Below are 57146 nucleotides of genomic sequence, written 5' to 3'. Positions count from 1 at the left end.
TCGCGGCCCTGGTGACCCGGATGGGGCACCAGCTGCTGCGCGCGCTGGCCCCCCTGCTCTACCTCGTGTCGGTCGGGGGGCTGCTGCTCGTCCTCACCCCGGTGGGGTCGACGGTGAACGGGTCGCACTCGTGGATCCTGCTGCCGGGCGGGTTCTCCGTGCAGCCGTCGGAGTTCGCCAAGGCGGCGCTCTGCCTGGGCCTGGCCATCATCCTCGGCGAGCGCCTCGACCGCGGCGCCGAGCCGACCGTCCGCGACCTGCTCGTGGCGGTGGCCGTGGCCGCCGTCCCCGTGGGGCTCGTGCTGCTCCAACCCGACCTCGGCTCGGCCCTCGTCCTCGCGGCGCTGGCCCTGGGTGTGGTCGCCGTCGCCGGCACCCCGAAGCGGTGGCTGGCCCTGGCGGTCGGTCTGGTCGCGGCGGCGGTCGTGGTGGCGCTCACGACCCCCGTGCTCAGTGCCTACCAGCGCGACCGCCTGACCGCCTTCGTCGACCCCCAGGCCGACCCCCAGGGGATCGGGTACCAGACCCGTCAGGTGCGGATCGCGATCGGTTCGGGCGGCTGGCAGGGGCAGGGGCTGTTCGAGGGTCACCAGACCCAGGGTGGGTTCATCCCGTTCCAGCAGACCGACTTCGTGTTCTCCGTCGCGGGGGAGGAGCTCGGCTTCGTGGGGGCGGCCGGGCTGCTCGTGCTGCTCGGGTTCGTCGTCCTGCGCGCGGTCCTCGTGGCGACCCGTGCCCAGGACGCCTTCGGCCGGCTGATGGCGATCGGCGTGGCGACCTGGCTGCTCTTCCAGGTGTTCGAGAACGTCGGCATGAACCTCGGCCTCACCCCGGTCACCGGGTTGCCCCTGCCGTTCCTCTCGTATGGCGGTTCGTCCATGTTCGCCTGCTGGTTGGCGATCGGGCTGGTCAACAACGTGCACCTGTCCAGCCGCCCCCGGTGACCACTGGCCCGCAGTGGCCATTCGGGCACAATCGCGCCTGATCGGCCCCACTCGGTGAAGTGGCGTGGCACTATCCACGGCAACCCACCCCGCCGAGCCGAGGAAGGTCATGCCGACCAACACGCAGCACCGCACCACCGCCCTGGACGAGCACGTGAACACCGCCGTCATCGAGGGTCGCGCCCAGAGCGTCGCCCACCTGTTCCGTGACCGCGTCGCGAAGAGCCCGGATGCGGAGGCGTTCCGCTTCGCCGAGGGAGGGCGGACGCAGACGTGGAAGTCGGTGACCTGGACCGAGGTCCGCGAGCGTGCCTACCGCCTGGCCGCCGGGCTCATCGCCCTCGGTGTCAGCCCCGAGGACCGGGTCGCGATCGCCTCCTCCACCCGCTACGAGTGGGCCCTGACCGACCTCGCGGTCATGTGCGCCGGCGGTGCCACCACGACGATCTACCCCACGACGATCGCGCCCGACGTCTCGTACATCGCGGCGAACTCCGGCAGCCTGGTCGTCTTCGCCGAGGACGACGAGCAGGTGGCCAAGCTGCGCGACCGGCGGGTCGACATGCCGGACGTCGCCCGGGTGGTGACGTTCACCGGCACCCCGGACGGTGACTGGGTGATCGGTCTCGACGAGCTGGAGGAGATGGGTGTCGGGCTGCTCGCCACGAACCCCTCCGTCGTCGACGACCGCATCGACGCGCTGCACCCGGACCAGCTGGCCACGATCATCTACACCTCGGGTACCACCGGTCGCCCCAAGGGCGTGCGCCTCACCCACGACGCCTGGGTCTACGAGGCCGCCGCCGTGGACGCCATCGGCATCCTGCGCAGCGACGACCTGCAGTACCTCTGGCTGCCGCTGGCCCACGTCTTCGGCAAGGTCCTGCTGACGCTGCCGCTGCAGGTCGGCTTCCCGACCGCGATCGACGGTCGGGTCGACAAGATCGTCGACAACCTCGCCGTGGTGCAGCCGACGTTCATGGGTGCCGCCCCCCGGATCTTCGAGAAGGCCTACGGCCGGATCACGACGATGATGGCCAGGGAGGGTGGGCTCAAGGAGAAGCTGTTCGTCTGGTCGGTGAGCGTGGGGCGCGACGTCGCCGCCATGCGGGCCCGTGGGGAGAAGCCGACCGGCATGCTCGCGAGCAAGCTGGCGCTGGCCGACAAGCTGGTGCTGCACAAGGTGCGCAGCCGGTTCGGTGGGCGCATCCGGTTCTTCATCTCGGGGTCCGCGGCCCTCAACCACGACATCGCGAACTGGTTCGACTCGATCGGGCTGACCATCCTCGAGGGGTACGGGCTCACCGAGACGAGTGCCGCCTCCTTCGTGAACCGCCCGTCCTCCAACGAGATCGGCACCGTGGGCTGGGCCCTGCCCGGTACGGAGGCGAGGATCGCCGAGGACGGCGAGGTCCTGCTGCGCGGCCCCGGCGTCATGCAGGGCTACCACAACAAGCCCGACGAGACGGCGGAGACCAAGGACGCCGACGGCTGGCTGCACACCGGTGACATCGGGGAGCTCGACGACCGCGGCTACCTCAAGATCACCGACCGCAAGAAGGACTTCTTCAAGACCTCGAGCGGCAAGTACGTCGCGCCGTCGATGATCGAGTCGACCTTCAAGGGCATCTGCCCCTACGTCAGCCAGTTCATGGTCTACGGCGCCGACCACAACTTCGTCACCGCACTGGTCACGCTGGACCCCGAGGCCATCCAGGACTGGGCCGCCAACCACGGCGTCTCCGGGTCGTACCGGCAGATCGTGACGTCGAAGGAGGCGCACAACATGGTGCAGGTCTACGTCGACACCCTCAACGTGAACCTCAACCGCTGGGAGCAGATCAAGAAGTTCACGATCCTCGACCACGACCTGACGATCGAGGACGGCGACCTCACGCCCAGCCTGAAGCTGCGCCGCAAGGCGGTCAGCGAGAAGTACCAGACGGTGCTCGACGCGCACTACACCGGTTGAGCCCGCCCGTCCCTGCGAGGTAGGCCCCTCTGCCGACGCCCCGTCCACCCCTGGGTGGACGGGGCGTCGCGCGTGCACGGGCTGACCGGCGTGGCCCGACGCACGCCGCCCGGCGGTGGCGCTCTCAGCTGCTGGTGGGGGCGCGGTCCTCGACGAGCGGCACGAAGCGGTACCAGCCGTGCTCCTCGACGACCAGGTCCGCGCCGGTGGCGCGCACACGGAGCATGCGGCCACGCACGGGGACGACGAGGACGCCTTCAGGGGCGAGCTGGGCGACGAGCTCGTGGGGCAGCCGGCTGGCCTGCGCCGACACGAGGATCCGGTTGTAGGGGCCCTCTGAGGGGCGTCCCAGGACACCGGGCGCGGCGGGCTCCACGCGCGCCCACGGCACGCCCGCGTCGGCCAGGTGTGCCGCACCCACGGTCACGAGGGCAGGCACCCGCTCCACGCCCACGACCGAGCCGGTCGGGCCGGTCAGGCGCGCCAGGAGGGCCGTGGTCCACCCCGAGCCGGAACCCACGTCGAGGACGGTGTCGCCCTCGTGGACGTCGAGGAGCTCGAGCACCTGGCGGACCGTGGTCGGCTGGCTGTTGGTCTGACCGTGACCGATGGGCAGCGGTGTGTCCTGCCCGGCACGGGCCACCTGGTCACGGGGCAGGAACCGGACCCGCGGCATCGCCTCCAGCGCAGCCGCGACGCGCTCGTGCGCGCTCGCCACCCCTCCAGTATGCGACGAGGTGGCTCGGTGCGGGTCGGCTCAGGTCACCGTCGGGCGGCGTGGTGGCTGGTCGGGCTCGGCCCGTCCGGCCCGGGGCCGATCGTGTGGGTCGCGAGCGCGACCACGAAGAGCAGGGCAAAGGCTGCCACCAGCCGGACCGTCGAGGCGCGCATGGGCGACAGGTTAGGTTCCGGCGCTGAGAAGACCCTGAGACCGGTGCGACGCCGGACGCGTCCCCGGAACCCACCTCCTCAGCCGGTCGCGCCCTCGGCCAACGCGGCAAACGTCCGCAGCTGCTTGCGCATCATGACCAGGTCGCCCCAGTCGAGGGCAACCCCACTGACCCGCCGAAGGGCCGAGTGCCGCGGTGCGCAGTGCATGACGCCCACGATGCGGCTGCCTCCGCCGGGAGCCGGCCACACGGCATACGTGGCCCGCACGTCTCCGAACGCGGCCGTGGCGCGCCCCGTGCGCATCGTCATCGTGAGGCTCTGACCGGGGACGAAGGACTCGAGCGTGAACACCGTCGCCACGACCTGCCCGGGGCGCAGCTCGGTGAGCGCCGGGTCGAGGGTGCGCGGGCTCCGGCGACCGAGGTTGTCGACCCAGTCGTAGGAGTAGGGCGCGACCCGCATCATGCACAGCCAGGGCCAGACGGCCTCCGGGGGCGCCGAGGAGGACACCCCGCGCATCAGCCGCACCCAGCCCGGCCCGGTGCCCTCGTCGCACGGCAGCGGGGTGGCCCACTCCTGCTCCGTCACACCCCAGGCGCGGGGGAGGCCGGGGAGGGGACCGGGGGTCGGGGGCGGTGCCATGCCCCCGAGTCTCGCCGTTTTCGGTGGTGGCGGCCTGCGCGGTTACCCTTGTCACACCATGACCGACACCCCAGGCACCTCAGTCTTCGCCCGCCTCGAGCCGCTGCTCGAGCAGGTCAGCAAGCCCATCCAGTACGTCGGGGGCGAGCTGAACTCCACCGTCAAGGACTGGGACTGCGGCGGCTTCGGGCCCGGCGGTGAAGCCCTGACCACGCGCTGGGCCCTCATGTACCCCGACGCGTACGAGGTCGGGGTGCCCAACCAGGGCGTCATGATCCTGTACGAGGTGCTCAACGAGCGGACGGACGCCCTCGCCGAGCGCACGTATGCCGTGTGGCCGGACTTCGAGGCCCTCATGCGTGAGCAGGGCGTGCCCCAGTTCACCGTGGACGCCCACCGCAGCATCCGCGACTTCGACGTGCTGGGCATGTCGTTCTCGACCGAGCTCGGCTACACCAACATGCTCACGGCACTCGACCTCGCGGGCATCCCCCTGCACGCGGTCGACCGCACCGACGAGGACCCGCTGGTCATCGCCGGCGGCCATGCCGCGTTCAACCCCGAGCCGATCGCCGACTTCGTCGACGCCGCCATCGTCGGTGACGGCGAGGAGGCGGTGCTCGCGGTCACCGACCTGATCGGCGCCTGGAAGGCGCAGGGTATGCCGGGTGGTCGCCGGGAGCTGCTGCTGCGCCTGGCCCGGACCGGCGGTGTGTACGTCCCGTCGCTGTACGACGTGTCCTACCTGCCCGACGGCCGCATCCAGCGCGTCGCCCCGTCGGCCGACGCGACCGGTGTCCCGTGGCGGGTGTCGAAGCACACCGTCATGGACCTCGACGCGTGGCCCTACCCGAAGCAGCCGCTCGTGCCGCTCGCGGAGTCGGTCCACGAGCGCATGTCCGTCGAGATCTTCCGGGGGTGCACCCGCGGTTGCCGCTTCTGCCAGGCCGGCATGATCACGCGTCCGGTGCGGGAGCGAAGCATCACCGGCATCGGCGAGATGGTGGAGCGCGGGCTGGCGGCGACGGGGTTCGAGGAGGTCGGCCTGCTGTCGTTGAGCTCGGCGGACCACTCCGAGATCGCGGACATCACCAAGGGCCTGGCCGACCGCTACGACGGCACCCAGACGGGCCTGTCGCTGCCCTCGACCCGGGTCGACGCGTTCAACATCGACCTCGCGAACGAGCTGACCCGCAACGGTCGCCGCTCCGGCCTCACCTTCGCCCCCGAGGGCGGCAGCGAGCGGATCCGCAAGGTGATCAACAAGATGGTGTCCGAAGAGGACCTCATCAGCACCGTCGCCGCCGCGTACGGCGCGGGGTGGCGACAGGTGAAGCTCTACTTCATGTGCGGCCTCCCGACCGAGACCGACGAGGACGTGCTCCAGATCGCGGAGCTCGCCAAGAAGGTCATCGAGACCGGTCGCCAGGTCAGCGGTCGTCGCGACATCCGCTGCACCGTCTCGATCGGTGGGTTCGTGCCCAAGCCGCACACGCCGTTCCAGTGGTGCGGTCAGCTCGGCGCCGAGGAGACCGACGCCCGACTGGCCAAGCTGCGCGAGGCGATCCGGTCCGACCGCCGCTACGGCTCGTCGATCGGATTCCGTTACCACGACGGCAAGCCCGGCATCGTCGAAGGACTGCTGTCCCGGGGTGACCGGCGCGTCGGCAAGGTCATCGAGCAGGTGTGGCGCGACGGTGGCCGGTTCGACGGGTGGAGCGAGCACTTCTCCTACGAGCGCTGGATGACCGCCGCGGAGAGCGCCCTCGCGGACCTGCCCGTCGACGTCGCCTGGTACACCACCCGCGACCGCGGCGAGTCCGAGGTGCTGCCCTGGGACCACATCGACTCGGGGCTCGACAAGGAGTGGCTCTGGGCCGACTGGCAGGACGCCCTCGACGAGACCGAGGTGGACGACTGCCGCTGGACCCCGTGCTTCGACTGCGGTGTCTGCCCCCAGATGGGCACCGACATCGAGGTCGGGCCGACCGGCAAGACCCTGCTGCCGCTCACCGTCCTGGGTTCGGGACGTCAGGCCATGTTGGAGTCGCACACGCACTGAGTCGCTGCGACGGCACGCCTCCCCGGACACATGGGGAGGCGTGCCGTTGCGTCAGCTCAGCTGCCCAGCCGCTCAGCCGCTCGGCCACTGACGGCAGGTCGGCGTCGCGGGTGCCGCGGGCAGGTACTGGAGCCACTCCTTGGTGCCGAGGTTGCGTCCGGCGGCGGCGCAGGCAGCATCCGAGAGACTGCCGGCCCGCAGCGGGACGGTGACGCTGGACAGCCGCCCGTCGACCCGGTCCAGCAGGACGAGGTCGCCGTTCCTGTAGGCGACGGCGTCGTGGCACCCGAGGGTGGCGTCCACGGTCGACAGGTCACCCGTGGCGTAGAGGCGGCCACCTGCCGCGATGAAAGCCCCGCCTGGGTCAGCGATCGGCACGGCTCCTTCGCCACAGCCTTTGGCAAGGACCTCTCCGGTTACCGCCCAGGAGGAGGTGGACCATGTCACCAGCCGTCGTGGAGTGCGCATCACCAGTTTCGTGCCATCGGGAGTGAAGGTCAGTTGTGGCGCGAATGCCGCCGCTATCTCGTCAGAGCCCAGACGGGCGGTAAACAAGGTTGCTCCCGTCGTGACATCCCGAACGACGACCTCCGCCAAGATGCCGACGGTCGCGGGCGTGGTGACGGTCCTGATGTACGCGATGTTCGCACCACCGTCACGTACGGCGAGCCATGACCGGCTGTCCGGAGATGTGGCCGGCCCGATCTCCGCGTCTGGCGTCTGCACGACCTGAGTGGAGGCGAGGGAGGGGCCTGAGCGGACGGTGGTGACGCCATTGGCGAGACTCGCGAGGGACGTACCGCCGGAGGAGACCACCGTCATGGGTGCGAGTTCGAGGTCCCAGGTCTGTCCGGTTCGAGGATCAATCAAGGCACTAAATGCAGTGTCATTCTGGGCGACTCCGTTGAGCCGCCCGACGAGCAAGGCGGGGTCGTGTCCAGGCACTGACACCTGTCCGACGAGCTTTGCCGTACCTTGCACCGCGGCGCGCACGCTCGCGCCGGTCGTGAGGTCGGTCACCGTGGTGTGATCGCCAGTTGTCGACACCATCCACCAAGAATCCGCGGTGACGCCGAAGTCTTCTGACGCGGCAACCGCAGGTATCGCCGCAGAAGGTCGCTTTGTCCCGGGGTCGACCTTCATCACTCGGCCCCCAGTTGTCATGGCGTACCAGGTGCTTCCGCTGCCGGCTGCTGTCACGGTTGCCACCATCGCCGGTGCCGCGACCTCGGGTTCGGCGCCACCACTCAGCCCTGTCAGTGGCACTCGAGTACCGCTGCAGAGGAGGTCATGTGGGGACACCCGCACCACACACGGCCCATGCAGATCGAGGCGCGGCTCGACATACGGGCGGATGGCACCGTGAAAGGGCAGGTGCACGAGGGTGGCACTGTCCGCGAGAACGGCCCACGTCTCAGGTGCTTCAACGATGATGTCGCTGACCCTGGTCCCGTCAAGCGGCCAAGAGCGAATGTTGTTCGGTGTCGTGAGCGGGACAACGACGAGAGTCTCAGGTAGACCCAAATCAGTGCACACCGCCACGAGGTTGAACCGTGCTGCGTCAAAACTCACAGTGCCGCCGCCGGAGCAGACTGAGCCCGACGATGACCAGCTCAGACGTCCTTCCTGGTCGAACAGGGCCACGCTGCCGTCCACCAGGAGCGCCCCGATCAGGCCGGTCGGCTCGTCGCGATCTGCGGCTTGCACGGGACTGGGGAGGCCGTCCTTGGTCAGCAGCACCACCCCCGTGGGAAGTCCGTCCGTCACAGAAAGCCGCAGCACGAGATAACCCGACCCGGTGACTGCGAGCACCTCGCTGCTGTCGTGCGAGAACCGAGGGGCGATGGTGGGGCTGGCGCCAACGAGCGGCGTCGTCTTGGCACCGCGGCTGTCCCCCACCATCCATGTCAAGGTGTTCGTGTCGCCAACCCCATAGAGGAAGTGATGCCCGTCGGGAGCGAAGGGACTGGCATCGCCGGCTTGTTCGTAGGCGCCGGTGTAGCCCAGCGACGTGCGGAGCCGTCCCGCCCATGTTGCCAGCACCGTTGCGCGGTTCAGGTCGACCGCCACGATGGTGGGGTGTGAGTCTGCGGACTCGGTGTCAGTCTGGACAAGTGCGGTCCGACGGTCTGGGGAAAGTTGGACGTCTACCGGCGCGAAGCCAAGGGACCGGGTGGGGACATCCAGCAATGCCGACCCGGTTCCGCTGTCCCACACACGGACCACTGTGAGGTCCGCCGTGACGCCAATCAACCGCGTGCCCGTTGAGTCGAATCCATGCAAGGCGACTTGCCGGGCGAACGCAGGGATGGGCGGTGGGCCCTGGCCTGGCGGCGGTGGGGGTGGGGGTAGCGGCGCGTCGAAGGGCGAAGCGGACGTCAGAGAGAAGCTGGCGCGCGGGGCCGGGGCGGCGCCTGTCGACGTACTCAGGGCGACGGGGGCATTGCTGGGACTCCTCAGATCCCACACCAGCGCCTGCTCCGGGGCCGCGCCCCCGGTAGCGACGTGGTTGGCTCCGGCGACGAGGTCACCGCCACTGTCCGGGCCAGGGAGGTATGTCACCATGCGAAGCCGAGACTGCTCGAGTGCGAGGCTGGCGCGGGCGGCCAGTTGCTGAGCGGGGGTAGTCATTGCCTGTGCCTTGAGGATCATGGCGACGTCGTGTTGTCCTCGCGCCTCGCGCGCGAGTCCGCCTGCGAGCAGGCTTCCGCTGCTGATTTCTGCGTTGGCCGCCTCGATCGCCGACTTCGCCTGCAAGATCTCGGCTTGTCGCTCCTCCAGCGAAGTCTTTTGCGCGATGAGCAGTTGCGCCTGTATCGCCAGCTTGTCGGCGGCAGCCTGCGCCTTCTGCTGCGCCTTGCGCGCCTCGTCCGCCCTCTGCACGGCGACAGCGGCGAACGCAGCCGCGTTGCTGCGCTGCCGGTTCGCCTCTGTTGCCGCAGCGTCCGCCCGTGTCGCTGCCTCCTCGGCCAGGACAGTCTGCCGCTCTGCCTCGGCGCGACGCGCCACCGCCTCGGCCGCACTCTGGGCCGCCTGACCACGCTGGTCGTCCGCGATGCCGCGCTGGCGCTGCGCCTCAGCTGCGGCTGCGTCTGCTTCGCCTTTGCGCTGCAGGGCCAGTCGCGCAGAGGCCTCGGCCTCCGACTTGCGTTGCAGGGCAAGCTTGGCCGAGGCCTCCGCCTCCGCCTGGCGGGTCAGTGCGAGGTCTGCGGCATCGAGGGCGCGCTGCTGTGCCTGCTCTGCGGTGAGTCGCGCGGAGACGGCCAGGGTTTCGTTGCGTTGCGCCGAACCGGACTGGACGTACGCCACGACGGCCGCGGTGCTCGCGAGGAGGAGCAGGGCGACGAGGGAGGCGACGGCGGCGCCGGCGAGGCGACGGGTCCGTCGGTACTGTCGCACGTCCTCGCCCGTGAGGTCGTCCTTGGTGACGCCGTGCACGGGGGCCGCGACCTCGGCGACCTGCTCGCGGAACCGGGGGTGGCGCAGGTCGAGCAGTGCCGCGGGTTCCGCTGCGGCCCAACGCATGTCGACGTGGCGTGGCTCCTCGGTGAAGGCGTGGAGCAGGGACGGGGGTACCGAGTCGGAGCTCTCGTCGAAGGTGTTGCGCACCGGGTCCCAGGCCCAGGTGCCGCCGGTGACGACGGCGAGGATGCGGTTCGCGTCGTGGTCCCGGAGCCACTGCTCGACCTCGCGGTCGACCCAGACGGATCGGGCCGCCTCGGGCGAGGCGAGGAGGACGAGCCACTGCGACTCGGCCATGGCTGCCGAGATCGAGGTCCACAGGCCGGGGTTGGCCGACAGTCCGGTCTCGTCGCGGAACACGCGCAGTGCAGACCTGCGGTGCCACGGTCGCGCGAGGGACTGCAGACCCCGTTGGAGCTGCGCGGCCAGCTCTGCATCCGCGGAGTGGGCGTAGGAGATGAAGACGTCGTACGGACCCATCACGGGTCACCTCCGCAGGGACGGAGCGGACCAAGGGGTCCGCGACCTGAGCCGCATGCTAGACCCGTCCGATCAGGCTTTCCTCTGGTTCCCGGATACTGCTCTGCCCGCCGTCGGGAGCGAGACAATCACCGGGTGACGATCGAGTCCCTGATGGCTGACGGGAACTACCTCGCGGCCTACGACGAGGCGCGATTGCTTCTGAACAAAGGGGATTCGGCACTCCGGACCCGATACCTCGCTGTTCTCGCCCTGGCGCGCTCGGGTGCGCTCACTCAGGCCCGGTCGGCTGCGGAAGACCTCCTGGACGTCGACGTCCTCACCGTCCCCGACCGCGGCCTCGGGCTCGACATCGACGCCCTCCGGGCCCGCCTGGCGAAGGATCTCGCCTTCGAGGCGACGGGTGCCGACCGTCCGCAGCTGCTCGCCGATGCAGCCCGTGCCTACGAAGCGGTGCACCGACGGTGGGACGACGCGTACCCAGCCGCCAACGCGGCCACCTTGTGGACCTTGGCCGGTGAGCGGCCGCGTGCCGCCGAGCTCGCCCGCTCCGCCCTGCCCTCCGTCGGCGAGCCCTGGGAGGACTACTGGGCCGCCGTGACGTGCGCCGAGCTGGCCCTCGTCATCGGCGACCTCGGCCTCGCCCACCGCGCCGTCGTCGCTGCTGCGGTCATGGGCCCGCACGACTATGCCTCCCGCGCCGCCACGCGCCGCCAGCTGGCGCGGCTCTGCGCGCACCTCGGGCTGGAGGCGGACGTCCTCGCCCCCTTGCGCAACCCTGCCGTCGCCCACGCCACGGGGCACCTGCCCGTCGCAGGTGATGGCCGGGGGAGGTTCCCGAGGGCCGCAGAAGGCGCCGCCACGGCGGAGGTCGCGCGCGTCCTCGAGCGCGAGGGGGTGAGGGTGGCCTTCGGCTCGCTGGCAGCCGGCGCCGACATCCTCGTCGCCGAGCAGCTGGCGGCTCGTGGGGGCGCCTACAACGTCGTCCTGCCCTTCCCGGAGGAGGCCTTCGTCCGCGCCTCCGTCGCACCGTTCGGCCAGGACTGGGTCGAACGGTTCCGTGCCTGCCTCGCCGCGGCGAGGAGCGTGACCGTCGTCAACGACGCCCTGCACGGGGAGGAGGACGTGCTCTTCCGGTTCGGCTCGCGGGTCGCGATGGGTATGGCGCGGTTGCGCGCCCAGGCGATGGAGGCGCCGGCCGTCCAGGTCGCCGTGTGGGACGGCGTCGCCGGGGAGACGGGGGTGGCGGCCGACGTCGCCGACTGGGAGGCCGTCCAGGGCCGGAGCGTCGTCGTCGACAGCGGCGGCACCGGTGAGGCGGTCGGACGCGAGCCTCCGTCCGGCCGACGTGAGGTCCGCGCCATGCTGTTCTGCGACGTGGCAGGGTTCAGCGGCCTGCCCGACGAGGTCATCCCGCTGTTCATGGACGTGGTGATGGGCGGCCTGGGGAAGGTGCTCGAGGGGTTCGGCGACGTCGTGCTCGCCCGTCAGACATGGGGCGACGCGGTCCACGTCGTCATGCGTGACACGGCCTCGGCCGCCCGCTGCGCTCTGCGGTGGCAGGAGAGCGTGGCCGAGACCACCGCAGGTTCCCCCCTGCTCGCGTCGGTGAGCGGCCTGCGCATCAGCGGGCACGTCGGGCCCGTGCACCCGGGCCGCGACCGCATCCGCGACGAGGACGCCTTCTTCGGGGCCGCCGTCGTCCGGGCCGCGCGCATCGAGCCCCGGACCCCCGTCGGCCAGACCTACGTCACCGAACAGTTCGCGGCCCTGCTCGCGCTCGAGGCGCCTGAGCTGCGGTGCGACTACGTCGGGATCGCCCCGACGGCCAAGGACTACGGCGCGCTGCACCTCTACCACCTGCGGGCGGCAGGGGCTGCGTCACCAGGCTGACAGGCGGTGTGTCAGCGCGCGGACAGAGGGGAGGGGTGGCCCGGGGCCATCCTCAGGACATCAGCCTCCCGCAGCTCCTGAAAGGACCCGCAGCCATGAACACCAAGATCCTCAACGCCGCCTCACCCCGAGTCATCGCCCGCCTGGTTGCCGCCTTCGCAGCTGCCGTGGCCGTCACCTTCGCGGTCGGCGCCCCGTCGCAGGCCTACACCGTCGCCAGCCGGAGCAACGTCCCGGTGATGCCGACGATCTACCAGGTCCAGGGTGCGCACTACAACACCGGTTCGGCAGTCACGGGCCCGATGTGGCACCAGTGGGTCTACCAGCCCGGCGCCACGGTCCAGCGCACCGCGTCCGGCAACCAGACGGTCCAGGTCACCTACACGACCCAGCGCTACTACTCGACCGGCTGGTCCACGATCAGCACGAACCGCGGCTCGGTCACCATCCCCTCCGCCCAGGTCTCGGCGACGCTGCCGGCGCTGTCGATCCTCCCCTCGCAGGGCTCCGGGTACTACCGCGTCCTCTCCAGCATCGTCTGGACCTCCGCCATCGGCGCCGTCCAGAGCAGCCTGTCCGTGAACATGACCGACTCTGGCGACTACCGGTGCGTGACCAGCCGGCCCTGCACCGCCGGTGCCGGCTGGGTCTACCTCGGCTGACCCGGTCGTCGACAGGGGGAGCGTGGGGCGGGTGCGACGGCACCCGTCCCACGCTCCTTGGCGCGTGCCCGGTGGACGTCCTGCGCATGGGGCGTCCACCCCGGTGCGGAACCGGTGTGCAGCGTCAGGCGCCGGCGCGGCGGCGCAGACCGGCCACGTCGCGCACCTCGATCCGTCCCCGGGACAGGACGACCAGCCCGGCTGCGGCGAACGACTGCAGTGCCTGGTTCAGGGTGGGGCGCGTGGTCCCTGCGAGGTCGGCGATCTCGTCCTGCGTCAGCGGGATGACCACCGGGCCGTCGGCTCCGTACGCCCTGGTGAGGTCGGCGAGCGCGCGGGCGACCCGCCGGTTGGCGCTGGCGTAGCGCGAGTCCAGCAGCTGCTGGCCGAGCCGCTCCACCCGTTGTGCCAGCAGCTCGAGCAGCATGTCGTCGACGGCGGGGTGGCGGGCGCGGAGGTCGTGGAAGTCCTGCTGTCCCAGGGCCAGCGTCTCGACGTCCTCCAGTGCCTCGAGGGTCGCCGTGCGGCGGTGCGGACGGTTCAGCAGGGCGAGCTCACCGACGGCGTCACCGGGTCCGACGACGGCCAGGGTCGCCCGGTCACCACCCGGAGTGGTCACCCGCACGGCGAGCCGACCGGATCGCACCAGGTGCAGGGTGTCGCCGGGATCGCCCTCGTGCCAGACGATCTCGTGGCGTCGATAGTGGCGCCGTCGACCGCACGCCAGCACTGCTTCGCGCTCTGCGGGCTCAAGGCCGGCGAGCAGGGTCCACTCCATCCCGTCAGTGTGCTGCAACTGGGCACCACATCGGTGACATTTGTCATCGGGACAGGGCGCGTTCGCAGTGTCGAATGGGACTTGCCCGGAGACCGGTCACCATCTGGTCGAGGGGCAGGCGTGGTGCACGCGGTCGTCTCCTCCTGACCGCTCACGCGTCGGCGAGACGGCCCCTTCACCGCCTCGCCGGTGAGTGCCTCGGAACGCTCGTGCGGAGAGCTCTGAGGACAGCCGCCCGCTCACCCAGGCTCTCGAGCCGGGGGGAGCGGGCGGCATACGTCTTTCCGGGGTGCGGCCTCAGGTCATGGACTCCCGCGGCATCGCGCTCGCGAACCACGGGGCGTGCAGGTCGAGGTAGCGGACGTCCGACATGGCCGCCATCTGCGACTCCCACTCCCTCCGCGCGTCCTCCGGCATCTCCCGGCCCTCGCCGGCCCGCGCCTCCTCCTCGCTGCGGAACGCGACGGTCTCGGTGAACCAGCCGTCGGGCTCCATGGCGATCGTGCCGCCGATGATCTCGGGCCGCTGCTCGTGCAGCACGTCCATCGGCTGCTCCATGAAGCTGCGGAACCGCATGGGGTCGGCCACCCGCCCCTGGATGACCTGGACGAACCCCGCGTCGTCGGACCCGCCGTCGAGGAACATCACCGCGTCGTCGCAGTCGTGGAACGTCACCTCGCCGTCGAAGCACGCCCGCATGCGCTCGAACCACTCGCCCTGCTCGGGGCGGGTGGAGTTCCTCGCCGCTGCCTCCCGGCTCTCGAACCGCACGACGCCGACGAACTCGCCGTCGTCGGTGATGCCGTAGGTCCCGCCGAGCCAGCCCTGGGCCATCGGGCCCATCGTCTCGCGCCACTCGTCGTTCAGCCGGTGCACCTGCTCGGCGTCACGACACCTTCCCTGGATGATCTGGATGAACACCTCTCAACCCTCCGCTTCTCTCGCAGGGGCCGCTTCGTGCCGAAGTGGTCCACCTCCCGAAGTTACGCCGGGGCTGCCACGCGGTCACCGGACATTCCGGGCCGTGCGCCGAACGGTCCCGCGGAAGGGACGCGGGCCTCAGTCGAAGAGGGCGCCGACCACCTCACGGAAGACGCTGGTGTGCCGGTCCACGTCGGCGCGGGAGGTCTCGGGGCACATCAGCGCCATGTTGTGGAACGGCGTCATCAGCACGCCGCGGTTGCACAGGGCCAGGTGCAGGTAGGCGTCGAGCTCGTCGTCGGCGGCGGCCGCGGACTCCTCACCGGTGCGCGGGGCCGGCCGAGTGAACCGGTACTCCGCACGGGCCCCGAGCTGGGCGACCGACCACGGCACGTCGAGCTCGTCGAAGGTCGCCTGCACGCCCGCGGTGAACTCCGTCGCCAGCTCGACCATGTGGGCGAAGGCCTCCTCGGTCAGCACCTCGCCGAGGGTCGCCCGCATCGCCGCCGTCGACAGCGCGTTGCCGGCCAGCGTGCCGCCGACGCCACCCACGTCGACGATGTCGGCATCGCCCGCGTCGGTGTGGCGTGTCACCGCGGCGGCCACCTCGCGGCTGATGCCGTAGGCCCCGCAGGGGATCCCGCCGCCGATGGACTTGCCGATGACGAAGATGTCTGGCTCGAGGCCCCACTCGCGGGTCGCGCCGCCCCAGCCGGCCGAGAAGGTGTGGGTCTCGTCGATCATCAGCAGGGCGCCGTGCTCGGTCGCGAGCTCCCGCAGGCGCGGGAGGAAGCCGTCCTCGGGCAGCACGATCCCGATGTTGGTCAGCGCGGGCTCGGTGAGGATGGCGGCGACGTCGCCGTGGGCCAGCGCTGCCTCGACGGACTCGAGGTCGTTCCACGTCGCCACGCGGGTGGTGAGGCTCAGGTCGACCGGCGGCGCCACGTTGCCCGGACGGCTCTGCGCCTTGCCCTCGGGCCCCGGGAGCGCGAACGCCTCGTCCACCGACCCGTGGTAGCAGTACGCGAAGACAAGCACCTTGGGCTTGCCCGTCGCGAGGCGGGCGAGCCGGATGGCCCAGCGGTTCGCGTCGGTGGCCGACAGGGTGAAGCTCCACAGCGGCATACCGAACCGTCGCTCGAGCTCGGCACCCACCCACTGGGCGTCGCCGGTGGGGAGCATGGTCGTGATGCCGCCCAGCTCGCCGGCCCGCTGCTGCACCGCGGCGACGGTGGGCCTGGGGGAGTGGCCGGCCATGGCGCCGGTGTCCCCGAGCGCGAAGTCGACGTACGTGTGGCCGTCGACGTCGGTGACCCGGTTCCCGGTCGCGTGGTCGAGGTAGAGGGGGAAGCCGCCCGTCCACATGTTCATCCAGGTCATCGGCACCCGGCCGAAGAGGTTGTCCGCCTGCTCGAAGAGCTCGCGGCTGCGCGGGTGGTCCTTCGTGTATGCCGCCTGCTCGGCGGCGAGGAGGGAGGCCAGTCGCGAGCGGTCCAGGGTTGCCATGGCCCAACGCTAGAGGTGGGGTGGGCAGTGCTGCAGGGGAGTGCGGATTCCGTAGGGGGCGGGTGCCGCCCCTAGGCTTGCCGACCATGGCTCGACAGCGCGTACCCGAAGGCCCGCCCCCCGCCCCGGCGGTGATGAAGCTGCGGATCCGGTACGCCAAGCGTGGTCGCCTGCGGTTCTCCTCCACCCGTGACTTCCAGCGCGCCCTGGAGCGGGCGCTGCGTCGTGCCGGGGTGCCGATGGCCTTCTCCGCCGGGTTCCACCCGCACCCGAAGGTCAGCTACGCGAACGCCGCGCCCACGGGGACGGCGAGCGAGGCCGAGTACTTCGAGATCTCGGTGACCGAGCGCGTGGACACGGAGTCGCTGCGGGCCGCGCTCGACGAGGCGCTGCCGGACGGCCTCGACGTGCTCGAGGTGGTCGAGGCGGCCCCCGGGTCCCTGGCCGACCGGCTGCAGGCGAGCGAGTGGGTGATCGAGTTCCGTGGGGTCCCCGTCGAGGAGGTGCGGGCGGCGGCCGACGAGCTCCTCGCGCGCGAGGTGGTCGAGGTCAGCCGGACGTTCAAGACCGGTCCGCGGACCTTCGACGTGAGATCTGCCGTCGTGTCGCTGGACGTCAGCGCCTCTGAGGAGGCCGACTGTGCGATACTGCGGGTGGTCGTACGGCACACCACACCGGCTGTACGCCCCGACGACGTCCTGACCGCGCTGCGAGCAGTAACGGAGCTGGCACCACCGACACCACCCCTGGTGACCCGACTGGCGCAAGGCCCGCTGCACTCCGCAACCGCTGGGGTGGCTGATCCACTGGCTGCCGACGAGGACGACGACGGCGCCTGACCCGGTGCCGCGCGACCTGCGCGAGCCTCGTCTGGCGTAAGACCACTGACTTCCGTGCCGACAGCACCCGTTGCCGACACGACTGCACGAACCGCGCACCACGTGGCTGATCGGAAGGCCCTCGGGACCTTCGGGTGTGGCCCTCACCTCGTGGGTGACGGAAGGACGCCGACATGGCCTCCACGGAAGACCAGTTCCCCACCACCGAAGGCACCGACGGCTCGGCCGAGGCAGCTGCTGCTCCGGTCGACGCACCGCCGGCCAAGGCTCCGGCCCGCAAGCGCGCGCCGCGGCGGGCCACGAAGAAGACGTCCGCCCCGGCTCCCGCCGACGCTCCGACCGAGGGTGGGCCCGCAGAGCCGAGCGCAGGCGCCCCCGTGGCCGTCGAGCCCGCTGCGATCGAGGTCGTGACCACCGACGCGGCTGCGACGAACGAGGCCACCGACCTCCCCGCTGCGGCTGCCGAGGCCCCGGTGAGGAAGACGGCCAGGAAGGCCGCCGCCAAGAAGACCGCGAAGAAGGCGGTCGCCAAGCGCACCTCGAAGAAGGCCGCCGCCGCACCTGCCGAGACCGGTGCCGCCGTCCTCGACGAGGAGGCCCTGGCGCTCGCGCCCGAGGCCCCGCTGGCCGACGTGGTGGCTCCTGCTCCCGCGGACGACGTGCTGCCCGCCGTGTCCGAGGACGCCGGCGAGCTCGACACGGACGAGGAGGCCGAGGCCGCTGCCGAGGCCGCCGCCGAGCAGGCAGCCCCCGAGAGCGCGGCGAACGTCCCCAGCTTCGGGCTGCTCTTCCAGGCGCCCGACCCCGCCAAGGCCGCCCCGCGCCGCCGCCGGGCCAGCGCCGCCGCCGGTGCGCCCGCGCCGGCCGCCGCACCCCCGGCGACCCAGTCCACCCCGGCCGCCACGTCAGGATCCACGCCGGAGACCGGTGGGACCGAGCCGACCTCCGAGGTCGTGCCCGCCGCCGACGCGCAGCAGGAAGAGACCTCGCAGGACGACGCCCCGTCCGAGCAGCAGCCGAGCGGCTCCCGACGTGGCCGAGGACGCGGTCGTGGCCGTGGCTCCCGCGGTGGCGCGACCGCCGAGTCCACCGACGCCTCGCGTCGTGACGACGAGGCGCCCGCCGACCAGGCCGACTCCATCGACTCCGACGCCGACTCCGACTCCGACGCCGACTCGGACGAGGGCAGCCCCTCCGAGGGCGGCCGTCGCCGCCGTCGCCGTGGCGGCAAGGGCCGTGGCCGTGGTCGTGGCCAGTCCGACACCGACCCGACCGACTCCTCGGAGTCCTCCGGCTCCTCCGACTCGTCCGACGAGGACGGCGACGACACCTCGTCGACCGGCCCGGACGCCGAGGACGAGCAGGGCGACGGCGAGAGCACCTCGAGTCGTCGTCGTCGGCGCCGCCGCCGCAGCGGATCCTCCGCCGAGGGGGACGACCCGCCCGGCACCGTGACCCGGGTGCGCGAGGCCCGCCGCCAGAGCGACGAGCCGCAGAGCGTCAAGGGCTCGACCCGGCTCGAGGCCAAGAAGCAGCGTCGCCGCGAGGGCCGTGAGGCCGGTCGCCGCCGCACGATCATCACCGAGGCCGAGTTCCTCGCCCGCCGCGAGAGCGTCGAGCGGGTCATGGTCGTCCGTGAGCGTGAGGGCCGCACCCAGATCGGTGTGCTCGAGGACGACGTCCTCGTCGAGCACTACGTCTCCCGCGAGACCAACGTGTCGATGGCCGGCAACATCTACCTCGGCCGCGTCCAGAACGTGCTGCCCTCCATGGAGGCGGCGTTCGTCGACATCGGCAAGGGCCGCAATGCCGTGCTCTACGCCGGTGAGGTCAACTGGGATGCCGCGGGCCTGGACAACAACGCGCCCAAGCGCATCGAGAACGCCCTCAAGTCGGGCGACTCGGTGCTCGTGCAGGTCACCAAGGACCCGATCGGCCACAAGGGCGCCCGCCTGACCAGCCAGATCTCGCTGCCCGGCCGCTACCTGGTCTACGTGCCCGAGGGCAGCATGACCGGCATCTCCCGCAAGCTCCCCGACACCGAGCGCGCCCGCCTCAAGGGCATCCTCAAGGAGGTCGTCCCGGACCGGGCCGGCGTCATCGTCCGCACCGCGGCCGAGGGGGCGAGCGAGGAAGAGCTGCGTGCCGACGTCGAGCGCCTCACCAAGACGTGGGAGAAGATCAAGGCCAAGGCCGACTCCAAGTCCGGTGGCAAGGGCAAGGGCAGCGCCCCCGTCCTCGTCCACGGCGAGCCGGACCTGACCGTCCGCGTCATCCGCGACGTCTTCAACGAGGACTTCACGTCCCTCGTCGTGGCGGGCGACCAGGCGTACGGCGAGGTCAGCGAGTACCTCGGCGACGTCGCGCCCGACCTGGCCGAGCGCCTGCACAAGTGGACCTCCGAGGAGGACCTCTTCACGCACTATCGCGTCGACGAGCAGATCGCCAAGGCGATGGACCGCAAGGTCTGGCTGCCGTCGGGTGGCTCCCTCGTGATCGACCGCACCGAGGCGATGACGGTCGTCGACGTCAACACCGGAAAGTTCGTCGGGTCCGGGGGCAACCTCGAGGAGACGGTCACCAAGAACAACATCGAGGCGGCCGAGGAGATCGTGCGCCAGCTCCGGCTGCGCGACATCGGCGGCATCATCGTCATCGACTTCATCGACATGGTGCTCGAGAGCAACCGCGACCTCGTGGTCCGGCGCCTGCTCGAGTGCCTCGGCCGCGACCGCACCAAGCACCAGGTCGCGGAGGTCACCTCGCTGGGCCTGGTGCAGATGACGCGCAAGCGCGTCGGGTCCGGCCTCATCGAGGTCTTCTCGGAGAACTGCGAGCACTGCGGCGGGCGCGGGATCATCGTCCACGCCGACCCGGTGGACCGGTCCGGCGGTGGCGGCGACAACGGCGGTTCGTCCGGCCAGTCCCAGCGCAGCGGCCAGACCGGCCCAGCCGGCGGCGGCAGCACGCGCGGCCGCCGTGGTGCCCGGTCGGGCTCGGACGCCCCCGCAGCCCAGGGCCCCCGTGGTGGAGCGTCGCAGGGTGGTCAGGAGAGCAGCAGCCCCGCCCACGGCGGACCCACCCCGGCCCAGATCGCCGCAGCCGCCCACGCCGCCGCCCTGAAGTCGGCGGGGGAGCACCACGACGAGGAGGCGCTCCTGGCCGTGCCGGCCCAGGACGAGCCGGTCGTCGAGGTGCACGAGGCCGCCGACCAGGAGTCGGTGGACCAGCAGTCGGTCCACGCCACCCCGGAGGCCGAGGTCTCCGAGGACACCCAGGACACGCAGGGCAGCGACGACACCGCGGTGGCGCAGCACGCCGAGGTCTCCGAGTCGCCTGCACCGGCACCCGAGGCCCAGCCCGAGGTCGAGTCCGCCGCTTCCCCTGAGCCGGACGAGGCAGCCGCCCCGGTCGCGGGACCGGTCGCGGGACCCGCCGCCGAACCCACCCCGGAAGCTGCCCCTGCGGCAGCGCCCAAGAAGCGCCGTCGTGGTCGCGTCGTGGCCCCGGCCGGGCCGCCGCGCGCGGTCGAGGCCGAGTCCGGGGCGTCCGACTCCTGATCGCCGCTGGTCAGCCCTGCCGAGCCAGTTTGGTCGGCAGGGCAACCACCCGGTATTCTCAACCCTCGGTGCGCCCACCGCTCTGATGTCCGCAACGAACGCGGGTAGCTATCGGACGGTCCAGACAGAGAGCGCGTGCCTCCCGAAGTACGAAAGAGAGTTCCACGTGTACGCGATTGTTCGCGCTGGTGGTCGCCAGGAGAAGGTTTCCGTCGGCGATGTCCTCATCATCGACAAGGTCAAGGGCGCGGCTGGCGACAGCATCGACCTGACCCCCCTCCTGATCGTCGACGGCTCGACCGTGACCAGCGATGCCGCCAAGCTCGCCAAGGTCACCGTCAAGGCCGAGGTCGTGAAGCCCACCAAGGGCCCGAAGATCACGATCATGAAGTTCAAGAACAAGACGGGTTACCGCAAGCGTCAGGGCCACCGTCAGCACTCGACCCAGGTCAAGATCACCTCGATCGACGCCTGAGTCGGCACCCTTTTCGGACCCCACAGACTTAGCAGAAGGCAGGCACTGACATGGCACACAAGAAGGGTGCGTCCTCGACCCGCAACGGTCGCGACAGCAACTCCCAGCGACTCGGCGTGAAGCGCTTCGGCGGCCAGCTCGTCAACGCGGGCGAGATCATCGTCCGCCAGCGCGGCACGCACTTCCACCCCGGTGAGGGCGTCGGCCGTGGCGGCGACGACACGCTGTTCGCGCTCGTCGCGGGCAACGTGGAGTTCGGCACCAAGCGCCGTCGCAAGGTCGTCAACATCGTCCCGCTCGAGACCGCGGACGCCAGCTGACTCTCGGTATGGCGCGTGGCCCGGCCACGCGGCATACCTCCCCGAAGGGGGCGGGCCTGATCGGGGCCCGCCCTCTTCTGTCGTCCGCCTCAGCGCACGTCCCCTCCTAGACTCGGGGACGCACCAACCAGAACAGAGAGAAGAGCCCCATGACCAGCTTCGTCGACCGCGTCGTGCTGCACGTCGCCGCGGGCGACGGCGGACACGGCGTTGCTTCTGTCAAGCGTGAGAAGTTCAAGCCCCTCGGTGGACCCGACGGCGGCAACGGTGGCCGCGGCGGTGACGTCATCCTGCGGGTGGACCCCCAGGCGACCACGCTGCTCGACTACCACCACCACCCCCACCGCACGGCGACGAACGGCAAGCCCGGAGCCGGCGACGAGCGCAACGGCGCCGACGGTGGCGACCTGGTCCTGCCCGTCCCGCCCGGCACCGTCGTCAAGGACGGCGAGGGCACGGTCCTGGCCGACCTCGTCGGCCAGGACGCGGAGTTCGTCGTGGCCCGTGGTGGGCGTGGGGGACTCGGCAACAAGGCCCTTTCGTCCGCCCGTCGCAAGGCGCCCGGTTTCGCGCTGCTCGGTGAGCCGGGCGACTCCGGCGACATCCTGCTCGAGCTCAAGTCGCTCGCGGACGTCGCCCTGATCGGGTTCCCCTCAGCAGGCAAGTCCTCGCTGGTGTCGGTGCTGTCCGCGGCCCGGCCCAAGATCGCGGACTACCCGTTCACGACCCTCGTGCCCAACCTCGGAGTGGTGCAGGCCGGCGAGTTCCGGTTCACCGTCGCGGACGTTCCCGGGCTCATCCCCGGTGCGAGCCAGGGCAAGGGACTGGGACTGGAGTTCCTGCGCCACGTCGAGCGCTGCTCGGTCCTCGTGCACGTCATCGACTGCGCGACGCTCGAGCCGGGCCGCGACCCGATGACCGACCTCGACGTGATCGAGGAGGAGCTCTCGCAGTACGTGCCGGACGACTCCCTCGGCGGCCGGCCGCTGGCCGAGCGCACCCGCATCGTGGTCCTCAACAAGGCCGACGTCCCCGAGGCGCACGAGCTGGCCGAGATGGTCAAGCCCGACCTCGAGGCCCGCGGCATCGAGGTGTTCATCGTCTCGGCGATCGCCCACACGGGCCTGCGCGAGCTGATGTTCGCCATGTCCCGCCACGTGGGTGAGGCCCGCAAGGAGCTCGAGATCGCGACGGCGACGCCCAAGCGCGTCGTCATCCGTCCCAAGTCGGTCGACGACAGCGGGTTCCGGATCGTCCGCGAGAACACCCCCGACGGCGAGGTCTTCCGCATCGACGGCGAGCGCCCCACCCGCTGGGTGCGCCAGACCGACTTCTCCAACGACGAGGCCGTCGGCTACCTCGCCGACCGCCTCGGCCGCCTCGGCGTCGAGGAAGCCCTCTTCAAGGCCGGCGCCGTCGCCGGGGCCACCGTGCTCATCGGCCCCAAGGACAACGCCGTCGTCTTCGACTGGGAGCCCACCCTCATCGCCGGTGCCGAGCTGCTCGGCCAGCGCGGGACGGACCTGCGCCTCGAGGAGGCCACCCGTCCGACCCGTGAGGACAAGCGGGCCGACTACGCCGACCGGCGGGCCGCCCGCACTGCTGCCCGCGCCGAGCTGGCCGAGGAGCGCCGGGCCGGGCACTGGGCCACGGCCAAGAGCGAGGACGACGAGGACACCGAGGGATGAGCGTGGCCGACCGCCGTCGCGACGTGGCTCGCGCCCGGCGCCTGGTGGTCAAGGTCGGGTCGTCCTCCCTCACCCACGCCGGTGGCGGGTCGCTCGACGAGGCCCGCCTGGTCGAGCTCGTCGACGTGCTCGCGGCCCGGCGCCTCGCCGGCCAGCAGGTCGTGCTGGTCTCGTCCGGCGCCATCGCGGCGGGGATCGGCCCGCTGGGGCTGGCCCGCCGCCCCGGCGACCTCGCGACCCAGCAGGCGGCCGCCAGCGTGGGGCAGGGAGCCCTCGTGGCGGCATACCAGCGGGCGTTCGGTGCCCACGGGCTCACCGTCGGCCAGGTGCTCCTCACGGCTGACGACGTGACGCGCCGTTCGCACTACACGAACGCCCGCCGCACCCTCGACCGCCTGCTCGAGCTCGGCATCGTGCCGATCGTCAACGAGAACGACACGGTGGCGACGCAGGAGATCCGCTTCGGCGACAACGACCGCCTCGCGGCGCTCGTCGCCCACCTCGTCCACGCCGACGGGCTGCTCCTGCTCACCGACGTGGATGCCCTGTATGACGGGCCGCCCAGCCTGGCGGGCAGCCGGCGGGTGCCGTCCGTCGTGGGTGGGGCCGGGCTCGACGAGCTCGTCATCGGGGGCACCGGTTCGAGCATCGGCAGCGGCGGCATGCTCACCAAGGTCGAGGCCGCCACCATCGCCAACGCCGCCGGCATCACCACGGTGCTCACCTCGTCCGACCGCATCGCTGCCGCGCTGGAGGGGGCTGACGTCGGCACGGTGTTCGTGCCCACCGGTTCGAAGCGCACCTCGCGCAAGCTGTGGCTCGAGCACGCGACGACACCTCGGGGTCGGCTGCTGCTCGACCCCGGTGCGGTGCGAGCGGTCACTGAGCGCCGGACCTCGTTGCTCCCCGCGGGGATCACGGCGGTCGAGGGGTCCTTCTCCGACGGTGACGCCGTCGACCTGTGCACCGTCGAGGGCCGTGTCATCGCGCGTGGGCTGGTCAACTACACCTCGGCCGAGCTGCCGGGCATGCTCGGGCGGTCGACGCGTGAGCTCGCCAAGGAGCTGGGGCCGGAGTACGAGCGAGAGGTCGTCCACCGCGACGACCTGGTGCTGCTCTAGCCCGACCGCGGACGCGGACGTGGTTCGGCGAGGCAGACGTGGCTCGGCGCCGCGGCCGTGGGTCGCCGTCAGCGGACGGGGATGCCGTCGACCTGACCCCGGGTGCGGGGGACGATCGCGCCGCCGGCGAGGTCGAGGACCGTGCGTGACGCCACCGGGTCGTCGAGGGCGACGTCCACGGTGCGCAGGGCCCCGATGGCGGGGCAGGCCACGTCCGTCGGCGGCGGCGTCCGAGGCACCTGCACGACGGTGACCACCACGGCGGTGCCGGACGACCACTGCTCAGCCCGGTAGTCCGCTCCGCAGGGACCGGTGGCGTCCGGCGCTCCCACGAAGTGCAGGCGGATCGTGCGGACGTCCGGGCCCGGGCTCCACGAGTCCACCCGAGGGCCGTCGCCGGGCTGCGGGGAGGTCTCCTCGGGCGGTTCGACGAGGGCAGAGTCGGGGAGGGCGACTCTCAGCAGGCCGACCGCGGTCCCCTTCAGCGCGAACCGCCAGGCGGGCACCGTGGCGGTGCCCGACGAGGTGCTGACCTGCATGGTCGTGAGCCGGGCCGAGGTCACCTCGAGGTCGGTGCAGCCGTTGCAGTCGGTGCGCACCCGGGTCATCTCGGCCAGGGTGTCCGTCGCCGACATCAGGCTCGTGGGCACTCGGCGGCCGGTGCCGTCGACGACGACGCCCTTGTCCGACGAGGTGGGAAGCGGGGCGATGGCGACGAGGTGGCCGGAGAGCGAGGCCCGCTTGTCGTTGTCCCCGACGGCGTCCTCCCAGGTGCCGTCCTGGCTGACCAGCTCGCCCGGCGGGATCGCGAGGGCGAGGGGGTCGCTTCCCTTCTGCGCCGCTGCGAACCGGTCGAGGAGCTGCGTCGCCCTCGAGGTCCGGCCCGGGTCGCCGCTGGGACTGCTCGGTGCACCGGAGCCCGGTCCTGCGTCACGGCCGCACCCCGCGAGCAGGACGACCCCGACGAGACCGGTCGCCACGACCGCGACGCCGCGTCGGGTGAGGGGGCGTCGGCGCGCGGCAGCGGGGACCGGTCTCATACCCGTAGGACGCCCGGCGACGCAGATCGGTTGCCACCCAGCACAGGGTGCTGCCGCAGGGGCAGGTTGCTCCCTACCCCTGCTGCAGCAACCTCTGCTAGCAGAGGTTGCTGCGGGGGGTGCGGGGTCAGCGGACCCGGGTGACGTCGAACTGCATCCGCGGGTTGGCCAGCGACTCCTGCGACTGCACGAGCTGCAGCTCGCGCTCACCCGAGTCGAGCGTGGTCTGCAGCAGGTCGAACACGCTGCTCGCGGTCCGGGCCAGCGCCACCGCCGGGTCGCCGGTCTCGAGCAGGTGGGCCGTGAACAACGCGGCAGTCACGTCACCGGAACCGTTGGCCTTCATGGGAAGTCGCGGTGTCTGCACGACCCAGGCGCCGTCGCCCGTGACAGCCATCATCTCGATGGTGTCCTCCGGGGCGTCCGGGCGCTCGACGCTCGTGACCAGCACGGTCGACGGCCCCATGGCCCGGGCGAGGTCGACCGAGGCAAGGGTGTCCTCGATGGTCCGCGGCTCGGTGCCGGTGAGGAACCCGAGCTCGAACTGGTTCGGCGTGATGAGGTCGGCGGCCGGGACGACGCGTTCGCGCAGCAGGACCGGGATGGCCGGGTGCACGAAGCAGCCGCTCTTGGCGTTGCCCATGACCGGGTCGCACGCGTAGATCGCGTCCGGGTTGGCCGCCTTGACCTGGGCGACCGCATCGAGGATGACGTCGCCGATCTCCTCGCCACCCTGGTAGCCGGACAGCACGGCGTCGACCTTCGGGAACGCCCCGCGCTCCCCGATGCCCTGGATCACCGCCCGCACGTCGTCGGCGGGCATCAGCGGACCGCGCCACGCGCCATACCCGGTGTGGTTGGAGAAGTGCACCGTGTGCACCGGCCAGACCTCCACGCCGAGGCGCTGGAGGGGGAAGACGGCGGCGCTGTTGCCGACGTGGCCGTACGCGACCGAGGACTGGATCGACAGGATGCTCACCCGCCCATTCAACCAGTGGTCCGGGAGGTGGTCGTGGGCCCGTGCGCCGGACCGCGAGGCCTACCCTTGGACCATGGCCGAGATCGATCCCGCCGCCGTCGCCCAGGTCGCCGACGCGGCCCGCGCCGCCCGCACCGCCTCCCGCAGGCTCGCACTGCTCTCGCGCGCCGACAAGGACGCCGCTCTGCGTGCGCTGGCCGACGCCCTCGACGCGGCCACCGACCGCATCGTCGCCGCCAACGCCGAGGACCTCGAGCGGGGTCGCGGTTCCGGTATGGCGCAGGGCCCGCTCGACCGCCTCGCCCTCAGTCCCGAGCGGGTCGCCGCCGTGGCCCAGGCGCTGCGCGACGTGGCCGCCCTGCCGGACCCCGTGGGTGAGGTGGTGCGTGGCTCGACCCTCGCCAACGGCCTGGAGATCCGGCAGGTCCGCGTCCCGATGGGCGTGGTCGGGATGGTCTACGAGGCCCGTCCGAACGTCACCGTCGACGCTGCCGGCCTCGGTCTCAAGTCCGGCAACGCCGTCATCCTGCGTGGTGGCTCGGCCGCCGGGTCCACCAACCGCGCCCTCGTCGACGTCCTGCGCGACGCGCTCGTGGAGCAGGACCTGCCCGCGGACGCGATCACCCTCCTCGAGGGCGGTCGGGACGCGGTGCGGGCGCTGCTCACCGCCCGTGGCCTGGTCGACCTGATCATCCCGCGCGGGGGAGCGGGCCTCATCCAGACCGTCGTCACCGAGTCGACCGTGCCCGTCATCGAGACCGGCGTCGGCAACTGCCACGTCTACGTCGACGTCGCGGCGGACCTGGACAAGGCGCTCGCGATCGCGGTCAACGCCAAGACCCACCGGCCGAGCGTGTGCAACGCCGCCGAGTCGCTGCTCGTCCACGAGTCGGTCGCCGCCGACTTCCTGCCCAAGGTGCTCGCCGAGCTCTCCGGCGCAGGCGTCGTCCTGCACACCGACGACGCGTCCGGCTCCGCGGCCGAGCGCGCGGGAGTGCCCCACGAGGCCGCCACGGAGGAGGACTGGGGCACCGAGTACCTCGCGCTCGAGATGAGCGTGCGCGTCGTCCCCGACCTCGACACGGCCATGGAGCACATCCGCAGGTACGGCTCGGGCCACACCGAGGCCATCGTCACCGAGGACCGTGCGGCGGCCCGCAGGTTCACCAGCGAGGTCGACGCGGCCGTCGTCATGGTCAACGCCTCGACCCGGTTCACCGACGGGGGCGAGTTCGGCTTCGGTGCCGAGATCGGCATCTCCACGCAGAAGCTGCACGCCCGCGGACCGATGGCGCTGCCCGAGCTCACGACGACGAAGTGGGTCGTCGAGGGCGACGGACAGGTGCGCAGCTGAGCCGGCCACGCGGCATACCGGACGCATCCCGGACCCGCTCCGGGCGCATGGCAGGATGAGCGCCCGTGGAAGGCACTGAGGTCCGAAAGCTGGCCGCGCTCGAGGACGCCCACTGGTGGTACCGCGAGCGTCGGCACCTCCTGTCGCGGATGATCTCCGGTGTCACCCCGGGGACCGCGCTGGACATCGGCGCCGCCGGCGGCGGCAACACCCGGGTGCTGGAGGCTGCCGGGTGGTCGGTGGCCGCGCTGGAGTACGGCGCCGAGGGGGCCGAGGTCGCGGCCGATCGTGGGCTGTCCGTCCTGCGGGCCGACGCCACGGCTCTTCCGGTCGGCGACGACTCCCTCGACCTGGTGGTGGCGTTCGACGTCCTCGAGCACATCCTCGACGACGACTCCGCGGTGGGCGAGGTGGCCCGGGTCCTGCGCCCGGGCGGCCGGTTCCTGGTCGCCGTGCCCGCCGACCCGCGGCTGTGGTCCGACCACGACGTCGCCGTCGACCACGTGCGCCGCTACACGCGCACGACGCTGCGGGAGGTGCTCGAGCGCGGCGGCTTCGAGGTGACCTCGATGACGTCCTGGAACGTGCTGCTGCGTCCGGTGGTGGCGCTGCGCCGCCGTTCGTCGAGCGGTTCGGACCTCGAGACCGTGCACCCGGTCGTGAACCTCGGCCTGCGCGCGATCGTCACGGTCGAGCGCTGGCTGCCGGTGAAGGCTATGCCCGGTGTGACTCTGCTGGTAGAGGCTCGTCCGCGGGCGTGACCGGACCGGTCAGCGAGTCGTAGGCCACGAAGTAGGTGGGGCGGGCCTGCAGGTGGGCGTACATGCGGCCGACGTACTCACCGAGGATGCCGAGGCAGAGCAGCTGCACGGCACCCACACCCGCGACGGCGACGACGGTCGACGTCCAGCCCGGCAGGGTGTGTCCGGTCGCGCCGGCGATGAGGGCATACGCCAGCAGGAGGAATGCCGCGGCGCCGCCGAGCAGGCCCAGCCAGGTCGCGGCCCGCAGGGGAGCGGTCGAGAAGCCGGTCACGCTGTCCAGCGAGAGCCGGATCATCTTGGCCAGCGGGTACTTGGACTTGCCCGCTGCGCGCTCGTCGCGTCGGTACGTCACCGACGCCGACGGGAAGCCCAGCGCGGGCACGACGAACCGCAGGACGCGGTGGTGCTCCGGCAGGGCGTTGATCGCGTTGACGGTGGCCCGGGACATGAGCCGGTAGTCCCCGGCGTCGACCTGGGCCCCGGTGCCGGACAGCAGGCGGATCAGCCGGTAGAACGCCCGGGCGCTGAGCCGCTTGAAGACCGAGTCGGTGGAGCGGTCGGAACGAACGCCGTAGACCACGTCGGCGCCGTGCAGCCTGGCCTGCGCGAGCATCTCGGGGATGACCTCGGGCGGGTCCTGGAGGTCGGCGTCGAGCGTGACGACGTAGCCGCCCCGCGCGGTGGCCAGACCGGCCGAGATGGCCGCCTGGTGCCCGGCGTTGGCGCGCAGCCGGACGATGCGCAGCTCGGGCCAGTCGCGCAGCATCCGCTGGAGGACGACTGGGGATCCGTCGCTGCTGCCGTCGTCGACCGTGACCACCTCGTAGGTGGTGCCGAGGGTGTCGGCGACCGGGCGCAGGCGGGCCGCCAGGAGGGGCAGGACGTCCTCCTCGTTGTACACGGGGATGACGATGCTGAGCTCCGGCGACATGGTCCAAGACTAGGACCTGCACCATCGGCCGATCGGCACAAAAGGTGAGGGCCCCTCGAAGTATGAGTTCGAGGGGCCCTCTGCGGTGCTCCCACCGCTTCCGGCGAACCGGTAGCGGGTGGATCACCACGTGCGGGTCGCCGTGCCGCCGAGGCGGTCGTGCGTCCCACGGGTGCGGGTCGCCGTGCCGCCGAAGCGGTCGTGCGTCCCACGGGTGCGGTGCCGGCGGCCACCGAGGTGGACGTGGCTCCCGCGGCGGGCCCGGCGGCCACCGAGGTGGCTGCTGGTCCCACGGGTGGTGCAGCTCGCGACCGGACGAACCGGCCAAGACTCTGCCCCAGGTCGACCGCGCACGCTCCCGGCGGACCGGGTCGTACCCACTGCGACGGTGGCTTCCCACGGCTCCGGCGAACCGGTGCCGCGGGTCGGTGCGATCTGGTCAGCGGTCTCGGAGTTCCTCCGCGGCGTCGCCCGCGAACCCGGGACCCGAGGGCCCCAGGACCCCGTCCGGGCGGACCCGGTCGAGGCGGTCCACCGTTATCCGGCTGACCTGTGCCCTGGTCCTCGTGTCGGTCCGGGTTTCCCCGTCCCGACCCTCCGACCGGAGCGCGTGAGAGATTTCTAGCGGCCGGTTCTGTTGCCCCGCAAGGGGTTTCGCCAAGCTCTTTCTGTCCACCGGTTGCCCACACCGTTGTCCACATCCGGTCCCGCTGGGGCAGCACGTTGTGCACAGGGCTGTGCACAACATCGGTGGACAACGGGCGTGAGGCGTGGTGGCCCGTGACCGGTAGGCTGGGCCCCATGTCGTCGTCTCTGTCGAACCTGTATGCCGCTGCCGAGGAGCCCCTCCGCGAGCTGCCCATGTCGCCGTACGCCTTCGGTGCCCTCGCGTTCGTCTCGTTCCTCGCCCTGCTGGGGGTCCTCTGGGGCTTCCGCGGCACGGCGCAGAAGCTCGCCGGCCCCGTCCACCACGACGGCGACCACAGCTCACCCCAGGGCGGCCACCACTGAGCATGCGTCTCGGGGTGATGGGCGGGACGTTCGACCCGATCCACCACGGCCACCTCGTGGCCGCCTCCGAGGTCCAGACGAGGTTCGGGCTCGACGAGGTCGTCTTCGTCCCCACCGGGCAACCCTGGCAGAAGGACGCCCGGGAGGTCAGCCCTCCGGAGCACCGGTACCTCATGACCGTCGTCGCGACGGCGTCCAACCCGCGGTTCACGGTCAGCCGTGTCGACATCGACCGGCCGGGACCCACCTACACGATCGACACCCTGCGTGACCTGAAGACGCAACGCCCCGACGACGAGCTGTTCTTCATCACCGGTGCCGACGCGCTCGCCCAGATCCTGTCGTGGAAGGACGCGGACGAGATCTTCGAGCTCGCCCACTTCGTCGGGGTCACCCGCCCGGGCTACGTCCTGTCGGAGTCCGGCCTGCCGGCCGACCGGGTCAGCCTGCAGGAGGTGCCGGCCATGGCCATCAGCTCCACGGACTGCCGCGCTCGCGTCGAGCGGTCCGAACCCGTCTGGTACCTCGTGCCCGACGGCGTCGTCCAGTACATCAACAAATACCGCCTGTATGCCGCCGGCTCACCTGTCGGCGCAGCGGCACGAACGTAGGAGTGCAGTGCCAGCCACCGACCGATCCCTCGAGCTCGCCAAGGCGGCCGCCGTCGCGGCCGACGACAAGCTCGCCACCACCATCGCCGGCATCGACGTCAGCGAGCAGCTCGCCCTGACCGATGTCTTCGTCATCGTCTCCGCCAGCACCGACCGACAGGTCGGCGCCATCGTCGACGCCGTCGAGGACACGCTGCGTGAGAAGGGTGCCAAGCCGATCCGCCGCGAGGGCGAGCGGGACGGCCGCTGGGTGCTGCTCGACTTCGGCGACATCGTCGTCCACGTCCAGCACGACGAGGAGCGCGAGTTCTACGAGCTCGAGCGCCTCTGGAAGGACTGCCCCGAGATCGACCTGGGCGTGCCCAAGCGCCGCGACGCGTGAGCGACGGACGGCGCCTGCTGCTGGTCCGGCACGGGCAGACCGAGCACAACGCCGGCGGCGTCTGGCAGGGACAGCTCGACACCTCGCTGTCCGACCTCGGCGTGGAGCAGGCCCGCGCCGCGGGCCGCGCCATCGCGGCATACCGGCCGACCCGGGTGGTCGCCTCGGACCTGCAACGGGCCCGCGTCACGGCCGAGCACGTGGCCGAGGCCGCGGGCATCGAGGTGACCCTCGACCCTCGCTGGCGTGAGATCCACGTGGGGCAGTGGCAGGGGCTGGCCACCGCCGAGGTGCGGGCGGGGTACGCCGACCTGCTCGAGCAGATGGACGTCGCAGACGTCCGTCGCGGAGTGGACGGCGAGACCCTCGCCGAGGTGGGGGCCCGTGCGGGTCAGGCCCTGCGCGAGGTCCTGGACGGGCTCGGCGCGGGGGAGTGCGTCGCCGTCGTGGCCCACGGCGTCTCGACCCGCGCAGGCATCGCCGACCTGCTCGGGGTGGACCAGCACCTGGCCACCCACGCGTTGCTGACCCTGGGCAACTGCCACTGGGCCGAGCTCCGGCACGGCCGTACCGGGTGGCAGATCGCCGCATGGAACGCCCACGCCTGAGCCGATTTGGTGAAACGGGTGGGTCACTGGGTAAACTTCCGCAGTCGCCTCCGGGGGACACCCTCTCGGGGAAACTCGGGGCTGTGGCGCAGTTGGTAGCGCACTTCCATGGCATGGAAGGGGTCAGGGGTTCGAATCCCCTCAGCTCCACCGAAGGACAGAAGGACCAGACATGGCTCGTGTCTGGTCCTTCTGCGTTCGAGGCCCAGGGGCAGGTCTTGACCAGTTGTTGACCCGGGCCTAGACCCTTCGGTCAGCGCGGGCTGGCTGGTCGTCCGGTGTGACGCCGAAAACCTCAGTACGTCAATTGTCGTAGGAGACAGTTGACCCATGTTCACCCCCACCTCACCCGAGATGCTCATGCTGATGTTCCTGGCCGGCGCGCTCCTGGTCGTCCTCGGCGCCGTCGGCGTCCTCGTGCGCACGGCCGCCGCCGCCCCTCGCGGTGTCGTCGTCCCGGGACGCTTCGACTCCCGCACCAGCCGCTGACCGAGCTCCTCCCTCCTGCTCGAACCGGCCCGCACCGGACGGCCCGCACCGCCGCCCCGCGGGCGGCCACCCCCACTGTTTGGGACGATGGACCGGTGACCGCGACCTTCGACTACGACAACACCAGCGGTCGCCCGACCGGGGCGTTCATGGCGGTGCTGCAGGCCCTGTTGCCCGGGGTCCGGTCGGTGCGCAGGCAGATCGACCCGTACGCCCAGGACTGGGCGGAGGCCAACCGACGCGCCCTCTCCCAGGACGGCCCGCTCTGGGTCGCCCTCGGTGACTCCATGACCCAGGGGATCGGCGCCTCGTCGTTCGACCGGGGCTGGGTCGGCCAGCTCTCCGAGCGCTTGCGCGAGCAGGGTCGGCCGCACCGTGTGGTCAACCTCGCCGTCACCGGCGCACGGATCGACGACGCGCTCGAGCGACAGGTGCCGGCCCTCGAGGCGCTCGTCGCAGCCGGCCAGGTCCCTGACCTCGTCACCGTCGTCCTGGGCTCCAACGACGTCGTGACCCCGCGGTACCGGGCCGGAATGTCGGCCCGGTTCGCCACGCTGCTCGACCGGCTGCCCGACGGTGCCGTCGTGCTCAACCTGCCCAACCCCCACAAGGAGGCCCGTCGGCTCGACGCGCTGCTGCGCGAGCGCCAGGCAGAGGGCCGGCTGGTCCTGGCGGACATCGGGCGTCACGGCCCCCGCTCGTGGCGTGGCCGCCTCGCCCCGGACCGTTTCCACCCCAACGACAAGGGGTATGCAGCGATGGCCCACGTCTTCGAGCTCGCCCTCGACAGCAGGAACGTCCCCCCTTCCTGACGGCCGGGCGAGCCGGCCGGGACCAGCCGTGCCAGAGTGGACGGTCCCGTCCGGACCCGCCCGGACCCGCCCCAACCCGACGAAGGAACCCATGTCCGTCAGCACTGCAGACGCCGTCGTCGTCGGCGCAGGACCGAACGGCCTCGTCGCCGCCAACGCGCTCGCCGACGCAGGCTGGGACGTCGTCCTGGTCGAGGCGAACGACGAGGTGGGCGGAGCCGTGCGCAGCGCCGAGGTGACCGCGCCCGGGTACACCACCGACCTGTTCAGCGCGTTCTACCCCCTGGCCGCCGCCAGCCCGATCATCAAGGACCTGCACCTCGAGGAGCACGGTCTCGTGTGGCGTCGGGCGCCGCACGTCCTCGCGCACGCCCTCGACGACGGGAGCGCTGCGCTGCTCTGCTCGCGCGCCGAGGACACCGCGGCGGGCCTCGAGGCCGAGGCGGCCGGTGACGGCGAGGCCTGGATGGAGCTCGTGGAGGGCTGGGACCGCATCCGCGACCCGCTGCTCGACGCCCTGTTCACACCGTTCCCGCCCGCGGCCTCCGCCCTGCGGATGGTGCGACGGATGGGCGCGGGCGGCACGCTCGACTTCGCTCGCCTCGCCGTGACTCCGTCGCGGCGCCTCGGTCAGGAACGGTTCCGGGGACAGGGTGCGGGGCTGCTGCTCACGGGAAACGCCCTGCACAGCGACGTGCCGCCGGATGCCGCCGGCAGCGGCCTGTTCGGGTGGCTGCTCTGCATGCTCGGCCAGGACGTGGGCTTCCCCGTCCCGGAGGGCGGGGCTGGAGAGCTCGCAGGCGCGCTCCGACGGCGCGCCGAGAGCCGCGGCGTCCGCGTGCTGACGGGCAGCCCCGTGACCTCGGTGACGACCTCCGGTGGTCAGGCGACGGGGGTGCAGCTGGCCGACGGCACCACCCTGCGGGCCCGTCGCGGCGTGCTCGCCGACGTACCGGCGACCACGCTCTACCGCGAGCTGCTGGCCGGCCACCCGCTGCCGGCGAAGCTGCACCGCGACCTCGACCGGTTCCAGTGGGACAACGCGACGGTGAAGGTCAACTGGGCGCTGGACCGACCCGTGCCGTGGACGGCAGAGGCGGCCCGCGGTGCCGGCACCGTGCACCTCGGGGTCGACAACGACGGGTTCGTGGACTTCGCCGCCGACCTGTCGGTCGGCAGGGTCCCGCAACGACCGTTCCTGCTGTTCGGGCAGATGACGACCTCGGACCCGTCCAGGTCACCGGCCGGGACGGAGTCGGCCTGGGCCTACACCCACGTGCCCCACGACGAGTGGGACGAGGACCGGCTCGCCGCGCACGTGGATCGCATGGAGGAAGCGGTCGAGCGCGTTGCGCCCGGCTTCCGTGGCAGCCAGGTGGCACGTCACGTCCAGGGCCCGGCGGACCTCCAGAACGAGGACGGGAACCTCGTGGGGGGAGCCATCAACGCAGGCACGGCAGCCCTGCACCAGCAGCTGGTGTTCCGCCCCACACCCGGGCTCGGTCGGCCGGAGACCCCGATCCCCGGGCTCTACCTCGCCGGCGCCTCGGCGCACCCCGGCGGTGGGGTGCACGGTGCCTGTGGTTGGAACGCCGCCCGGGCGGCTCTCGGGGCGAACGGGCTCACCGGGCCCGTCCGCCGGGCGCTGACCCGAACCGCGTGGGACCGCCTGCTCAGGACGTGACGCGCTCGCGGTGACGACCCTCGGCGAGGTACGCGAGCCTGCGGAGGGCCTCGACGTTGCGTGGGCCGATCGCGAGCTGCCGCAACGGTTTGGGGACCAGCGTGCCCGGACCCTTGACGGCGTCCTCGGCGATCGCGACCGAACAGGACCGCTCGTCCCGGGCGGTCACGGTGATGACGACGGCTGCCTCACCGGCCGGCCACCCGCGGGCCACGAGGGTCAGCGTGGTCGGCGCGTCGGACCGGATCACCTTGGACGTGTCGGAGATGACCAACGGCCAGACACCGAACGAGTGGTGCAGCCGCGACCCCTCGGCGGGCCAGCTGAGGTCGACGTCACGGACCCGGGACGCGCCGACGACCCAGGTGGCGTAGTCCCAGCCGTCGGCGAGGACGTCCCAGACGGCCTGCGCCGGGGCGGTGACCTCTCTGGTGACGGTGACGATGCCGTCGTGGCCGGTGCTGATCCTGCTCATGGTTCGAGCTTCTTCCTGGTGGGGATGGCTACGGAGGTCGCTGGAGTCGCCTCGGGTGGAGCCGCCCGGCCCACGCTGTTGGAGCCGGACGGCTCCAGTCTGTCCCTACCCGCGCAGGACCGGTTCAAACCGGACACCCGGGCGCGGCTCACGTGGTGACCCAACGGCCGGTTCGGGCGTCGAGCCGTGCCAGGCCGCGGTCCGCGAACGCCGCGAGCCACCCCTCCATCGGGAACCAGCCCCACCGGTCGCGGAAGACGTTGGCGTTGCGGACGATCGAGGTGAGGTGTCCCAGCGGGGGCGTGTCGGTGGGGTGGTGCTGGTGGTACGCCGCGGCGCCGCCGACCCAGAGCATGGTCCCGCGAGCAGCACCCAGGCGCTGGCCGAAGTCGGTGTCCTCGGCGCCGTAACCGGTGTAGTCCTCGCTGAACCCGCCCAGGCGCCCCCAGTCCGCGGCCGTCACGGCGAAGGACAGCGACCAGAACAGGCGCAGGTCGTCGGCGACCAGGACCGTGCGCTCGTCCGGCGCCGGTCGACCCGGGTGGGGATCGGCGAGCTCGTCCAGCCGGTCGTGGCGGTAGTCCCGGGCGTGGGCGACTGGCGGGAGGTACGCGACCGTCCCGCAGGCCACGACCGGGCTCGGGTGGGCGGCGAGCGCTCCGTCGGGACCATGCCCGTCACCGCCGAGGACCTGCGTGTAGCGCTCGAGCGTTCCCGCGGCGGGGATGCAGTCGACGTCGAGAAAGACGAGGTGCTCGGCTCCGGCGGCGATCGCGGTCAGGGCGCCGGTGTTGCGGGCGCGGGCGAGGGGCAGCTCGCCACCGGGGTCGAGGTCCACGGGGACGACCAGCGTGGGCGTGGCCATGGAGGTGGACCCGGACGAGGACCCGGACGAGGATCCGGACGAAGGCCCGGAGATGAACCTGGCCTGGTCCCGGTCGAGGGCGGTAGAACCCACGGTGGAACCGGCGTCGGAGACGACGGCGGCGATCTCGGGGTCGTCCATGGCCACGACGACGTGCAGGTCGGCCGGGGCGCTCTGCCGCGCGAGGCCCCACAGCTGCCCTCGCAGGTGCTCGTGGCGGCCGCGCACGATCGAGACGACGGCGGTACGGGGCCGGGCGGTCACGGGGCGATCCCTTCGGTGGTGAGCCGGGTCAGGTGGTCGGCCACCTGCTGGGCCCCGGTGCCGTCCGACCAGCGTGCCCAGCCGTGCCCACCGCGCGACACGGCGAGCTCGAGCAGCTCCGGCCAGTCCTCGGGCTCGGGCCACTCGGTGCGACCCACGGCGATCCGCCAGTCGTCGATGCGGCGCGCGGTCCACTCCTGCTCCGCGTGGGGTCGGGGCTGGGCCACCACGACCGCCGGACGCCGGGCGGCGGCGGCTTCGGCGACGGCGTTCTGGCCTGCATGCGTGACGATGACGTCGGCTCGTTGCAGGTCGTCCCAGAGGTCGCTCGACCCGTCGTGCCCAGGGGAGCGTTCGACCCAGATCCACCCCGGGGTCGCGGCGCGGGCGGCGCGGACGTCGGCGTCGGTGGTCGAGCGGCCCCCGGCGCCCCACAGGAGGAGGACGGTCCGGTCGCCGGGAGCGCCGGGAGTGCCGGGCCCGGCGGCGTGGCTCCCCGGCGTCGCCGGGTCAGTCGAGGTGGCCGGCAGCTCGCGTCCGTCGAACCGGGAGATGCCCCCGACGAACCACGCCTTGTCGACCCACCGGTCCGGCCAGTGCAGGTCGTGCGCACCGCGGGGCCAGGGTGCCAGCAACGCGTCGGCGGTGTCGTACGCCAACCGGTGGGCACGGTCGTCGCGCCGACCCGGCATCGCCACGACGACGGTGGGCACGCCGGCCAGCCGGGCCAGGAGGGCGACCTCGACCGACACGTCGACGACGACGGCGCGTGGGCGCTCGTCGGCGGCCCAGGTGGTGAGCTGCGCCGCCCGTCGGGCCAGCCCGTCGTGATGCAAGGGCACCCAGTGCAGGACCCCGTGGGCGGTCAGGTCCCGCTCGGAGCGGTGCCCGGCTGGAGGGTCGTCGTCCCGGGCCAGGTCCGTCCAGCCGCCCGTCCACCCGGGTGGACGCGGACCGGAGCTGAGGCCCCATACCGGCTCGTCCAGGACGGCCGCGATGCTCTGCATGCGGGTGAGGTGGCCGGCCCCGTGGTGGTGCGCGTAGTAACCGATCACGCGGCGGCCAGGCTGGTCCGGGTGAGGCGCAGGTAGACCTCGAGGTAGGCGTCGACCATGGCGTCGAGCGAGCAGTGCTGGACCGCGTGCGCCCTGCAGGCGTCGCGGCTGAGGCCGGTGACCGCGGCCACCAGGGCCGCCGCTCCCGTGACGTCGCCGGGTTCGACGAGCATGCCGCACCCGGGCACGACGAACTCGGGCAAGCCTCCGCGTCGGTACCCGAGAACCGGTGTGCCACAAGCCATCGACTCTGCCGCGACGAGTCCGTACGGCTCGTCCCACGCAGGGGTGACCAGCATGGCGGCGCTGGAGCCGACGAGCGTCCGGAGGCTGGGGACGTCGAGGTGACCGACGTACTCCGCGGACGGCCCGAGCAGCGGCTCGAGCACGTCGCGGTGGTAGGTGGGGTCGCCGATGGGCCCGGCCAGGCGCAGGTGGCGGCCGCTCGCCGCGGCGATGCCGACCGCCTCGTGGGGTGCCTTCTCGGGCACGATACGTCCGACCCAGACCAGGTCGTCACCGCCGGGGCCAGGGGTCCAGACGCCGGCGTCGATGCCGTTGTGGACGACTGCGGCGTCGGTGACGTGACCCCACTGGCGGGCCGTGTAGCCGCTCACCGCGACGAACCGTGACCGCTGCTGGTCCATCAGCCGGATCGCTGGTTCGAGCCACGGCGTCGGCGGGGTGTGCAGGGTCGTGAGCATCGGCGCCGGGCACGACTGCGCGAGCGCCACCGGGAGGTGGTGGAGGCTGTTGTTGTGGATCAGGTCCACGTCGGTGCGACCCGCCAGCTCGAGCATGACCTGCAGGTAGGCGTGGTGCTCCTGCAGCCAGGACTCCGCCGGCATCGACACGTCGGAGCGGGCCGCGTCGCTGAGCTGGAGCGGCAGCACGGTGATCTCGCGGGCGTCCAGCGCAGGGTCGCTGCCGGGCCCAGCGAACAGGGTCACCTCCACGCCGCGGGCGCGCAGACCCTTGACCAGGGCCCAGGTGAGGGACTCGAGCCCCCCGGCGAACGGCTGGCGCAGCGGGTGGCGGGCCGACGCGAGGATCACGACGTGCATGCGAGCCCCCGTGTCCCGGCGCGGGAGATGGCCCGCGTGTAGATCGCCTCGTGCGCACGGGCCAGTGACGCCCGTTCCGTATGGCGCTCGCGCACCGACGCGCGCGGCGCCGCCTCCCCGGCCAGCCAGTGGTCGTGGGCGGTCCGGACGGCCTCGACGAAGGAGGACGTGCGGGTGGGGCCGGACGCGGCATACGACAGGACGGGGCGCTGGTCGGCGTAGAAGCCGCAGTCGGGGGCAACCACCCAGGTGCCGAGGTCGTGGCACGCCTCGAGCCAGCCCGAGTGGGTGCCGAAGCGGTAGGCGAGGACGGACACGTCCAGCCCGTGCAGGTAGGCGAACAGCTCGTCGTCGGTGAAGAAGTCGTGCACGGCGAGCTCGAGCCGCCCGGCGTCGGCGAGGGACCGCAGACGCTCCGACAGGACCTCGTCGTGGCGCGGGAAGCCCGCGGTCATGACGTCGGTGTGCGCGTCGACCCGCAGCACCGCCCCTGGGAGCGTGGGCAGGGCCTCGAGGAGGGCGTCGACGAGGGGGACCGGGTCCATGTTGGCGCGCAGGCTCTTGGCGTGGATCCCGATGACGAAGGACCGGCCGTCGACGCGCGGCTGCTTGAGCCACGCATCGGGGACGACGTGGGGGTGCGGCAGGACCGTGGCGGCGCGTCCCCAACGGCGCAGGATCGTCGCGGCCGCCCCCTCGGTCAGCGTGATGAGCTCGTCGGCCTCGGCCACGAGGACGCCCAGCTGCGCCTCGTGGGCCTCGGGGGTCTCGTGATGGGGGTTGCGCAGGTCGTGGACGGTGAGCACGAGGGGTAGGTCGTGGCTGCGCAGGGCGGCGACGACGCCCCGGAGGTCCTCGGGGGACACGGCGTCGAACCCGAAGTGCACGTGCATCACGTCGAACTCGTCGGCGTGCTCGTGCACCCACTCCGGGGTGAGCATGCGCGGGGGCCACCAGGGCGAGTCCGGGGAGGATCCCGACGGCGGGTCGGGCAGCCGGACGACCGCTGGGGCGCCCGGGCCGGGGCTCTTGCCCCCGGTGGGGGCAGGGCCAACGGGGGACAGGTGGCGTACGTAGACGTGTCCAGCAGGGACCGAGGCGACAACCGTGCTCAAGACTTCCTCCAGGGAGGGGAGTCGAGCCTGCGTCAGCAGAGCCCGACAGGGCAGCTGGCGCGTGGTTTGACCGGCTAGTGGTTACTGCCCCTCAACGTAGACCCCTGCACCGACAACGGCGACCGGCGAGCACGGGAGGGCCCTCAGGAGGTGCTGCGGCCGTGGCTGCTGGTGATCTTCTCCGCGATGGCGGCGAGCTTGGTGTTGGTGCGGCTGGAGGCGCTGCGCAGGATGGCGAACGCCTGCTCGGCGTCGACGTCGTGGGCGGCCATGATCAGGCCGACGGCCTTGCCGATCTCCCGGTTGCTGTCCAGCCCACGACGCAGGTTCTCGACGTCGGCCTGGCGGTCGGCCGCAGTCAGCGCGACCGAGGTGAACGCCGCCAGGACGGCACCGATGTCCGCCGACTCGCTCGTGAGGGCGCCGGGGGTGTCGGAGAAGACGTCGAGGGCCGAACGGCCCCCCTCGCCCTGCTGGAGGCGGTAGCCGATCATGCCGCGCACGGGGGTCCGCGCGATCGTCAGCTCCGCCAGCGCCGGCCAGGTCGACGTGGTCGTGATGTCCTCGTCGCGCTGGAAGGAGTCCTCGAGGATGCTGTCGAGGCACGGTCCCTCTCCGGCCTCCGTCTCGAGCCGGTCCATCAGGGCCGCCACGTCGTCGCTGGCGGCGCGGGAGGTCAGGGTGCGGTCCGCGGCCAACGACGCGATGGAGACGTGGTCGGCGCCGGGGATGATGTCGACGGCACGGACGCAGATGGTGTCCAGGACCTCCTGGCAGTCGGCTCCGGAGTAGACGAGCTCGGCCAGGGAGGCAAAGGCCTCGGAGGCCTCGCGGGGGATGCTCGGTGACATGGCAGAAGTATCGCTCTCGCGCGGCGGCCCGCACATCCGGGGGATCCGCCCGCTGTTGCGGGTGGTGGCCAGCGGTGGTTGTGTTGAGGGCAGACACGTGGTCCAACAGCGGCGCCATGGTCCTCCTCCGCGCGACGGGACCTTCATGGCTGCTCCACTTCAAGACCTACCCCACCCGGCCGAGTCCGGGCCCGACGACCTCGCCTCCCGACACGACCTGGCCGACCGGTTGCTCGCGAGGGCCGAGGGCTGTGGGGACGCCGACACAGTCGAACGACTGCGTCAGGAGGCCGTGCTCCTCACGCTGGACCTGCCCGAACGAGTCGCTCGTCGCTACGGCGGACGCGGCATCGACACCGACGACCTCGTCCAGGTCGGTCGGATGGCCCTCGTCAAGGCCGCTCACGGCTACCGGGTCGGTGCCGGCAACGGGTTCGCCTCGTACGCCCTCCCCACGATCCTCGGCGAGGTCAAGCGTCACTTCCGCGACACCGGCTGGGCCGTGCGCCCGCCCCGACGCCTCCAGGAGGTCCGCGTCCAGGTCATCGCCGAGGAGGACCGGCTCAGCCAGGACCTGCACCGTTGGCCCACGCCGGCCGAGCTGGCGCAGGCGCTCGCGGTCGACGTCGAGGAGGTGCGCAGCGCCCGGCTGTCGGGCGCTGCCTACACGGCCGTGTCGCTCGACCTGCCGACCGAGGACGGGGGCGGGGTCGACGTCGTGGCCCGGGAGAGCGCCGACGTCGACCACCTGCTGCGCCTCCAGGTGGTGCGTCAGGGAGTGGAGCACCTCAGCGAACGTGAACGGCTGATCGTCCACCTGCGATTCGTGGAGGAGCGGACCCAGTCGGAGATCGGCAGGGTGCTCGGGGTGAGCCAGATGCAGGTGTCGCGGCTGCTGACGGCGATCATCGCCGGCCTCCGCCGAGAGCTCGTGGACGTGGCTGCGGCCGCCTGAGGAATACACCCCCCGGGGGTATCGTTGCCCGGACCATGGACACCCACACGATGCACCACCCCGGCGGGTCGCTCTGGAGCCAGGCGACGGCAGCCACGCTGCACTGCCTCACGGGCTGTGCCATCGGGGAGGTGCTGGGGATGGTCATCGGCACCGCCCTCGACCTGCACAACCTCGGGACCGTCCTGCTGTCGGTCGTCCTGGCGTTCGTCTTCGGGTACGGGCTCACGATGCGCTCGGTGCTCGGCTCGGGCCTCGCGCTGCGGGCCGCCCTCGGTGTCGCGCTCGCGGCGGACACGGTGTCGATCTCGGTGATGGAGGTCGTCGACAACGGGTTCATCCTCGTCGTCCCGGGTGCCCTGGACGCCGGGCTGGCCAGCTGGTTGTTCTGGGCGTCGCTGGTGGCCTCGCTCGCCATCGCGTTCGTCGTCACGGTGCCGGTCAACCGGTGGCTCATCTCCCGTGGGCGGGGCCACGCCGTGGTCCACGGGCTGCACCACTGACGGCTCGGGCAACCACCCGGCACGCGTGTGCACCTGCTCCACCCCTGCTGGCCTGCGCTAACCTAGCTGCATGGCACGGCAGCTCCTCCTTCGATAGCCGCGTTGGCCCCCGGATCACCGAGGCCACCGCGGCCAGCCCCTCCACCGCGAGGGGCTTTGTTGTGAGTACCACCTGCTGTGGGTACCCGCAGCGAGAGCAGCCCCCGTCCGCCAGACGCGACACGACACGAGGATGAGATGAGCGAGACGCCGCACCGCTACACCGCCGAGCTGGCCCAGCAGATCGAGCTGGCCTGGCAGGACCGCTGGCAGGAGGAGGGCACCTTCCACGCGCCCAACCCCGCCGGTCCCTGGGCCGAGCCGGAGAAGGTGGCCGACCGCGAGAAGCTGCTCGTCCTCGACATGTTCCCCTATCCCAGCGGCGCCGGGCTGCACGTGGGCCACCCCCTGGGCTACATCGCCACCGACGTCTTCGCGCGCTACCACCGGATGACCGGCAAGAACGTCCTGCACTGCCTGGGCTACGACGCGTTCGGCCTTCCCGCGGAGCAGTATGCGGTGCGCACGGGCCAGCACCCCCGCAAGACGACCGAGGAGAACATGGTCGTCATGAAGCGCCAGCTGCGCCGGCTGGGGCTGGGGCACGACGACCGCCGCACGATCGCGACGATCGACCCGGGCTACTACAAGTGGACCCAGTGGATCTTCCTGCAGATCTTCAACTCCTGGTACGACCCCGAAGCCGTGCGGCCCGACGGTGGCGTGGGTCGGGCCCGCCCGATCGACGAGCTGGTGCAGGAGTTCGCCTCGGGGGCTCGTGCCGTCCCCGGGGGCGGGGACTGGGCGTCCCTCGCGCCCGTGGAGCGCTCCGCCGTGCTGGACGACTTCCGGCTGGCCTACACCTCGGAGGCGCCGGTCAACTGGGCCCCCGGACTGGGCACTGTGCTGTCCAACGAGGAGGTCACCAACGACGGGCGCTCGGAGCGGGGCAACTTCCCCGTCTTCAAGACCAACCTGCGCCAGTGGATGATGCGCATCACCTCCTACTCGGACCGTCTCGCCGACGACCTGGACCGCGTGGACTGGCCGGAGAAGGTCAAGGCCATGCAGCGCAACTGGATCGGGCGCAGCCAGGGTGCACACGTGAGGTTCCCGGTCGTCGGGCACGACGCCGCGATCGAGGTCTTCACGACCCGTCCCGACACGCTGTTCGGCGCCACCTTCATGGTGCTCGCCCCCGAGCACCCGCTCGTCGACTCGCTGGTCCCGGCCGGCGAGTGGGCTTCCGGGACGAACCCCGCCTGGACGGCGGGCGAGGGGTCGCCGGCCGCTGCCGTCGCGGCATACCGGCTGGCGGCGTCGCGCAAGAGCGACCTCGAGCGACAGACCGAGGGCAAGGACAAGACCGGTGTCTTCACCGGTGCCTTCGCGACGAATCCCGTGAACGGGCAACAGGTTCCGGTCTTCATCGCCGACTACGTCCTCATGGGGTACGGCACCGGCGCCATCATGGCGGTCCCCGGTCAGGACGAGCGCGACTGGGACTTCGCGGCGAAGTACGAGCTGCCGGTCATCCGGACCGTCCAGCCGACCGAGGGCCACCCGGAGGACCAGGCGTTCACGGGCCAGGGTGCAGCGATCAACTCCTCGAACGACGAGATCTCGCTGGACGGCCTGCCGATCGCCGAGGCCAAAGCCGCGATCATCGACTGGTTGTCCGGCAAGGGACTCGGTGAGGGCACCGTCAACTACAAGCTGCGCGACTGGCTGTTCAGCCGGCAGCGCTACTGGGGGGAGCCGTTCCCCATCGTCTTCGACGAGGACGGTGTCGCGCACGCGGTGCCCGAGTCGATGCTGCCGGTGGAGCTGCCGGACGTCCCCGACTACTCTCCCAAGACCTTCGAGCCCGATGACGCCTCCTCGCAGCCCGAGCCGCCTCTGGGTCGGGCGCGCGAGTGGGTCGAGGTCGAGCTCGACCTGGGTGACGGCCGTGGGGTGCAGAAGTACCGTCGCGAGACCAACACCATGCCCAACTGGGCGGGCTCGTGCTGGTACTACCTGCGCTACCTCGACCCGGCCAACGACGCGGCGTTCGTGGACCCGGAGAACGAGAGCTACTGGATGGGTCCGCGGGAGACGCCGGTCGACGGTGCGCCCGCGGGCGTGACCGACCCCGGTGGCGTCGACCTCTACATCGGTGGTGTCGAGCACGCGGTGCTGCACCTGCTCTACGCCCGCTTCTGGCACAAGGTGCTGTACGACCTGGGCCACGTCAGCAGCGACGAGCCGTTCCGGAAGTACTTCTCGCAGGGGTACATCCAGGCTCCGGCCTACCGTGACGACCGCGGCCAGATCGTCCAGGCGACCGAGGTCGTCGAGGTGCCCGACCACGCCGGGGGCGAGCCGTCCTACACGTGGCAGGGCAAGCCGGTCACCCGCGAGTTCGGCAAGATCGGCAAGTCGCTCGGCAACGTCGTGAGCCCGGACGAGATGTGCGAGCAGTACGGAGCCGACACCCTGCGCGTCTACGAGATGTCCATGGGACCGTTGGAGCTCAGCAAGCCGTGGGAGACGCGAGCCGTCGTCGGTGCACAGCGCTTCCTGCAGCGCCTGTGGCGCAACGTGATCGACGAGGAGACCGGTGAGGTGCGGGTCGTCGACGCGGCCCTGGACGACGCGACGGCCCGGGCCCTGCACAAGACCATCGACGCCGTGTCGCGCGACTTCCCGACGCTGGGGTTCAACACGGCCATCGCCCGCCTGATCGAGCTGAACAACGCCTTGACCAAGCTGGACGCAGTGCCGCGCGAGGCCGCGGAGAAGCTCGTCGTCATGACGGCGCCGCTGGCGCCGCACATCGCCGAGGAGCTGTGGTCCCGGTTGGGGCACGAGGAGACGGTGACGTTCGAGGCCTTCCCGGTGGCCGATCCCGCCCTGCTGGTCGAGGACACCGTCACCTGCGTCGTGCAGATCAAGGGCAAGGTGCGCGACCGCCTCGAGGTCCCGGCCGACATCAGCGAGGACGCCCTGCGCGAGCAGGTGCTGGCCCTCCCGAAGGTCGTCGCCGCGACCGAGGGGGGCATCCGCACGGTCATCGTGCGGGCGCCCAAGCTCGTCAACGTGGTCCCGGTCTAGGTCGCCGGTCCAGGTCTCCGGTCCGATGAGCTGGGTCGAGGTCGTCGTGGCGCTGACCGCGCTGGCCTCGGCCCTGCTCTCGGGGGCGCTGTTCTCGTTCTCCGCGTTCGTCGTGCGGTCCCTCGGGCGGCTCGACCCGCCGGAGGGGATCCGGGCGATGCAGCGCATCAACGAGGACGCGCCCCGCAGCCTGCTCATGGTGCCGCTGATGGTGTCGCCGGTGGGTTCCCTCGTGTCCGCGGTGGCGGTCCTGGCCGGCTGGGGTGTGGAGGGCTCTCCCGTGGGCCAGTCGCGTGCCCTCGTGCTGGCGGGTGCGGTCCTCGGGGTGCTCGCGTTCGTCGTCACCGCAGCTGCGAACGTCCCCCGCAACAACGCCCTGGCCACGCTCGACGCGGGCGATCCGGGCGCCGCCGGTGAGTGGGCGGCATACCGGGTGTCGTGGACCCGTTGGAACCACGTCCGGGTCGTGCTGGCCCTCGGCTCGGCGGTGCTGCTCGCGGCTGCCCTGCGCGGGTAGCCTTCGGACGTGTCCGTCGCCATCGTCACCGACTCCACGGCCTACCTGCCGCAGTCGGTCGTCGACGCCCACGGCATCCAGGTCGTGCCCCTGCACGTGGTGATCGGCGGCACCGAGTTCAGCGAGGGTGTCGACGTGACGACCGCCCAGGTGGCCACGGCACTGCGCGCGTTCCGGCCGGTGTCGACGTCACGGCCGTCACCCCAGGCGTTCCTCGAGGCGTACGAGAAGGCTGCTGCCGGGGGAGCGGACGGTGTTGTGTCGGTGCACATCTCGGCCGACATGTCCTCGACCGTCGAGTCCGCCCACCTCGCGGCGAAGCAGTCCCCGGTGCCCGTGCGCGTGGTCGACTCGCGCTCCCTCGGCATGGCGATGGGGTATGGCGTCGTGTCGGCGGCTCTGCTCGCTGACGCGGGCGCCTCGCTGGACGAGGTTGCGGCACAAGCACTTTCACGCGCTGCCGGGGCCCGAGTCGTGTTCTACGTGGACACCCTGGAGCACCTGCGGCGTGGCGGCCGGATCGGATCGGCCTCGGCCTTCCTCGGGTCGGCGCTGGCGATCAAGCCGATCCTCGAGCTCGTCGACGGACGCATCCGGCCGCTGGAGAAGGTCCGCACCTCGACCCGCGCCCTGGCCCGGCTGGAGGAGATCGCGGTCTCTGCGGCCACGTCGTCGGGAGATGGGTCCGGCGTCGACATCGCGGTGCACCACCTCGACTCCGCCGCCCGCGCCGAGGACCTCGCCGAGCGGCTGCGGTCGCGGGTGGAGAGCGCCCACGAGGTGTCGGTCGTCGAGCTCGGTGCCGTCGTGGGGGCGCACGTCGGTCCGGGAACGCTGGCGGTGGCGGTCTCCCCGCGCCCTGCGGCGGAGCCCTCCACGCATTCCGAGGCGGAGCCCTCCCCGCGCTCCGCGTCGGCGGCCGACGGCCAGCCCCCGGTGGAGGCCTGAGCCGTCGTGGACACCCTCGTCACGCTCGGGCACGCCTCCTTCTGGGAGCTCGCCAAGGTACCGATCGCCGCGGCGGTGGCCTTCGTCGTGGGGGCGGTCAACCCGGCGACCATCCTCGCCAGGCTCCTGGGCAAGGACCTGCGGTCGTCGGGTTCGGGCAACCCCGGGGCGACGAACGCAGGCCGCGTCCTCGGCGCCCGCTGGGGTGTCGTGGTCGGCGTCCTCGACGTCCTCAAGGGGCTGCTGCCGGTCCTGCTCGCGGCGCACTTCCTCGGTGCCGTCACCGCGCTCGTCGTCGGGCTCGCGGTCGTGCTCGGCCACATCTGGTCGCCGTTCCTCAAGGGCCAGGGCGGCAAGGGCGTGGCGACGTCGTTGGGGGCGATCCTCGCCGTCGAGCCGTGGTTCGGGCTGGTCATGGTGCTGGTTTTCGTGCTGCTCGTGTGGCGGCTGCGGTGGGTCGCGGGGGCGTCCGTCTCGGCCTGCCTGCTGCTCCTCGCCCTCGGCCTGGTGTCGTGGCTGCGGTGGGTGCCGTTCGGCTCGCGCGACACCGGTGCCTGGTGCGTCGTGCTGGCCCTGCTCGTCATCTACCGCCACCGGCGCAACATCGAGCTGTGGATCTCGGCCCGTCGCGACGCGACGTCCGGCGACGGCTCCTCGTCCACAGCCTGAGCTCCCCGCGATCCCTGTCCACAGCGACCGGCCGTCGGGTTCGGCCCGCCGCGATGGGCTTCCTAGCGTGCCCGTATGCCGTTGCGCCGCCGCCCGCCCGAGCCCTCTCCACGACTGCGGGCCCTGCTCGCCTCCGGCAGCGCCCTTCCGGCTCGGGGCACGGCTGACCCTCCGCCGGCTGGGGGCACGGCTGACCCTCCGCCGGCTGGGGGCACGGCTGACCCTCCGCGGGCTGGGGGCACGTCGGCGGCCCCACCGGTCACCCCGTGGCAGCCCGACCGTGACTGGCTCGAGGACGTGGGGGGTCCGCCTGCTGTCGACCGACGCACGCCGCAGCGGCCCTCGACGGGTGGTCGGCACCGTCGACCGACGCCCCCGGGCCCGCGGTTCTTCGCCCTGCCCCAGTCGCTCGTGGGCGCGCGGCTGAGCGGTCCTCGTGCCGCCGTCGCGGGGCTGCTCATCGTCGTGGTGGTCGCCGCGGTCGGGTTCGGGGTGCGCGTTGCCTGGGCGCGAGCGGCCAGCGCTCCCGAGGTCGTCGCACCGGCCGAACCCGGGTCCGCAGTCGTGGGGCGTGCAGCGGGGGCGACCGGTTTCGCCTCGTCCAGCACGGCCTCGGGCGGTGGCGGCCCACCCGGCACCGACCGCGCGGCGACCACCCTGACGGTCCACGTGGTCGGCCAGGTGAGGAAGCCCGGGGTCATCACGCTCCCCGCCGGCTCACGGGTCGCCGATGCCGTGGCCCGGGCCGGGGGCGCGGTCCGCGGTGCAGACCTGGCCGCGGTGAATCTCGCACGGCTGCTGGTGGATGGCGAACAGATCCGGATCCCCAAATCGGGTGAGTCCGCCCTGCCCGCGGGGGCGGGCACAGGCAACGTCGGCGGTGCCGGGTCGGGCAGCGGTCCGGGCAGCGGTCCGGGCGGTGGAGCGACTGGCGGGGGCACGGGTGCGGCCGGTGCGCCCGGCGCCAAGGTCGACCTCAACCGGGCGACCGCCGCCGAGCTCGAGGAGCTGCCCGGCGTCGGCCCGGTGCTGGCCCAACGCATCCTCGACTGGCGCACGGAGCACGGCAGGTTCGCGTCGGTCGACGAGCTCGGAGAGGTGAGCGGCATCGGCGAGAAGATCTTCGCGCAGCTCCAACCCAGGGTGACCGTGTGAGCGCGCGGGTCCATGACCCTGTCAGCACCCCGGCCCCCGGTCCTGACCTGCGCCTGCTCGCCCCGGCGCTCGTCGCCTGGGCGTTCACGGCGTCGGTGCTGTTCTGGTCGGTCAGGACCTTGGCGGTGGTCGGGGTGGTGGCGGCAGGCCTGGCAGGGCTCGCTGCCCTGGGTCGTCCTGGGCGCGAGGGTGGTGGCGTCCAGGGTCGTGGCTGGCCCGGCGCGCGCCCCGGCGCTTCGTCCACCTGGCTCCGGGCGATTGGGCTCTCGTTGGCGGGGGTGGCGCTCGTGGCGGTCTCGACGGCCGGTCACCTGGCCTCCCGGGCGGCCGGACCGCTGGGTGCCCTGGCCCGGGACCACGCGGTCGTGACGGTCGACGGACTGGTCGCGACCGAGCCGACGGTCCGCACCCTGCCGGGACGCGATGCCGTGACGGTCCGCTTCCGCCTCACCGCCACGCGGGTGACGGCCCGCGGGGAGCGCTCCGACGTGCGCAGCCCGGTGCTGGTGATGGGCGACGAACGGTGGGAGCGCGTCCGGTGGCGCGAAGGCCTCCGGGTGCGGGGCAAGCTCGTCCCGGCCGAGGCAGGTGACGACGTCATCGCCGTGATCCGGCCGATCGGCGGTCCTTCCACGACGTCCTCGCCCGGCACGGTCGAGACCGGCGCCGACCGGTTGCGCTCCGGGCTGCGCACCGCTGCCTCACCCCTGCCCGCTGACGCGCGGGGCCTGCTGCCCGCTCTGGTCATCGGCGACACCAGCCGCACGCCCGACGACCTGACCGAGGCCATGCTCGCCACCGGCATGACCCACCTGAGTGCCGTCTCGGGCAGCAACGTGGCGATCGTCCTGGCGTTCGCCCTCGGCGGGGCCGGACTGCTCGGGGTGCGACGTCGCTGGCGGCCGTACGTCGCGTGGATCGCCCTGGCCGGCTTCGTCGTCCTCGCGCGCCCCGAGCCGAGTGTCATCCGCGCGGCGACGATGGGCGCGATCGGCCTGATCGGGTTGAGCAGGTCGCGTCGGGCGGCAGGCATCCCGGTGCTGTCCGCCGCCGTGCTGGTGCTGCTCGTCGTCGACCCGTGGCTGTCGCGCTCCTACGGGTTCGCCCTGTCGACGCTGGCCACCCTCGGCCTGCTGCTGTTCACCCGCTCGTGGGGCGAGGCCATCGGGCGCCGGCTGCCGGGACGGTTCCGGTCCTGGGGGCCGGCGATCGCCATCCCCGTCGCGGCCCAGGCGATGTGTGCCCCGGTCGTGGTCCTGCTGCAGGGAAGCGTCTCGGTGGTCGGAGTGCTGGCCAACCTGCTGGCGGCGCCCCTCGTCGCACCGGCGACCGTCTGTGGTGTCGCCGCTGCCCTGGTCGCACCGCTGTGGCTCTTGGGTGCGACAGGCCTGTGCTGGCTGGGCGCCCTGCCCGCCGAAGGGATCGCGTGGATCGCCCGCACCTGCGCAACCGTCCCGGGCGGCACGATGCCATGGCCCGACGGGGCCTTCGGCGCGGTCCTCCTCGCCGTCGTCACGGTCGCCGTCATCTCGTCCGGACGGTGGTGGGCGCACGCCGCACGGACCCGGCCGGTCGCGATGCTGTCGGCTGCCCTCCTGGTGCTCGCTGCAGCAGCCCCGACCTCGACGGTGACCTGGCCGGCGCCAGGGTGGCGGTTCGTCGCCTGCGACGTCGGGCAGGGGGACGGGTTGGTGCTGGCCACGACATCCCGCCATGCCGTGCTCGTCGACGCCGGACCCGACCCGGCCGCGATCGACCACTGCCTGCGCAGGCTCCACGTCGAGGTGCTCGACTCGGTCGTGCTGACCCACTTCCACGCCGACCACGTCGACGGTCTCCCCGGCGCCATCGCGGGTCGCGAGGTGCGCGAGGTGCTGAGCACCCCGGTCCGCGAGCCCGACCACCAGTGGAAGGAGGTGGGGCAGTGGGCGCGGGCACGCGGCATACCCCTGCGGGAGGTGGTGGCTGGTGACCACCTGGCCTGGCCGGGGGTGACCGCGGACGTGTGGTGGCCGCAACGGCGGCTGTCGACGGGTTCGGTCCCCAACAACGCGAGCGTCGTCCTGGCGGTGCGGTCCGGGCCGGTCGACCTGCTCCTGCTCGGTGACGTCGAACGTGAGGCCGCCCACGCGGTGCTGCTCGCCCTTCGGCGAGACCCCACGATGAGCGCGCGGGCAGCCGGGTTCGACGTGGTCAAGGTGGCGCACCACGGTTCGGGCAACCTCGACGAGGACCTCATGGCAACGGTGGCTGCGCCCGTCGCCGTGATCAGCGTCGGCAAGGACAACGACTACGGTCACCCGTCACCGAAGGCGCTGGAGGTGTTGCGGCGCAACGGATCAGCCGTCTTCCGGACTGACCAGCGGGGTGACGTCGCAGTGGTCGCCGACGGCGGGTCGGTCGGAGTGACGTGGCGCCGACGGTGAGCCGGCGGGACCGGTCAGTTGCTCGCGAGGACCCGCGGCTTCGCCTTGGCGGCCTCGCAGAGGGCATCGATGGTGGCCTGGACCGCGGGCACCCGCTGCAGGTCCGCGGTGGTGACGACGCTGATGGTCCGGCGCGAGGAGGGCGTGATCGGCAGGGTCACCACGTCGTGGTGGTTGGCGGTGCGCAGGATCAGGTCGGGGATCAGGGCGACACCGAGGCCCTCCGCGACCAGGCCGAGGACGGCGACGTAGTCCTCGGTCTCGAAGCCGACGTTCGGCGTGAAGCCCTCGTTGGCACACATCTGCAGGAGGTGGCCGCGACAGCGGGGGCAGCCGGCGATCCAGTTCTCGGTGGCCAGAGCGGAGAGCTCGATGCCGTCGCGGTCCGCCAGCGGGTGGGTCCGGGGCAGGGCGAGGCGGACCTCGTCGTCGAGCAGCTTGTGCGTCACGAAGAGGTCCATGTCCTCCTCGCCCCGGCCGACGTCGGTGCCCTCGTACGCGAAGGCAACAGCGAGGTCGCACTCACCGGCCTTGAGGGCCGCCAGCGACTCGGGCGGCTCTGCCTCGGTGAAGGTGACCTGGACATCGGGGAACCGCTGCTTGACGAGGGCGAGGGCGCGGGGGACCAGCGTCGCCGAGCTCGAGGGGAAGGCCATGAGCCGAACTCGCCCGGCGCGCAGGCCGGCGATCGCGGCGACCTCCTCCTCGGCGGCGTCGAGCGCGGAGAGGACTGCGACGGCGTGGCGGGCGAGGACCTGACCTGCCTCGGTGAGGCGGACGTTGCGGCCCACGCGTTCGACCAGGACGGTGCCTGTGCGCTGCTCGAGGCGGCGGACCATCTGCGAGATGGCGGGCTGGGAGTACCCCAGCGACAGGGCGGCGCCGGTGAAGCTTCCTTCGTCGGCGATGGCCTTCATGACCCGCAGGCCGGCAGCGTCAATCATGGGGCGATCATAACCGAAAGTTATCGAAGCCAGTAGTTGATGATGCAATGGTGATGAGTGCTGGCCGGGTGGGGGTCGGGGCCTGTGGATGACGGGATGGCCCAAACGGTCGAAATCCGTAGAATCCATGCGATCGGCCGCATCGCTGCGGGTGATCCGGGGACGGCAAAGGGGAGTTGCGTGCGTTCACGACGAACGGGTTTCGTGGTTGCGGTGGCGCTCGGGGGAGCGCTCGTGGCCGGGTGCACCGGTGGCGGGGAGTCACCGCCAGGGACGACATCTGCGACCTCAACGTCCTCGTCGGCCAGCACGACGTCGGCTCCGTCGTCGAGCACGACGGGCACTCCGAGCTCGACCTCGGCCACGGTGGCCGTACCGCCGGCCGCCAGCAAGAAGACCCCCGAAGGCGCCGAAGCCTTCGCCCGGTTCTACACCGAGAGCATGGACGCTGCGATGGTTGCTGGGAGCTCGGCAGAGATCACTGCTCTGTCCCTAAGAAGCTGCAACGCATGCACACGCCTCATCAAGGTGGTCGATGAGCGTGCGGCCAAAGGGCAACACCAAGAGAAGCGCTCGTTCACCCTCGGGGCATCCCAATTGGATCCCAGCTCGTCGAACACCCGGCCGATCGTGGAGGTCCTTGTGACTAATGCCGGCGGGAGGATCGTGGATCAGGAGGGGGTAACCGTGAGCAAGCTCGGTGAGGAGAGACTCAACTTCAGGCACACGTTGGCCTGGCGAGACGGGTGGCGTGTCGAGAAGTCGGAATTGATCCGGTGAGTTGGCGAAGGTCCGGGGGCGGGATCGCCGCGCTGGTTTTGGCGAGTGTCCTGCAGTTTGTGGTGGTGGATGCTGCCAGCGCAGACACGCCGTCACCATCGCCGTCGGCCGGTATCGACCGTCAGTACGCCAACATCTATGGCGAGGACACCGTGCCCCAGCAGGAGCCGACCCGGGCCAGCTCCGGAGTCGAACCGATCTCGTCCACGCGGAGCAAGTTCGTCTACAAGGTCGTCCTGGCATGCAGGCCGGCACGCATCTCGGACACGGCCGGGGGCGAGGAGACCAACTGCTCGTACGCCATGACGGCCTGCTCCTTCCGGAACCCGCCGTCCGACGACGTCCTGTACTGGGTGCAGTCGCGCCCGAGGTCCAACCCCGACGCGGCGTGGACGACCGTCAACACCCTGTGCGGCCTTGACGCCCTTCCTCCGGGCGTCCCGGCACCCCCGGCGATCCCGACCATGGGCCAGATCCAGACGGCGTTCAGGCAGCTGCCGTTCTCCAAGCCACGCGTCGCGATCCAGCCTGCCGGCAACGTCACCCTGGTCAACCTCCCGACGTACTTCCGCGCGACCTGGCCGGGTGACGCCGGCCTCCAGCCGGGCGAAGTCAGCGCCCCGGTGAAGCTCTTGTCCTGGTCGGTGGAGTTCAAGATCGCGCCACGCTCGTACGAGTTCCACTACGGCGACGGCAGCAGCAGCGGTCAGGTCACCGATGCCGGAGGGGTGTACCCCGACGGGAAGATCCGGCACACCTACACGTCGACCGATCGGGCTGCCAAGGTCACGGTCGACTCGCAGCTGACCGGCCAGTACCGCGTCAACGGCGGCCCGTGGACGCCCATCAACGCCGTCGCCGACCTCCAGAACGAGCCGGTCACCACCCTCCAGGTCCGCGAGGCCGAGGCCCGGCTCGTCGACCACTGAGTGTCGGCGACCTCTGGTTTCATCGGTCGCACGATGAACCACGAGCCCACCGCCACCAGCCACGCCACCCTCGACGACGTCATCACCACGTCGAGCCATCGGCGGGGCAAAGCCCTCTGTCTCTCTGGCGGTGGCTACCGGGCGGCGCTGTTCCACCTCGGTGCGGTTCGACGGCTCGACGAGCTCGGCATCCTCAGCCAGCTCGACACCATCAGCGGCGTCTCGGGCGGATCCCTCGTCGCGAACCTGCTCGCCGACGCCAGGCTCGAGTTCCCGGCGGACCGGTCGGCGGGGGAGCGGGTCGGGGGGTTCGACGAGCTGGTGGCCACACCGTTGCGCCGCCTCACCTCCCGCAACATCCGGACCGCGGCCCTGCTGGCCAAGCTCAAGCCGTGGCACTGGCTCACCGACGACGCAGCCGTCAGAGCCTTGTCCGACGAGCTGGCGTCCGAGATCGACTGGTGGTCGATCCCGTTGCGCGACAACGCGATCGCCGGCCCTGCGATCATCACCGGCGCCACGGAGATCGCCTATGGCGTCAACTGGGTCTTCGAGGACCCCACGGCGCACGCACCGCACGGGCGCGTCGGGGACTACCGCCTGGGGTATGCCGCGCCGCCGGCCTCCGTGCGCATCGCCGACATCGTGGCGGCCTCCTGCGCCTTCCCACCGTTCTTCGCCCCGATGGTGTTCGACGGCGAACCGATGCGGCTGACCGGTGGGCACGCGGGTCTCGAGTCACCGCAGGAGCGCCGGCGCATCCAGCAGCACATCCGGCTCACGGACGGTGGCGTCTACGACAACCTCGGGCTCGAGCCCGTCTGGAAGTCACACAGCACAGTCCTGGTCAGCGACGGTGGCGGCGTCTTCCGCGCCCGCACCGAACGCACCATCCACGGCCGGATGCTCCGGATCCTGGGGATCGCCACCAGCGGCGGCCAGTCGGTCCGCGGCCGGTGGCTCCAGGCGGGCTACCACCGCGGGGTCCTCGGTGGCACCGCCTGGGCCCTCGACACAGCGGCACCCGGTTGCTACCCGCGTGAGGTCGCCGAGCTCATCAACGCCGTCCGCACCGACCTCGACTCGTTCTCGACGCAGGAGCAGCAGATCCTCGAGCGGCACGGCTACATGGTCGCGGAGGCGCAGGTGCGCAGCCACGCACCCGAGCTCATCGCTCGCGACGTCCCCGCCGTGCCGCCGCACCCCGAGGTGGCGGACGTGGGGGTGGCGACCCGGGCCCTCCACGACTCCGCCAGGCGCACCCTGCTCGGTCGCACGTGAGAGCGCGGCTCGGCGCCACGGCACCCAGCCCTCGCGTGCCACCGGAGCCCCGGGCACGGGAGCGCGCCGAGCACACACCGTCCAGCCCACGTAACCTGTGGTGGTGACCGAGACGACCCGTGCGAGCCGGCGGACCGACCTCGATGCGGTGGTCGACCTCCTCGGACACGGGAACGTCCTCACCCTGACCGGTGCCGGCATCTCCACCGAGTCCGGGATCCCCGACTACCGCGGCCCGGACGGCAACCGCCGGGTGACGCCCATGCAGTACTCCGAGTTCGTCAGGTCGTCCGAGGCGCGGCAGCGCTACTGGGCCCGTAGCTACGTCGGCTGGCAGCGGTTCAACCTCGCCCGTCCGAACGCAGGGCACGAGGCCGTCACCACCCTGCAGCGTGGCGGCTACCTCGGTCCCGTCATCACGCAGAACGTGGACGGCCTCCACCAGCAGTCCGGCACGACGGAGGTGACCGAGCTCCACGGCGCCCTCGCCAGGGTCGTCTGTCTCACCTGTGGCGACCGCTCGAGCCGGTGGGACCTCGACGAGCGCATGCGGCTGACGAACCCGTCGTTCGAGGTCACGAGCAACGAGATCCGGCCCGACGGCGACATCGCCCTCAACGAGCTCGACGTGCAGGACTTCATCGTCCCGCTCTGCCTCGTCTGCCAGCACGACACCCTCAAGCCGGACGTCGTCTTCTTCGGTGAGTCGGTGCCGAAGCCGTTGGTGGAGCACTGTTTTCGCCTCACCGAGGAGGCGGACGTGCTGCTCGTCCTGGGCTCGAGCCTCAAGGTGATGAGTGGCTACCGGTTCGTGCGGCGGGCGGCCGCACGCGGCATACCGGTCGTGATCATCACGCGCGGGGCAACCCGCGGTGACGCCGAGGCGACCGTCCAGGTCGATGCCCCACTGGGACCCACGTTGACCGAGCTGGTCAGTCGGCTGGTCGCCTAGCCACCAGGACGGCGTCGATGGCGTCGCCACCCTCGGTCGGGCGCACGATCTCCTCGCAACGCTCGACCGACAGTCCCGCGGAGGCGACCCGCAGCTCCTCCAGGGTGTGCAGCAGCGAGGGGTCGGAGGGGCCGCCGACTCCTTCGGTGAGGTTCCGCAGGGCGTGCCCCACGACGACCAGCGCACCACCCGGGGCGAGCCACCGTGTGGTGCGGCTCAGCACGTCCTCGGGCAGGTGCAGGTAGGCCACGAGGACCAGGTCGAACAGGACACCCTCAGGCGGCTGCCACGAACGCGCGTCGGCGACGACCCAGTCCACCCGCAGCGCACGCCGGGTCGCCTCGGCCTCGCCCTTGCCCAGGCCGACGGGCGAGAAGTCGACCGCGGTGACCCGCCACCCGAGCGAGGCGAGCCATACCGCGTGCCGTCCCTCACCCGCGCCCAGGTCGAGGGCGCGACCGCCTCGTCCACCCTGGGCGGTGCGGTCCGGCTGCCAGCCGCCGACGATGCGCTCGACCTCGGCGTTGGGGCCGGCGCTCCATACGCGGTCGCTCGCTGCATACCGTTCGTCCCACATGCGCTGCCGGTCGGTCATCCCCCTAGCATCGCCGACATGAAGGAATCCGCCACCGCCGACGAGGCCACCGTCCGGGACGCCACCGCCGCGGACCTCTCGGCGATGGCCGCGATCTACGACGGGGAGGTGCTGACCTCCGTGGCGACGTTCGACACCGAGCCGCGCGGAACGACCTACCTCGGTGAGAAGCTCGCCCACGCCGCCGGCAGCGACATCGTCCTCGTCGCGACTCGCGGCGGGGAGGTGCTCGGTTACGCCTTCTCGGGACCGTTCCGTCCCCGACCCGCGTACGACGGCACCAAGGAGGTGTCGGTCTACCTCGCGCGGAGCGCCCGCGGGGCCGGCCTCGGCACGCTCCTGTATGCCGCGCTGCTCGCCCGCCTCGACGCCCTCCCGCAGGTGCACACCCAGGTGGCCGTGATCGCCCTGCCCAACGACGGGAGCATCGCCCTGCACCGCAAGCACGGGTTCGTCGAAGTGGGCGTGCTGCGAGAGGCGGGCCGCAAGTTCGACCGCTGGGTCGACACGGCCTGGTACCAGCGGCGGGTGACGGCCGACGGCTAACCGGTCGGCAGGCCCAGCGCCTTGGCCACCTCCGGCCAGACGGCCGCCGCGGTCCGCGCGTGGCCGATGACGGACTGGTGACCGAGGTCGGTGCCGTAGGCGTCGAGGGAGTCGACCACCCGGGTGGCCGCGCCCGCGTCGGTGTGGCACTGCGGGACGCCGGTGCACACCTTCGCGAGCTCGGCCTCGTACGCCTCCATCAGCCGTGTGAGGTGGGCGACCTCGGTGGTGTTGACCGTCT

Annotated in this window: 52 protein-coding genes and 1 tRNA gene (1 of these 53 only partly in view); 34 read left to right on the top strand and 19 right to left on the bottom strand. The window is 71.8% G+C overall.

Annotated elements, in window-relative coordinates; genetic code table 11:
• Both rodA and ASD62_RS05320 read left to right on the top strand, forming a co-directional pair.
• Positions 1–944 carry the 3' portion of a rod shape-determining protein RodA gene (gene rodA, locus ASD62_RS05325; protein WP_082580586.1) on the top strand. Its footprint begins 235 nt before the window's first position, so 944 of the gene's 1179 nt are visible here — the last part of the coding sequence; its start codon lies off the left edge, out of view; its stop codon occupies positions 942–944.
• A 109-nt stretch (positions 945–1053) separates the two neighbouring features.
• Positions 1054–2916, top strand: coding sequence for a long-chain fatty acid--CoA ligase (locus tag ASD62_RS05320; protein WP_056915068.1), 1863 nt, complete (start codon positions 1054–1056; stop codon positions 2914–2916).
• Positions 2917–3040: 124 nt separating this feature from the next.
• Here ASD62_RS05320 and ASD62_RS05315 read toward each other — a convergent pair whose 3' ends face one another.
• The 3 genes from ASD62_RS05315 to ASD62_RS05310 form a co-directional block, all read right to left on the bottom strand.
• Positions 3041–3634 carry a protein-L-isoaspartate O-methyltransferase gene (locus ASD62_RS05315; RefSeq protein ID WP_255354132.1) on the bottom strand — a complete coding sequence of 198 codons (594 nt, stop codon included), beginning with the start codon at positions 3632–3634 and terminating at the stop codon, positions 3041–3043.
• 44 nt (positions 3635–3678) lie between these two features.
• Entirely contained in the window at positions 3679–3807 is a 129-nt protein-coding gene (locus ASD62_RS20890; RefSeq protein ID WP_255353202.1) for a hypothetical protein, read from the bottom strand.
• A 78-nt stretch (positions 3808–3885) separates the two neighbouring features.
• Positions 3886–4449: a hypothetical protein gene (locus ASD62_RS05310; RefSeq protein ID WP_056915067.1), complete on the bottom strand. Its 564-nt coding sequence runs from the start codon at positions 4447–4449 to the stop codon at positions 3886–3888.
• Between the two features lie 58 nt (positions 4450–4507).
• On the opposite strand from ASD62_RS05310, the gene ASD62_RS05305 reads away from it, so the two are divergent.
• Entirely contained in the window at positions 4508–6511 is a 2004-nt protein-coding gene (locus ASD62_RS05305) for a TIGR03960 family B12-binding radical SAM protein (RefSeq protein ID WP_056915066.1), read from the top strand.
• Between the two features lie 72 nt (positions 6512–6583).
• Here ASD62_RS05305 and ASD62_RS05300 read toward each other — a convergent pair whose 3' ends face one another.
• Positions 6584–10453: a toll/interleukin-1 receptor domain-containing protein gene (locus ASD62_RS05300; RefSeq protein WP_056915065.1), complete on the bottom strand. Its 3870-nt coding sequence runs from the start codon at positions 10451–10453 to the stop codon at positions 6584–6586.
• 135 nt (positions 10454–10588) lie between these two features.
• On the opposite strand from ASD62_RS05300, the gene ASD62_RS05295 reads away from it, so the two are divergent.
• Together ASD62_RS05295 and ASD62_RS05290 are read left to right on the top strand one after the other, a co-directional pair.
• Positions 10589–12346 carry a tetratricopeptide repeat-containing protein gene (locus ASD62_RS05295; protein ID WP_056915064.1) on the top strand — a complete coding sequence of 586 codons (1758 nt, stop codon included), beginning with the start codon at positions 10589–10591 and terminating at the stop codon, positions 12344–12346.
• Between the two features lie 95 nt (positions 12347–12441).
• Positions 12442–13008, top strand: a complete 567-nt coding sequence (locus ASD62_RS05290; RefSeq protein ID WP_056915063.1) for a hypothetical protein — start codon at positions 12442–12444, stop codon at positions 13006–13008.
• 124 nt (positions 13009–13132) lie between these two features.
• On the opposite strand, the gene ASD62_RS05285 is transcribed toward ASD62_RS05290, so the two are convergent.
• The 3 genes from ASD62_RS05285 to ASD62_RS05275 all read right to left on the bottom strand — a co-directional run bounded on the left by ASD62_RS05285 (position 13133) and on the right by ASD62_RS05275 (position 16213).
• Positions 13133–13786, bottom strand: coding sequence for a Crp/Fnr family transcriptional regulator (locus ASD62_RS05285; RefSeq protein WP_056915062.1), 654 nt, complete (start codon positions 13784–13786; stop codon positions 13133–13135).
• Between the two features lie 297 nt (positions 13787–14083).
• Positions 14084–14707, bottom strand: a complete 624-nt coding sequence (locus tag ASD62_RS05280) for a hypothetical protein (protein ID WP_056915061.1) — start codon at positions 14705–14707, stop codon at positions 14084–14086.
• A 138-nt stretch (positions 14708–14845) separates the two neighbouring features.
• Entirely contained in the window at positions 14846–16213 is a 1368-nt protein-coding gene (locus ASD62_RS05275; protein ID WP_056915060.1) for a transaminase, read from the bottom strand.
• Positions 16214–16299: 86 nt separating this feature from the next.
• On the opposite strand from ASD62_RS05275, the gene ASD62_RS05270 reads away from it, so the two are divergent.
• From ASD62_RS05270 to proB, 6 genes are all read left to right on the top strand, one after another.
• The gene (locus ASD62_RS05270) at positions 16300–17052 is read left to right on the top strand and encodes a TIGR03936 family radical SAM-associated protein (protein WP_082580585.1); all 753 of its coding nucleotides are present in this window, start codon (positions 16300–16302) and stop codon (positions 17050–17052) included.
• A 173-nt stretch (positions 17053–17225) separates the two neighbouring features.
• Positions 17226–20612: an Rne/Rng family ribonuclease gene (locus ASD62_RS05265; protein WP_056915058.1), complete on the top strand. Its 3387-nt coding sequence runs from the start codon at positions 17226–17228 to the stop codon at positions 20610–20612.
• A 166-nt stretch (positions 20613–20778) separates the two neighbouring features.
• Entirely contained in the window at positions 20779–21087 is a 309-nt protein-coding gene (gene rplU / locus ASD62_RS05260) for a 50S ribosomal protein L21 (RefSeq protein WP_056915057.1), read from the top strand.
• Positions 21088–21137: 50 nt separating this feature from the next.
• Positions 21138–21407 (top strand): 50S ribosomal protein L27, encoded by a 270-nt coding sequence (gene rpmA, locus ASD62_RS05255; RefSeq protein WP_056915056.1) that lies wholly within the window; start codon positions 21138–21140, stop codon positions 21405–21407.
• Between the two features lie 149 nt (positions 21408–21556).
• The gene (obgE, locus tag ASD62_RS05250) at positions 21557–23095 is read left to right on the top strand and encodes a GTPase ObgE (RefSeq protein WP_056915055.1); all 1539 of its coding nucleotides are present in this window, start codon (positions 21557–21559) and stop codon (positions 23093–23095) included.
• On the top strand, positions 23092–24216 hold the full coding sequence (proB, locus tag ASD62_RS05245; protein ID WP_056915054.1) for a glutamate 5-kinase: 1125 nt from the start codon (positions 23092–23094) through the stop codon (positions 24214–24216). The genes obgE and proB overlap by 4 nt, the downstream gene beginning before the upstream one ends.
• Positions 24217–24284: 68 nt before the next feature.
• Here the strand turns inward: proB and ASD62_RS05240 are convergent, their stop codons facing one another.
• Positions 24285–25256 (bottom strand): hypothetical protein, encoded by a 972-nt coding sequence (locus ASD62_RS05240; RefSeq protein WP_056915053.1) that lies wholly within the window; start codon positions 25254–25256, stop codon positions 24285–24287.
• Between the two features lie 127 nt (positions 25257–25383).
• Positions 25384–26235: a pyridoxal kinase PdxY gene (pdxY, locus tag ASD62_RS05235; RefSeq protein ID WP_056915052.1), complete on the bottom strand. Its 852-nt coding sequence runs from the start codon at positions 26233–26235 to the stop codon at positions 25384–25386.
• 73 nt (positions 26236–26308) lie between these two features.
• On the opposite strand from pdxY, the gene ASD62_RS05230 reads away from it, so the two are divergent.
• Both ASD62_RS05230 and ASD62_RS05225 read left to right on the top strand, forming a co-directional pair.
• Positions 26309–27589: a glutamate-5-semialdehyde dehydrogenase gene (locus tag ASD62_RS05230; protein ID WP_056917179.1), complete on the top strand. Its 1281-nt coding sequence runs from the start codon at positions 26309–26311 to the stop codon at positions 27587–27589.
• A gap of 65 nt (positions 27590–27654) precedes the next feature.
• Entirely contained in the window at positions 27655–28350 is a 696-nt protein-coding gene (locus ASD62_RS05225) for a bifunctional 2-polyprenyl-6-hydroxyphenol methylase/3-demethylubiquinol 3-O-methyltransferase UbiG (protein WP_056915051.1), read from the top strand.
• On the opposite strand, the gene ASD62_RS05220 is transcribed toward ASD62_RS05225, so the two are convergent.
• Entirely contained in the window at positions 28304–29284 is a 981-nt protein-coding gene (locus ASD62_RS05220; protein ID WP_056915050.1) for a glycosyltransferase family 2 protein, read from the bottom strand. The two genes, ASD62_RS05225 and ASD62_RS05220, sit on opposite strands and share 47 nt — an antisense overlap.
• A gap of 801 nt (positions 29285–30085) precedes the next feature.
• On the opposite strand from ASD62_RS05220, the gene ASD62_RS05210 reads away from it, so the two are divergent.
• From ASD62_RS05210 to ASD62_RS05180, 8 genes are all read left to right on the top strand, one after another.
• Complete coding sequence (locus ASD62_RS05210) at positions 30086–30295, top strand: hypothetical protein (protein WP_056915048.1); 210 nt, start codon at positions 30086–30088, stop codon at positions 30293–30295.
• 17 nt (positions 30296–30312) lie between these two features.
• Entirely contained in the window at positions 30313–30906 is a 594-nt protein-coding gene (nadD, locus tag ASD62_RS05205) for a nicotinate-nucleotide adenylyltransferase (protein WP_056917178.1), read from the top strand.
• Positions 30907–30913: 7 nt separating this feature from the next.
• Positions 30914–31288 (top strand): ribosome silencing factor, encoded by a 375-nt coding sequence (rsfS, locus tag ASD62_RS05200; RefSeq protein ID WP_056915047.1) that lies wholly within the window; start codon positions 30914–30916, stop codon positions 31286–31288.
• On the top strand, positions 31285–31896 hold the full coding sequence (locus ASD62_RS05195) for a histidine phosphatase family protein (protein ID WP_157581363.1): 612 nt from the start codon (positions 31285–31287) through the stop codon (positions 31894–31896). Before rsfS ends, ASD62_RS05195 begins: the two co-directional genes overlap by 4 nt.
• A gap of 77 nt (positions 31897–31973) precedes the next feature.
• Positions 31974–32046 (top strand) — tRNA-Ala (locus tag ASD62_RS05190).
• 180 nt (positions 32047–32226) lie between these two features.
• Positions 32227–32385, top strand: coding sequence for a hypothetical protein (locus ASD62_RS20055; RefSeq protein ID WP_157581361.1), 159 nt, complete (start codon positions 32227–32229; stop codon positions 32383–32385).
• A gap of 95 nt (positions 32386–32480) precedes the next feature.
• Complete coding sequence (locus ASD62_RS05185; protein WP_200947703.1) at positions 32481–33197, top strand: SGNH/GDSL hydrolase family protein; 717 nt, start codon at positions 32481–32483, stop codon at positions 33195–33197.
• A gap of 91 nt (positions 33198–33288) precedes the next feature.
• Entirely contained in the window at positions 33289–34881 is a 1593-nt protein-coding gene (locus ASD62_RS05180; RefSeq protein ID WP_056915045.1) for an NAD(P)/FAD-dependent oxidoreductase, read from the top strand.
• Here the strand turns inward: ASD62_RS05180 and ASD62_RS05175 are convergent.
• The 6 genes from ASD62_RS05175 to ASD62_RS05150 all read right to left on the bottom strand — a co-directional run bounded on the left by ASD62_RS05175 (position 34871) and on the right by ASD62_RS05150 (position 40570).
• Entirely contained in the window at positions 34871–35356 is a 486-nt protein-coding gene (locus ASD62_RS05175; protein WP_157581359.1) for an SRPBCC family protein, read from the bottom strand. The two genes, ASD62_RS05180 and ASD62_RS05175, sit on opposite strands and share 11 nt — an antisense overlap.
• A gap of 148 nt (positions 35357–35504) precedes the next feature.
• Entirely contained in the window at positions 35505–36485 is a 981-nt protein-coding gene (locus ASD62_RS05170; RefSeq protein WP_056915044.1) for a glycosyltransferase family 2 protein, read from the bottom strand.
• A complete protein-coding gene (locus tag ASD62_RS05165) occupies positions 36482–37540 on the bottom strand; it encodes a glycosyltransferase (RefSeq protein ID WP_056915043.1) in 1059 nt (352 codons plus the stop codon). Before ASD62_RS05165 ends, ASD62_RS05170 begins: the two co-directional genes overlap by 4 nt.
• On the bottom strand, positions 37537–38604 hold the full coding sequence (locus tag ASD62_RS05160; RefSeq protein WP_056915042.1) for a glycosyltransferase family 4 protein: 1068 nt from the start codon (positions 38602–38604) through the stop codon (positions 37537–37539). The genes ASD62_RS05165 and ASD62_RS05160 overlap by 4 nt, the downstream gene beginning before the upstream one ends.
• Positions 38592–39545 (bottom strand): glycosyltransferase family 1 protein, encoded by a 954-nt coding sequence (locus ASD62_RS05155; RefSeq protein ID WP_369818750.1) that lies wholly within the window; start codon positions 39543–39545, stop codon positions 38592–38594. Before ASD62_RS05155 ends, ASD62_RS05160 begins: the two co-directional genes overlap by 13 nt.
• A gap of 317 nt (positions 39546–39862) precedes the next feature.
• Positions 39863–40570: an ANTAR domain-containing protein gene (locus ASD62_RS05150; RefSeq protein ID WP_056915040.1), complete on the bottom strand. Its 708-nt coding sequence runs from the start codon at positions 40568–40570 to the stop codon at positions 39863–39865.
• A 145-nt stretch (positions 40571–40715) separates the two neighbouring features.
• Between ASD62_RS05150 and ASD62_RS05145 the strand changes: the two genes are divergently transcribed.
• From ASD62_RS05145 to ASD62_RS05110, 8 genes are all read left to right on the top strand, one after another.
• Positions 40716–41525, top strand: a complete 810-nt coding sequence (locus ASD62_RS05145) for a sigma-70 family RNA polymerase sigma factor (protein ID WP_162254753.1) — start codon at positions 40716–40718, stop codon at positions 41523–41525.
• A 35-nt stretch (positions 41526–41560) separates the two neighbouring features.
• Complete coding sequence (locus ASD62_RS05140) at positions 41561–42028, top strand: DUF4396 domain-containing protein (RefSeq protein WP_235530637.1); 468 nt, start codon at positions 41561–41563, stop codon at positions 42026–42028.
• Positions 42029–42265: 237 nt separating this feature from the next.
• Positions 42266–45163, top strand: coding sequence for a leucine--tRNA ligase (leuS, locus tag ASD62_RS05135; RefSeq protein WP_056915038.1), 2898 nt, complete (start codon positions 42266–42268; stop codon positions 45161–45163).
• A gap of 25 nt (positions 45164–45188) precedes the next feature.
• The gene (locus ASD62_RS05130) at positions 45189–45680 is read left to right on the top strand and encodes a DUF1772 domain-containing protein (protein ID WP_056915037.1); all 492 of its coding nucleotides are present in this window, start codon (positions 45189–45191) and stop codon (positions 45678–45680) included.
• A 9-nt stretch (positions 45681–45689) separates the two neighbouring features.
• Positions 45690–46628 (top strand): DegV family protein, encoded by a 939-nt coding sequence (locus ASD62_RS05125; protein ID WP_056915036.1) that lies wholly within the window; start codon positions 45690–45692, stop codon positions 46626–46628.
• Between the two features lie 6 nt (positions 46629–46634).
• Positions 46635–47297, top strand: a complete 663-nt coding sequence (gene plsY, locus ASD62_RS05120) for a glycerol-3-phosphate 1-O-acyltransferase PlsY (protein ID WP_235529045.1) — start codon at positions 46635–46637, stop codon at positions 47295–47297.
• Positions 47298–47594: 297 nt separating this feature from the next.
• Positions 47595–48452, top strand: a complete 858-nt coding sequence (locus ASD62_RS19665) for a helix-hairpin-helix domain-containing protein (RefSeq protein WP_235530636.1) — start codon at positions 47595–47597, stop codon at positions 48450–48452.
• Positions 48449–50878: a ComEC/Rec2 family competence protein gene (locus ASD62_RS05110; protein ID WP_056915035.1), complete on the top strand. Its 2430-nt coding sequence runs from the start codon at positions 48449–48451 to the stop codon at positions 50876–50878. The genes ASD62_RS19665 and ASD62_RS05110 overlap by 4 nt, the downstream gene beginning before the upstream one ends.
• Positions 50879–50892: 14 nt before the next feature.
• Here the strand turns inward: ASD62_RS05110 and ASD62_RS05105 are convergent, their stop codons facing one another.
• Complete coding sequence (locus ASD62_RS05105) at positions 50893–51822, bottom strand: LysR family transcriptional regulator (RefSeq protein ID WP_056915034.1); 930 nt, start codon at positions 51820–51822, stop codon at positions 50893–50895.
• Between the two features lie 96 nt (positions 51823–51918).
• Here ASD62_RS05105 and ASD62_RS20970 point away from each other — a divergent pair, with 96 nt between their 5' ends.
• The 4 genes from ASD62_RS20970 to ASD62_RS05085 all read left to right on the top strand — a co-directional run bounded on the left by ASD62_RS20970 (position 51919) and on the right by ASD62_RS05085 (position 55764).
• Positions 51919–52602, top strand: a complete 684-nt coding sequence (locus tag ASD62_RS20970) for a DUF6318 family protein (protein ID WP_369818749.1) — start codon at positions 51919–51921, stop codon at positions 52600–52602.
• 65 nt (positions 52603–52667) lie between these two features.
• Entirely contained in the window at positions 52668–53531 is an 864-nt protein-coding gene (locus ASD62_RS19660; RefSeq protein WP_235530635.1) for a hypothetical protein, read from the top strand.
• Positions 53532–53564: 33 nt separating this feature from the next.
• Positions 53565–54812 carry a patatin-like phospholipase family protein gene (locus ASD62_RS05090; RefSeq protein WP_056917173.1) on the top strand — a complete coding sequence of 416 codons (1248 nt, stop codon included), beginning with the start codon at positions 53565–53567 and terminating at the stop codon, positions 54810–54812.
• Between the two features lie 103 nt (positions 54813–54915).
• The gene (locus ASD62_RS05085; RefSeq protein ID WP_235530634.1) at positions 54916–55764 is read left to right on the top strand and encodes an NAD-dependent protein deacetylase; all 849 of its coding nucleotides are present in this window, start codon (positions 54916–54918) and stop codon (positions 55762–55764) included.
• Here the strand turns inward: ASD62_RS05085 and ASD62_RS05080 are convergent.
• The gene (locus ASD62_RS05080; RefSeq protein ID WP_200956856.1) at positions 55745–56359 is read right to left on the bottom strand and encodes a bifunctional 2-polyprenyl-6-hydroxyphenol methylase/3-demethylubiquinol 3-O-methyltransferase UbiG; all 615 of its coding nucleotides are present in this window, start codon (positions 56357–56359) and stop codon (positions 55745–55747) included. The genes ASD62_RS05085 and ASD62_RS05080 overlap by 20 nt on opposite strands.
• An 18-nt stretch (positions 56360–56377) precedes the next feature.
• Here ASD62_RS05080 and ASD62_RS05075 point away from each other — a divergent pair, with 18 nt between their 5' ends.
• Positions 56378–56905, top strand: a complete 528-nt coding sequence (locus ASD62_RS05075; RefSeq protein ID WP_056915030.1) for a GNAT family N-acetyltransferase — start codon at positions 56378–56380, stop codon at positions 56903–56905.
• On the opposite strand, the gene ASD62_RS05070 is transcribed toward ASD62_RS05075, so the two are convergent.
• The coding region (locus tag ASD62_RS05070; RefSeq protein WP_162254752.1) for a hypothetical protein at positions 56902–57146 on the bottom strand (245 nt) is incomplete at its 5' end. The two genes, ASD62_RS05075 and ASD62_RS05070, sit on opposite strands and share 4 nt — an antisense overlap.

This window comes from Phycicoccus sp. Root563 (assembly GCF_001427915.1).
In the GTDB taxonomy this organism is placed as follows: domain Bacteria; phylum Actinomycetota; class Actinomycetes; order Actinomycetales; family Dermatophilaceae; genus Pedococcus.
This window is presented reverse-complemented; position numbering and strand designations above follow the sequence as displayed.

Bases quoted from the DNA above. Each gene is read 5' to 3' on its own strand.
- obgE (WP_056915055.1), top strand. From the start codon at position 21,557: ATGACCAGCTTCGTCGACCGCGTCGTGCTGCACGTCGCCGCGGGCGAC.
- ASD62_RS05105 (WP_056915034.1), bottom strand. From the start codon at position 51,822: ATGATTGACGCTGCCGGCCTGCGGGTCATGAAGGCCATCGCCGACGAA.
- ASD62_RS05150 (WP_056915040.1), bottom strand. From the start codon at position 40,570: ATGTCACCGAGCATCCCCCGCGAGGCCTCCGAGGCCTTTGCCTCCCTG.
- ASD62_RS05090 (WP_056917173.1), top strand. From the start codon at position 53,565: ATGAACCACGAGCCCACCGCCACCAGCCACGCCACCCTCGACGACGTC.
- ASD62_RS05160 (WP_056915042.1), bottom strand. From the start codon at position 38,604: ATGCACGTCGTGATCCTCGCGTCGGCCCGCCACCCGCTGCGCCAGCCG.
- ASD62_RS05290 (WP_056915063.1), top strand. From the start codon at position 12,442: ATGAACACCAAGATCCTCAACGCCGCCTCACCCCGAGTCATCGCCCGC.
- ASD62_RS05285 (WP_056915062.1), bottom strand. From the start codon at position 13,786: ATGGAGTGGACCCTGCTCGCCGGCCTTGAGCCCGCAGAGCGCGAAGCA.
- ASD62_RS20890 (WP_255353202.1), bottom strand. From the start codon at position 3,807: ATGCGCGCCTCGACGGTCCGGCTGGTGGCAGCCTTTGCCCTGCTCTTC.
- ASD62_RS05140 (WP_235530637.1), top strand. From the start codon at position 41,561: ATGGACACCCACACGATGCACCACCCCGGCGGGTCGCTCTGGAGCCAG.
- ASD62_RS20055 (WP_157581361.1), top strand. From the start codon at position 32,227: ATGTTCACCCCCACCTCACCCGAGATGCTCATGCTGATGTTCCTGGCC.
- ASD62_RS05275 (WP_056915060.1), bottom strand. From the start codon at position 16,213: ATGGCAACCCTGGACCGCTCGCGACTGGCCTCCCTCCTCGCCGCCGAG.
- ASD62_RS20970 (WP_369818749.1), top strand. From the start codon at position 51,919: ATGGCCCAAACGGTCGAAATCCGTAGAATCCATGCGATCGGCCGCATC.
- ASD62_RS05265 (WP_056915058.1), top strand. From the start codon at position 17,226: ATGGCCTCCACGGAAGACCAGTTCCCCACCACCGAAGGCACCGACGGC.
- ASD62_RS05210 (WP_056915048.1), top strand. From the start codon at position 30,086: ATGTCGTCGTCTCTGTCGAACCTGTATGCCGCTGCCGAGGAGCCCCTC.
- ASD62_RS05155 (WP_369818750.1), bottom strand. From the start codon at position 39,545: ATGCTCACCCCGGAGTGGGTGCACGAGCACGCCGACGAGTTCGACGTG.
- ASD62_RS05075 (WP_056915030.1), top strand. From the start codon at position 56,378: ATGAAGGAATCCGCCACCGCCGACGAGGCCACCGTCCGGGACGCCACC.
- rpmA (WP_056915056.1), top strand. From the start codon at position 21,138: ATGGCACACAAGAAGGGTGCGTCCTCGACCCGCAACGGTCGCGACAGC.
- ASD62_RS05175 (WP_157581359.1), bottom strand. From the start codon at position 35,356: ATGAGCAGGATCAGCACCGGCCACGACGGCATCGTCACCGTCACCAGA.
- ASD62_RS05130 (WP_056915037.1), top strand. From the start codon at position 45,189: ATGAGCTGGGTCGAGGTCGTCGTGGCGCTGACCGCGCTGGCCTCGGCC.
- ASD62_RS05240 (WP_056915053.1), bottom strand. From the start codon at position 25,256: ATGAGACCGGTCCCCGCTGCCGCGCGCCGACGCCCCCTCACCCGACGC.
- ASD62_RS05310 (WP_056915067.1), bottom strand. From the start codon at position 4,449: ATGGCACCGCCCCCGACCCCCGGTCCCCTCCCCGGCCTCCCCCGCGCC.
- ASD62_RS05270 (WP_082580585.1), top strand. From the start codon at position 16,300: ATGGCTCGACAGCGCGTACCCGAAGGCCCGCCCCCCGCCCCGGCGGTG.
- ASD62_RS05320 (WP_056915068.1), top strand. From the start codon at position 1,054: ATGCCGACCAACACGCAGCACCGCACCACCGCCCTGGACGAGCACGTG.
- ASD62_RS05220 (WP_056915050.1), bottom strand. From the start codon at position 29,284: ATGTCGCCGGAGCTCAGCATCGTCATCCCCGTGTACAACGAGGAGGAC.
- proB (WP_056915054.1), top strand. From the start codon at position 23,092: ATGAGCGTGGCCGACCGCCGTCGCGACGTGGCTCGCGCCCGGCGCCTG.
- ASD62_RS05080 (WP_200956856.1), bottom strand. From the start codon at position 56,359: ATGACCGACCGGCAGCGCATGTGGGACGAACGGTATGCAGCGAGCGAC.
- leuS (WP_056915038.1), top strand. From the start codon at position 42,266: ATGAGCGAGACGCCGCACCGCTACACCGCCGAGCTGGCCCAGCAGATC.
- nadD (WP_056917178.1), top strand. From the start codon at position 30,313: ATGGGCGGGACGTTCGACCCGATCCACCACGGCCACCTCGTGGCCGCC.
- ASD62_RS05145 (WP_162254753.1), top strand. From the start codon at position 40,716: ATGGCTGCTCCACTTCAAGACCTACCCCACCCGGCCGAGTCCGGGCCC.
- ASD62_RS05180 (WP_056915045.1), top strand. From the start codon at position 33,289: ATGTCCGTCAGCACTGCAGACGCCGTCGTCGTCGGCGCAGGACCGAAC.
- ASD62_RS05305 (WP_056915066.1), top strand. From the start codon at position 4,508: ATGACCGACACCCCAGGCACCTCAGTCTTCGCCCGCCTCGAGCCGCTG.
- ASD62_RS05300 (WP_056915065.1), bottom strand. From the start codon at position 10,453: ATGGGTCCGTACGACGTCTTCATCTCCTACGCCCACTCCGCGGATGCA.
- ASD62_RS05230 (WP_056917179.1), top strand. From the start codon at position 26,309: ATGGCCGAGATCGATCCCGCCGCCGTCGCCCAGGTCGCCGACGCGGCC.